The organism is Agromyces sp. NPDC029043 (assembly GCF_055564615.1).
In genome coordinates this window covers 56,213-113,883 of sequence record NZ_JBVHVX010000013.1, presented here as the reverse complement: position 1 = coordinate 113,883, position 57,671 = coordinate 56,213, and the positions used below count along the sequence as shown (strand labels likewise).

At 66.7% G+C, this 57,671-nt stretch carries 54 protein-coding genes and 1 tRNA gene (2 of these 55 running past the window's edge); 21 read left to right on the top strand and 34 right to left on the bottom strand.

The genetic code is table 11. The features are described from left to right. Both ACZ4TW_RS16125 and ACZ4TW_RS16120 read left to right on the top strand, forming a co-directional pair. Positions 1–968 carry the 3' portion of a PDR/VanB family oxidoreductase gene (locus tag ACZ4TW_RS16125; protein ID WP_465544185.1) on the top strand. It extends 166 nt beyond the left edge of the window, so 968 of the gene's 1,134 nt are visible here — the last part of the coding sequence; its start codon lies off the left edge, out of view; the stop codon is at positions 966–968. Between the two features lie 53 nt (positions 969–1,021). After that, positions 1,022–1,840 (top strand): MerR family transcriptional regulator, encoded by an 819-nt coding sequence (locus ACZ4TW_RS16120; protein WP_465544183.1) that lies wholly within the window; start codon positions 1,022–1,024, stop codon positions 1,838–1,840. Here the strand turns inward: ACZ4TW_RS16120 and ACZ4TW_RS16115 are convergent, their stop codons facing one another. The 5 genes from ACZ4TW_RS16115 to ACZ4TW_RS16095 form a co-directional block, all read right to left on the bottom strand. After that, positions 1,841–3,244, bottom strand: coding sequence for a UDP-glucose dehydrogenase family protein (locus ACZ4TW_RS16115; protein ID WP_465544181.1), 1,404 nt, complete (start codon positions 3,242–3,244; stop codon positions 1,841–1,843). Between the two features lie 156 nt (positions 3,245–3,400). Next, positions 3,401–4,012, bottom strand: coding sequence for a dCTP deaminase (dcd, locus tag ACZ4TW_RS16110; protein WP_465544179.1), 612 nt, complete (start codon positions 4,010–4,012; stop codon positions 3,401–3,403). A gap of 49 nt (positions 4,013–4,061) precedes the next feature. Next, the gene (locus ACZ4TW_RS16105; RefSeq protein WP_465544176.1) at positions 4,062–4,577 is read right to left on the bottom strand and encodes a hypothetical protein; all 516 of its coding nucleotides are present in this window, start codon (positions 4,575–4,577) and stop codon (positions 4,062–4,064) included. Positions 4,578–4,661: 84 nt separating this feature from the next. Beyond that, positions 4,662–5,444, bottom strand: coding sequence for an SDR family NAD(P)-dependent oxidoreductase (locus ACZ4TW_RS16100; protein WP_465544174.1), 783 nt, complete (start codon positions 5,442–5,444; stop codon positions 4,662–4,664). A 5-nt stretch (positions 5,445–5,449) separates the two neighbouring features. After that, positions 5,450–6,082, bottom strand: a complete 633-nt coding sequence (locus ACZ4TW_RS16095; protein ID WP_465544172.1) for a TetR family transcriptional regulator — start codon at positions 6,080–6,082, stop codon at positions 5,450–5,452. A 137-nt stretch (positions 6,083–6,219) separates the two neighbouring features. On the opposite strand from ACZ4TW_RS16095, the gene ACZ4TW_RS16090 reads away from it, so the two are divergent. Beyond that, positions 6,220–6,290, top strand: a tRNA-Gly gene (locus ACZ4TW_RS16090). Positions 6,291–6,388: 98 nt separating this feature from the next. On the opposite strand, the gene ACZ4TW_RS16085 is transcribed toward ACZ4TW_RS16090, so the two are convergent. Then, positions 6,389–6,817, bottom strand: coding sequence for a VOC family protein (locus tag ACZ4TW_RS16085; protein WP_465544170.1), 429 nt, complete (start codon positions 6,815–6,817; stop codon positions 6,389–6,391). A gap of 285 nt (positions 6,818–7,102) precedes the next feature. Between ACZ4TW_RS16085 and ACZ4TW_RS16080 the strand changes: the two genes are divergently transcribed. Continuing rightward, on the top strand, positions 7,103–8,284 hold the full coding sequence (locus ACZ4TW_RS16080) for an alpha/beta hydrolase family protein (RefSeq protein ID WP_465544168.1): 1,182 nt from the start codon (positions 7,103–7,105) through the stop codon (positions 8,282–8,284). Positions 8,285–8,407: 123 nt separating this feature from the next. After that, positions 8,408–9,088, top strand: a complete 681-nt coding sequence (locus tag ACZ4TW_RS16075) for a DUF1275 family protein (protein WP_465544167.1) — start codon at positions 8,408–8,410, stop codon at positions 9,086–9,088. Between the two features lie 68 nt (positions 9,089–9,156). On the opposite strand, the gene ACZ4TW_RS16070 is transcribed toward ACZ4TW_RS16075, so the two are convergent. From ACZ4TW_RS16070 to ACZ4TW_RS16015, 12 genes are all read right to left on the bottom strand, one after another. Then, positions 9,157–11,154 (bottom strand): OPT family oligopeptide transporter, encoded by a 1,998-nt coding sequence (locus ACZ4TW_RS16070; protein ID WP_465544165.1) that lies wholly within the window; start codon positions 11,152–11,154, stop codon positions 9,157–9,159. A 61-nt stretch (positions 11,155–11,215) separates the two neighbouring features. Continuing rightward, complete coding sequence (locus ACZ4TW_RS16065; protein WP_465544163.1) at positions 11,216–12,556, bottom strand: diacylglycerol/lipid kinase family protein; 1,341 nt, start codon at positions 12,554–12,556, stop codon at positions 11,216–11,218. Between the two features lie 145 nt (positions 12,557–12,701). Next, positions 12,702–12,995 (bottom strand): SHOCT domain-containing protein, encoded by a 294-nt coding sequence (locus ACZ4TW_RS16060; RefSeq protein WP_465544161.1) that lies wholly within the window; start codon positions 12,993–12,995, stop codon positions 12,702–12,704. A 42-nt stretch (positions 12,996–13,037) separates the two neighbouring features. Beyond that, on the bottom strand, positions 13,038–13,487 hold the full coding sequence (locus tag ACZ4TW_RS16055) for a DUF6325 family protein (RefSeq protein WP_465544159.1): 450 nt from the start codon (positions 13,485–13,487) through the stop codon (positions 13,038–13,040). Positions 13,488–13,521: 34 nt separating this feature from the next. Next, positions 13,522–14,649, bottom strand: a complete 1,128-nt coding sequence (locus ACZ4TW_RS16050) for a potassium channel family protein (RefSeq protein WP_465544157.1) — start codon at positions 14,647–14,649, stop codon at positions 13,522–13,524. Then, a complete protein-coding gene (locus ACZ4TW_RS16045) occupies positions 14,562–15,317 on the bottom strand; it encodes an NAD-binding protein (RefSeq protein ID WP_465544155.1) in 756 nt (251 codons plus the stop codon). The genes ACZ4TW_RS16050 and ACZ4TW_RS16045 overlap by 88 nt, the downstream gene beginning before the upstream one ends. A gap of 50 nt (positions 15,318–15,367) precedes the next feature. After that, the gene (locus ACZ4TW_RS16040) at positions 15,368–15,625 is read right to left on the bottom strand and encodes a GMC oxidoreductase (RefSeq protein WP_465544153.1); all 258 of its coding nucleotides are present in this window, start codon (positions 15,623–15,625) and stop codon (positions 15,368–15,370) included. Positions 15,626–15,706: 81 nt separating this feature from the next. Next, positions 15,707–16,522, bottom strand: coding sequence for an NAD(P)-binding protein (locus tag ACZ4TW_RS16035; protein ID WP_465544151.1), 816 nt, complete (start codon positions 16,520–16,522; stop codon positions 15,707–15,709). A gap of 10 nt (positions 16,523–16,532) precedes the next feature. Continuing rightward, positions 16,533–17,582, bottom strand: a complete 1,050-nt coding sequence (locus ACZ4TW_RS16030; protein WP_465544149.1) for a pyridoxal phosphate-dependent aminotransferase — start codon at positions 17,580–17,582, stop codon at positions 16,533–16,535. Continuing rightward, positions 17,579–18,607 (bottom strand): 3-oxoacyl-ACP synthase III family protein, encoded by a 1,029-nt coding sequence (locus ACZ4TW_RS16025; RefSeq protein WP_465544147.1) that lies wholly within the window; start codon positions 18,605–18,607, stop codon positions 17,579–17,581. The genes ACZ4TW_RS16030 and ACZ4TW_RS16025 overlap by 4 nt, the downstream gene beginning before the upstream one ends. After that, entirely contained in the window at positions 18,604–19,269 is a 666-nt protein-coding gene (locus ACZ4TW_RS16020) for a hypothetical protein (RefSeq protein ID WP_465544145.1), read from the bottom strand. Before ACZ4TW_RS16020 ends, ACZ4TW_RS16025 begins: the two co-directional genes overlap by 4 nt. Next, positions 19,266–21,044 (bottom strand): thiamine pyrophosphate-binding protein, encoded by a 1,779-nt coding sequence (locus ACZ4TW_RS16015; protein WP_465544143.1) that lies wholly within the window; start codon positions 21,042–21,044, stop codon positions 19,266–19,268. Before ACZ4TW_RS16015 ends, ACZ4TW_RS16020 begins: the two co-directional genes overlap by 4 nt. A gap of 190 nt (positions 21,045–21,234) precedes the next feature. Here ACZ4TW_RS16015 and ACZ4TW_RS16010 point away from each other — a divergent pair, with 190 nt between their 5' ends. Then, complete coding sequence (locus ACZ4TW_RS16010) at positions 21,235–22,674, top strand: sensor histidine kinase (RefSeq protein ID WP_465544141.1); 1,440 nt, start codon at positions 21,235–21,237, stop codon at positions 22,672–22,674. On the opposite strand, the gene ACZ4TW_RS16005 is transcribed toward ACZ4TW_RS16010, so the two are convergent. The 3 genes from ACZ4TW_RS16005 to ACZ4TW_RS15995 all read right to left on the bottom strand — a co-directional run bounded on the left by ACZ4TW_RS16005 (position 22,659) and on the right by ACZ4TW_RS15995 (position 24,830). Further along, a complete protein-coding gene (locus ACZ4TW_RS16005) occupies positions 22,659–23,324 on the bottom strand; it encodes a response regulator transcription factor (RefSeq protein WP_465544139.1) in 666 nt (221 codons plus the stop codon). The genes ACZ4TW_RS16010 and ACZ4TW_RS16005 overlap by 16 nt on opposite strands. A 10-nt stretch (positions 23,325–23,334) precedes the next feature. Next, a complete protein-coding gene (ppk2, locus tag ACZ4TW_RS16000) occupies positions 23,335–24,213 on the bottom strand; it encodes a polyphosphate kinase 2 (protein ID WP_465544137.1) in 879 nt (292 codons plus the stop codon). A gap of 83 nt (positions 24,214–24,296) precedes the next feature. After that, positions 24,297–24,830, bottom strand: coding sequence for a GAF domain-containing protein (locus ACZ4TW_RS15995; RefSeq protein WP_465544135.1), 534 nt, complete (start codon positions 24,828–24,830; stop codon positions 24,297–24,299). A gap of 151 nt (positions 24,831–24,981) precedes the next feature. Here ACZ4TW_RS15995 and ACZ4TW_RS15990 point away from each other — a divergent pair, with 151 nt between their 5' ends. Continuing rightward, positions 24,982–25,974: an aldo/keto reductase gene (locus tag ACZ4TW_RS15990; RefSeq protein ID WP_465544134.1), complete on the top strand. Its 993-nt coding sequence runs from the start codon at positions 24,982–24,984 to the stop codon at positions 25,972–25,974. Between the two features lie 14 nt (positions 25,975–25,988). Here ACZ4TW_RS15990 and ACZ4TW_RS15985 read toward each other — a convergent pair whose 3' ends face one another. Then, complete coding sequence (locus ACZ4TW_RS15985) at positions 25,989–27,386, bottom strand: carotenoid oxygenase family protein (protein WP_465544132.1); 1,398 nt, start codon at positions 27,384–27,386, stop codon at positions 25,989–25,991. 109 nt (positions 27,387–27,495) lie between these two features. Continuing rightward, a complete protein-coding gene (locus tag ACZ4TW_RS15980; protein ID WP_465544130.1) occupies positions 27,496–30,222 on the bottom strand; it encodes a helix-turn-helix transcriptional regulator in 2,727 nt (908 codons plus the stop codon). 237 nt (positions 30,223–30,459) lie between these two features. Here ACZ4TW_RS15980 and ACZ4TW_RS15975 point away from each other — a divergent pair, with 237 nt between their 5' ends. Next, the gene (locus ACZ4TW_RS15975; RefSeq protein ID WP_465544128.1) at positions 30,460–31,857 is read left to right on the top strand and encodes a M20/M25/M40 family metallo-hydrolase; all 1,398 of its coding nucleotides are present in this window, start codon (positions 30,460–30,462) and stop codon (positions 31,855–31,857) included. Positions 31,858–31,879: 22 nt separating this feature from the next. Here the strand turns inward: ACZ4TW_RS15975 and ACZ4TW_RS15970 are convergent, their stop codons facing one another. The 3 genes from ACZ4TW_RS15970 to ACZ4TW_RS15960 all read right to left on the bottom strand — a co-directional run bounded on the left by ACZ4TW_RS15970 (position 31,880) and on the right by ACZ4TW_RS15960 (position 35,651). Continuing rightward, positions 31,880–32,548 carry a nitroreductase family protein gene (locus ACZ4TW_RS15970; protein WP_465544126.1) on the bottom strand — a complete coding sequence of 223 codons (669 nt, stop codon included), beginning with the start codon at positions 32,546–32,548 and terminating at the stop codon, positions 31,880–31,882. A gap of 22 nt (positions 32,549–32,570) precedes the next feature. Continuing rightward, complete coding sequence (locus ACZ4TW_RS15965) at positions 32,571–34,523, bottom strand: APC family permease (RefSeq protein WP_465544124.1); 1,953 nt, start codon at positions 34,521–34,523, stop codon at positions 32,571–32,573. 69 nt (positions 34,524–34,592) lie between these two features. Next, entirely contained in the window at positions 34,593–35,651 is a 1,059-nt protein-coding gene (locus ACZ4TW_RS15960) for a DMT family transporter (RefSeq protein ID WP_465544122.1), read from the bottom strand. An 88-nt stretch (positions 35,652–35,739) separates the two neighbouring features. Between ACZ4TW_RS15960 and ACZ4TW_RS15955 the strand changes: the two genes are divergently transcribed. Further along, a complete protein-coding gene (locus tag ACZ4TW_RS15955; protein WP_465544120.1) occupies positions 35,740–36,693 on the top strand; it encodes a LysR family transcriptional regulator in 954 nt (317 codons plus the stop codon). Here ACZ4TW_RS15955 and ACZ4TW_RS15950 read toward each other — a convergent pair. Next, positions 36,639–37,163: a helix-turn-helix domain-containing protein gene (locus ACZ4TW_RS15950; protein WP_465544118.1), complete on the bottom strand. Its 525-nt coding sequence runs from the start codon at positions 37,161–37,163 to the stop codon at positions 36,639–36,641. The two genes, ACZ4TW_RS15955 and ACZ4TW_RS15950, sit on opposite strands and share 55 nt — an antisense overlap. 142 nt (positions 37,164–37,305) lie before the next feature. Between ACZ4TW_RS15950 and ACZ4TW_RS15945 the strand changes: the two genes are divergently transcribed. From ACZ4TW_RS15945 to ACZ4TW_RS15925, 5 genes are all read left to right on the top strand, one after another. After that, on the top strand, positions 37,306–38,493 hold the full coding sequence (locus ACZ4TW_RS15945; protein ID WP_465544117.1) for a benzoate/H(+) symporter BenE family transporter: 1,188 nt from the start codon (positions 37,306–37,308) through the stop codon (positions 38,491–38,493). Positions 38,494–38,713: 220 nt separating this feature from the next. After that, positions 38,714–39,577: an ABC transporter ATP-binding protein gene (locus ACZ4TW_RS15940; RefSeq protein WP_465544115.1), complete on the top strand. Its 864-nt coding sequence runs from the start codon at positions 38,714–38,716 to the stop codon at positions 39,575–39,577. Positions 39,578–39,591: 14 nt separating this feature from the next. After that, positions 39,592–40,386: an ABC transporter permease gene (locus ACZ4TW_RS15935; protein ID WP_465544114.1), complete on the top strand. Its 795-nt coding sequence runs from the start codon at positions 39,592–39,594 to the stop codon at positions 40,384–40,386. A 2-nt stretch (positions 40,387–40,388) separates the two neighbouring features. Beyond that, on the top strand, positions 40,389–41,249 hold the full coding sequence (locus ACZ4TW_RS15930; RefSeq protein WP_465544112.1) for an ABC transporter permease: 861 nt from the start codon (positions 40,389–40,391) through the stop codon (positions 41,247–41,249). A gap of 64 nt (positions 41,250–41,313) precedes the next feature. After that, positions 41,314–42,396 (top strand): ABC transporter substrate-binding protein, encoded by a 1,083-nt coding sequence (locus ACZ4TW_RS15925; RefSeq protein WP_465544110.1) that lies wholly within the window; start codon positions 41,314–41,316, stop codon positions 42,394–42,396. Positions 42,397–42,457: 61 nt separating this feature from the next. Here the strand turns inward: ACZ4TW_RS15925 and ACZ4TW_RS15920 are convergent, their stop codons facing one another. After that, positions 42,458–43,801 (bottom strand): MFS transporter, encoded by a 1,344-nt coding sequence (locus ACZ4TW_RS15920; protein ID WP_465544108.1) that lies wholly within the window; start codon positions 43,799–43,801, stop codon positions 42,458–42,460. Positions 43,802–43,971: 170 nt separating this feature from the next. On the opposite strand from ACZ4TW_RS15920, the gene ACZ4TW_RS15915 reads away from it, so the two are divergent. Both ACZ4TW_RS15915 and ACZ4TW_RS15910 read left to right on the top strand, forming a co-directional pair. After that, complete coding sequence (locus ACZ4TW_RS15915) at positions 43,972–44,835, top strand: DUF1295 domain-containing protein (protein WP_465544106.1); 864 nt, start codon at positions 43,972–43,974, stop codon at positions 44,833–44,835. Beyond that, positions 44,832–45,962, top strand: a complete 1,131-nt coding sequence (locus tag ACZ4TW_RS15910; protein ID WP_465544104.1) for an FAD-dependent oxidoreductase — start codon at positions 44,832–44,834, stop codon at positions 45,960–45,962. Before ACZ4TW_RS15915 ends, ACZ4TW_RS15910 begins: the two co-directional genes overlap by 4 nt. Position 45,963: 1 nt before the next feature. Here the strand turns inward: ACZ4TW_RS15910 and ACZ4TW_RS15905 are convergent, their stop codons facing one another. The 4 genes from ACZ4TW_RS15905 to ACZ4TW_RS15890 all read right to left on the bottom strand — a co-directional run bounded on the left by ACZ4TW_RS15905 (position 45,964) and on the right by ACZ4TW_RS15890 (position 50,674). Next, complete coding sequence (locus ACZ4TW_RS15905) at positions 45,964–47,784, bottom strand: MFS transporter (RefSeq protein WP_465544102.1); 1,821 nt, start codon at positions 47,782–47,784, stop codon at positions 45,964–45,966. Between the two features lie 226 nt (positions 47,785–48,010). Further along, positions 48,011–48,145: a hypothetical protein gene (locus ACZ4TW_RS15900; RefSeq protein WP_465544100.1), complete on the bottom strand. Its 135-nt coding sequence runs from the start codon at positions 48,143–48,145 to the stop codon at positions 48,011–48,013. An 82-nt stretch (positions 48,146–48,227) separates the two neighbouring features. After that, positions 48,228–48,503 carry a hypothetical protein gene (locus ACZ4TW_RS15895; protein WP_465544098.1) on the bottom strand — a complete coding sequence of 92 codons (276 nt, stop codon included), beginning with the start codon at positions 48,501–48,503 and terminating at the stop codon, positions 48,228–48,230. 38 nt (positions 48,504–48,541) lie between these two features. Beyond that, positions 48,542–50,674, bottom strand: a complete 2,133-nt coding sequence (locus ACZ4TW_RS15890; protein ID WP_465544096.1) for a glucose PTS transporter subunit IIA — start codon at positions 50,672–50,674, stop codon at positions 48,542–48,544. 30 nt (positions 50,675–50,704) lie between these two features. Between ACZ4TW_RS15890 and ACZ4TW_RS15885 the strand changes: the two genes are divergently transcribed. Beyond that, complete coding sequence (locus ACZ4TW_RS15885; protein WP_465544094.1) at positions 50,705–51,748, top strand: LLM class flavin-dependent oxidoreductase; 1,044 nt, start codon at positions 50,705–50,707, stop codon at positions 51,746–51,748. A gap of 94 nt (positions 51,749–51,842) precedes the next feature. Next, a complete protein-coding gene (locus ACZ4TW_RS15880) occupies positions 51,843–53,249 on the top strand; it encodes an amidohydrolase family protein (protein WP_465544092.1) in 1,407 nt (468 codons plus the stop codon). On the opposite strand, the gene ACZ4TW_RS15875 is transcribed toward ACZ4TW_RS15880, so the two are convergent. After that, on the bottom strand, positions 53,250–54,401 hold the full coding sequence (locus ACZ4TW_RS15875) for an ATP-grasp domain-containing protein (RefSeq protein ID WP_465544090.1): 1,152 nt from the start codon (positions 54,399–54,401) through the stop codon (positions 53,250–53,252). A gap of 245 nt (positions 54,402–54,646) precedes the next feature. On the opposite strand from ACZ4TW_RS15875, the gene ACZ4TW_RS15870 reads away from it, so the two are divergent. Next, the gene (locus ACZ4TW_RS15870; protein ID WP_465544088.1) at positions 54,647–55,810 is read left to right on the top strand and encodes a hypothetical protein; all 1,164 of its coding nucleotides are present in this window, start codon (positions 54,647–54,649) and stop codon (positions 55,808–55,810) included. A gap of 287 nt (positions 55,811–56,097) precedes the next feature. On the opposite strand, the gene ACZ4TW_RS15865 is transcribed toward ACZ4TW_RS15870, so the two are convergent. Then, positions 56,098–56,505 (bottom strand): hypothetical protein, encoded by a 408-nt coding sequence (locus ACZ4TW_RS15865; RefSeq protein WP_465544087.1) that lies wholly within the window; start codon positions 56,503–56,505, stop codon positions 56,098–56,100. Positions 56,506–56,716: 211 nt separating this feature from the next. Here ACZ4TW_RS15865 and ACZ4TW_RS15860 point away from each other — a divergent pair, with 211 nt between their 5' ends. Continuing rightward, positions 56,717–57,583 (top strand): SCO6745 family protein, encoded by an 867-nt coding sequence (locus ACZ4TW_RS15860; protein WP_465544085.1) that lies wholly within the window; start codon positions 56,717–56,719, stop codon positions 57,581–57,583. 7 nt (positions 57,584–57,590) lie between these two features. Then, on the top strand, positions 57,591–57,671 hold the 5' portion of the coding sequence (locus tag ACZ4TW_RS15855; RefSeq protein ID WP_465544083.1) for a nuclear transport factor 2 family protein. Its footprint extends 381 nt past the window's final position; the window shows 81 of its 462 coding nt (coding positions 1–81); it begins with the start codon at positions 57,591–57,593; its stop codon lies beyond the right edge, outside the window.

The window sequence follows — 57,671 nt, the reverse complement described above, 5'->3', positions numbered from 1 at the left end:
ACGGGGTCAGCACCGTGCGGATCATCGGTCGCGAGGTGGTCGCCGAGGACGAGAACGTCGTCGCGCTGACGTTCGCCGCCCCCGACGGCGGTATGCTTGCGCGCTGGCATGCCGGTGCACACCTGGATCTGCTCTTGCGGTCCGGGCGGATGCGCGAGTACTCGCTGTGCGGCGATCCCGCCGACCGGCACACCTATCGCATTGCGGTGCGGCGCATCCCCGACGGAGGCGGCGGCTCCGTCGAGGTGCACGACGAGCTCGCCGTCGGCGATCAGATCCGGATCAAGGGGCCGCGCAACGCTTTTCCGCTCGCTGTTCCGGGCCACGGTTCACCGGCGCGGTCGGTACGGTTCATCGCCGCCGGCATCGGCATCACGCCGATCCTGCCGATGCTGGCCGCTGCCGACCGCTTCGGCCTGGACTGGTCGATGATCTACCTCGGACGCTCCCGCGACTCCATCCCGTTCCTCGACGAGGTGGCGCGCTTCGGCGACAAGATCACCATCCGCACCGACGATGAGCACGGCCTGCCGACGATGGATGACCTGACCGGTATCGACCCGGAGACCGGTACGGCGCCGTCGACGATGGCGGTGTACTGCTGTGGTCCGGTCCCGATGCTGGAACGTCTGCGGGGGCATCTCGGCAACCGCCCCGACATCGAACTGCACTACGAACGCTTCAGCCCGCCGCCGGTGGAGAACGGTGCGCCGTTCACCGTGACGCTCGCACGCAGCGGCGTCGACGTGGAGGTGGCGGCCGACGAGTCGGTGCTGGCGTCGGTCCGCCGGGTGGTGCCGGCGGTGCCGTACTCGTGTCAGCAGGGTTTCTGTGGGACGTGCAAGGTGCGGGTGCTCGCCGGCGAGGTGGATCACCGCGACGGCATCCTCACCGAGCCCGAGCGAGAGTCCGGAACGTTCCTGACCTGCGTCTCCCGCGGCAACGGGCCGCTGACCCTGGACCTGTAGGCGACTTACCCGGTGCTGCCCGGATGCGAGACACCATCTGGGACAATGTGGCGGTGACCGAGTACCGCATCGATGACCTGGCGCGTGCCGCGGGGACGACGACCCGCAATGTGCGCGGCTATCAGGATCGCGGCTTACTCCCCCGTCCGACTCGCCGCGGCCGGATCGCGATCTACACCGATGTCCATCTGGCCCGGCTCAAGGTCATCAACGATCTGCTGCGGCGCGGATTTACGATCCGCCACATCAGCGACTTCATCACCGGCCTGCAGCGCGGCGAGGACCTTGCCGAAGTGCTCGGCATCCAGGAGATCGTCTCGGAACGGTGGTCGCGGGCGACGTCGACGACGATGAGTGCCGACGATCTGCGGGAGTTGCTCAACACCCGCAACCCCACCCATTTCGAGCGGCTCGCCGAGTACGGCCTCATCGAACCGATCCGCGCCGACGACGCCCCGGGCGCACCGCCGGAGCGGTACACCATCCTCGATTCCGAAACCGTCACCGCCTATGGTCGGCTGACGCGAATGGGGTTGGCGTTGAGCGGGATTCTCGATGTGCAGGAGCGGCTCGATGAGGCGATGGCGAGTGCCGCCGCCGTCGTGATCTCCGCCGGACGCCACGCCATCACCGATGATCACGGCGACGGATGGCTCCCCCATACCCGCGAGGAATCCGACTGGACGGCGGCCCTGCTCACCGAGATGCGGCGCGCGGGAACGGTATCCGCGCACAACGCACTCGACCGGGCTCTGGATCGAGATCTCGCGCGACAGCTCAGAGACTATCTCGGGGTGCGGAGGTCCGGTGAGACCGTTGCGTCACCGGAGGCGGATTCTGTTGCACCCGAACCGGTCTCGACCGACGACTAGTCAGCGGCGAGGCGTACCGACCACGGTGAGGTGATTCGGCACGCCGGCGAGGCGTCGGGTCGTCGAATCGGTGCGTCCGCGGTTGGCTCCGCCGATCGCGCGGTACTCCCACCCGGCCGCACGCCAGCTGTCCGCGTCCAGGCACCGGCGGCCGTCGACGATGACCTGCGCGCGCACCATCGGCGCGAGCTCGGCCGGTGACATGTGGACGAACTCGGCCCACTCGGTGCCCACGACCACGACATCGGCGTCGCGGCAAGCACTTTGGACGTCCTCGGCGTAGGTGAGCGTCGGGTAGAGGCGGCGGGCGTTGGGCATGGCCTTCGGGTCGAAGACACTGACTGCGGCACCCCGCAGAGCGAGCTGCCCCGCGACATTGAGGGCGGGCGAGTCGCGCACGTCGTCGCTCTCGGGTTTGAATGCCGCACCCAGCACGGCGATGTTACGACCGAGTACCTCGCCGCCGCACATCTGCGCCACCAGATCGGTCATGACGACACGACGTCGCATGTTGATGGCGTCGACCTCACGGAGGAAGCCGAGGGCCGAGCCTGCACCGAGCTCCTCCGCACGGGCAACGAAGGCCCGGATGTCCTTGGGGAGGCAGCCACCGCCGAATCCGATGCCCGCGTTGAGGAATCGGCGTCCGATGCGGGCGTCGTGGCCGATCGCGTCGGCGAGGGTGGTGACGTCGGCGTCGACCGCTTCGCAGAGTTCACTGACCGCGTTGATGAACGAGATCTTGGTGGCGAGGAAGGCATTGGCGGAGGCCTTGACGAGTTCGGCGGTGGCCCAGTCGGTGGCGATGAACGGGGTGCCGGCCTCGATGGTCTCGCGGTAGATCTCGGCGATGACGTCGGGGGCGGCGCTGGGGAGTCCGGGGTCGGTGCCGACGACGAGGCGGTCGGGACGCAGGGTGTCCTCGACGGCGAATCCCTCACGCAGGAACTCCGGGCTCCAGGCCAGTTCGATCTGCGCGTCCGATGCGGCGAGGACCGAGATCCGTTGGGTGAGAGCGATCGACGTGCCGACGGGCACCGTCGACTTGCCGATGATGAGATGCTCGCCGCGCAGCAGCGGCACCAGGGTGTCCACCGCCCGCTCGACGTGTGTCATGTCCGCGGCGTGACCCCGCGCCTGCTGCGGTGTGCCGACGGCGAGGAAGTGGATGGAGCCGAACTCGGCGACCTTGGCGATGTCGGTGGTGAAGCGCAGACGGCCGGCGGTGATGTTGCGGCGCAGCACATCTGCGAGTCCGGGTTCGAAGAACGGCACCTCACCGGCAGACAGCTTGGCGATCCGTGCGGCGTCGATGTCGACGGCGAGCACGTCATGACCGAGTTCGGCCATGCACGCCGCGTGGGTGGCTCCGAGGTATCCGCATCCGATGACTGTCAGCTTCATACCTCTGTGGGTACGGGCCGTTCGCGGCTCCGGAGCGACGTCGACGTTGCGGGTCGTCGGAGTGCGGGTGAACTCTCATCGGGCAGAGTGAACTGCGGTGAATGGGCTGGTGTACTGCCGTAGATCCGGACCGGATACCGGTACAGATCTACGGCACTAATCGCTGCCGCGGTGCGGGGTGCGCACGCCGGTGCGGTGCGAGCCGTCGGCGAAGTTGAGGTATGCCTTCGACGGGGTGGGGCCGCGCTGGCCCTGGTACTTGGAGCCGACGGAGGTGCTGCCGTACGGGTGCTCGGCGGGGCTGGACAGGCGGATCAGACACAGCTGACCGATCTTCATCCCCGGCCACAGCGTGATGGGCAGGTTCGCGACGTTGGAGAGCTCCAAGGTGATGTGCCCGGAAAAGCCCGGATCGATGAAGCCCGCCGTCGAATGTGTCAGGAGCCCGAGGCGGCCCAGGGAAGATTTGCCCTCGAGGCGGCCGGCGAGGTCGTCGGGAAGAGTGCACACCTCCAGCGTCGAACCGAGGACGAATTCGCCCGGATGCAGCACAAACGGCTCCCCGGCGTCGGGCTCGACGAGCGTGGTGAGCTCGTCCTGGCGCTCGGCCGGGTCGATGTGGGTGTAGCGGGTGTTGTTGAAGACGCGGAACAGGCTGTCGAGCCGGACGTCGATGCTGGACGGTTGGACCAGCGCCTCGTCGAAGGGTTCGAGCGCCAGACGGCCCCCGGAGATCTCGGCACGGATGTCGCGGTCAGAAAGCAGCACGTTCCCGAGGTTATCGGACGTGGCCCGCCTCGTACCCGGGTAGTTGCGGTCAGCCGCCCTGATTGAGTTCCGCGCGGCACTGCTCGACGGTTTTGACCTTGATGCACTCCGACCAGGCCCGCTGATCGTCGGCCCAGCGGTGCTGCGGCGTCTGCCCGACGTTGAGCTGCCACTGGTAGTTGGTGCAGATGATCGAGTTGCCGTTCGCGTCGGTGGCGGTGCGGCCGATATCGGCACCGATGCACGGGTCGCCCAGCGACGGCCCGGCAGGTGCGGTCTGGGTGAGGTTCGGATTGGGCGCCACTCCCTGGACGCTGGACCACACCGCGCCGTCGGTGCCCTCAAGGCGTGAACAGTAGGCAATGGAGCCGTCGGCGAACACTCCTGTTGCCCCGATCGGACCGCACTCGGCGCCCGCGCTGACCGCTGCCACGGTCGGCGCAGCCGACGGTGATGCCGTGACCGTGACGGTGACTGCCGAGACGCTCGACGCCGCGCTGGACTCGTACGGGCTGGTCGACGGAGAGGTGCCGGAGTCCGTGCTGCAGCCCGCGACCATCACCACTGCCGACGCCGCGGCCAACATTCCCCATCGAGTACGCATAGCCCTGGCACCTCCTGCTGCGGGTTGGTGCCGGTCAGGGTACTGCTACTTGCTCGACCGCACGGCCCGTTCCGCGATGGCGACGACGACGCGTCGAGGGGCGAACCGCGACGACACGGCCGACACACGATTCTGCAGACCGTCGACGACGCTCGGCTTACCGGCATCGAGTGCTTTCAGTGCGGTCTCGACGACCTGCTTCGTCGATCGCCGACCTCCCACCGCGGCGTCGTCGGAGCCTGCGACGGTGAAGAACTCGGTGTCCGTGGCGCCCGGGCAGAGGGCGAGGACCTTGACGCCCTTCCGCTTGCCCTCCCACCACAGCGCCTCGGACAGCGAGAGAACGTAGGCCTTGGTGGCCGCGTAGACGGCCATGTGCGGCACCGGCTGGAATGCCGCGGTGCTGGCCACGTTCACGATGACGCCGCTGCCCTGTGCTGCCATCGTCTGCAGGTAGATGGTGGTGAGGTCGGTGAGTGCGCCGACGTTGAGGGCGACCTCCTCGCGGATGCGAGCCGGGTCGGCGTCGACGAGGTCGCCGTAGGTACCGAATCCGGCGTTGTTGATCAGCACGTCCACGGTGAGACCGAGGTCATCGACGCCCGCGACGACGTGATCGGCGGCGCCGGGTACTGACAGGTCGGCGGTGATCACCTCGGCCCGGACCTTGTGCTTGCTGTGCAGTTCGTCGGCGAGCGCCGCGAGCTTGTCCGCGCTGCGGGCGACAAGGATGACGTCGGCACCCTTGGACGCGACCGTGACCGCGAACTCCTTGCCGATGCCGCCGGAGGCGCCGGTGATCAGTGCGGTCTTGTTGCGAAAGTTCATGGTTCTCAATCCTTTTGGTTGGCGAGGAGACCGGGAACAGCCACGTCCCCGAATGTGCGGGTATGTTGTTCGAGCAGAGACGTGCGGTTCTCAGGTGTGGTGGCGGTGGCGTCGACGAGGGTTTTGATGCCGTCGAAGGCGCCGACCAGGACGGCGGCGACCTCGTCGGGATCGAGATCGGGGCGCAACTCGCCGGCCTCCTGGCCGGCGCGGATGATGCCGGCGAGCAACTCGATCCACGACGCAACGGGTTTCACCACGTCGCGACCAAGTGTCGGATCGCCGCCGAGTTCACGGGCGAGTCGGATCATGCTCCATGCCGCGGGTTCGCGGGCGAGCAGATCGAGCATGGCGGGTAGGACGTCGGCCAACTGAGCTGCCGGCGTCGGATGGGCCATCACACGCTCCTGCACGTAGCTGACCCAGCGCGCCTCCTGATCATCGATCACGGCGAGCGCGAGGTCCGCCTTGGACTTGAAGTAGAAGTAGAACGCACCCTTGGTGAGCCCCGAGGCGTTGATCAGCTCGGCGAAACTGGTTGCGCTATAACCTTTTTCCGCGAAGAGCCCCGCGGCGACCTCGAGAAGATGAGCACGGGTGGCCGCACCTTTGGCAGTCGATGGTTCCACGGGACTCATGCCGACGAGAATAGACCGACCGGTAGGTTTTTACAAACCGATCGGTATATTTTTCCGCGTCGACCATATGGCCGCAGGCCATCACCACCCGAACACCCTGGTTTGCTAGGCTTTCGGACGCGGGGCTCGCTTCGCACGCCGATGTAGTTCAATGGCAGAACATCAGCTTCCCAAGCTGAATACGCGGGTTCGATTCCCGTCATCGGCTCCGTACCGGTTTGCGGTATTGCCGCCGGTCACACTCCATACTCACAACCCTCGCCCGCGCTGTTCGTTCGGTGCGAGGACCTCGGGGCGAACCTCTCCTCAACCCTGCGCTGCGGTCTGTTCGGCGCCCGCCGTCACAGACGCCGGGTCCATCCACATGATCTGCCAAGCGTGTCCGTCGAGGTCGTTGTAGCTGCGGCCGTACATGAAGCCGTGGTCCTCGGTGTCCCCGGCGCTCGCGCCAGCGGCGATGGCCCGGTCGACGAGATCGTCGACGCTCTCGCGGTTGCCGGCGTCGAGGCAGATGACGCACTCCTTCGTGGTCGTGGCGTCGGCAGTCTCGACCGGGTGGAATGAGTCGAAGAAGTCGCGCTGGAGCAGCATCGCGACGATGTTCTCACCCAGTTGCAGCGACACCGCACGCTCGTCGGAGAACTGTTCGTTGACGGAGTAGCCGAGTTCGGTGAAGAACGCACGCGAACGGGCGACGTTCGCCACGGGCAGGTTCACAAAGATCATGGTGTGCATCGGAGGTCTCCTCGTCGGGGTCGTGTGCCCTGGGTCGGGCACGTTCACAGAAAGAGACACCACGGACCGTCGAAACTCATCGGCATCATCTTTTCGATCGCCCCACCGATCGGTATCCGCACGGTGATCAGCAGCCCCTCGATCCGGAGATGTCCCGGACACCGCCGACCTCGGGACTGTCCTTCACCCGGCAGACTGACACCGCGGGCAGTGACGGCTAGCCTCCGCTTTGTGTCTGCGTTCAGAAGCTCCACCCGCCGTCCTCGTCGCGTTGTGCTGGCCTCGGTGCTGACCGCCGCGGCCCTCACCGTCGGTACTGTTGCCGCTGCAGGACCCGCCCTGGCCGACGACGAAGTGTCGGTGGGCATCCCGAACTGGTCCGGTCTGAACGTCACCAACTATCAGGGCCCGATCCCCGCGCAATCCGGGCAGCTGATGGCGAAGGTCCCGCTCGCGCCGAGTCTCGCGATCCCGGCCGCTGCCGAGTCCTACCGCGTCCAGTTCTCCACCCTGAACCAGCACAACCGGATGGCGTCGAGCACCGGTGCGATATTCATTCCGAAAGGCAAGGCGCCCAAGGGCGGCTGGCCGGTCATCTCCTGGGCGCACGGCACGGTGGGCATGGCCGACGACTGCACCCCGTCGGCGTTCCCGCGCAGCGCCCGCGACAACACGTACCTCGGGCACTGGCTCGATCAGGGTTACGCGGTGGTGGCCGCCGACTACGTGGGTCTCGGCACACCGGGTTTGATGGCCTACCTCAAGGGCGTCACCGCGGCACACGCGATCGTCGACGCAGCTGTGTCCGCACAGCAGGCCGGACTGCCGCTCGCCAAGCGGTGGGCGATCGTCGGGCAGTCGCAGGGTGCCGCTGCCGCGCTCAACGGCGCGCGGTACGCCACCGAGTTCAGTCGGGGCACGGGACTCGACTACCGCGGCGTCGTGGCCACCGGCATTCCCGCCAACCTCGAGTATCTCTACGAGCAGCTCGGTCCGCTGATCCCGCCGTTCGCACTGCCCGGCGCACTCAACGCCTACACAGCGTACATCCTCGCCGGACTCAACGACTCCCGTCCCGACCTGAACATCACCTCGGTAATGACTCCCGAGGGGATCGCGCGGCTCGCCCAGGGCCGCGCCACCTGCTACCCGGTTCTCAACAAAGAACTCACGGGAGACAGAGTCAACTCCTGGTTCCGGGCACCCCTGCTGTCGATCCCGGGTGCCGGACCCGCGCTGCACGCCTACATGCAGACTCCGTACTCGGGGTACGACCGCCCGATCTTCCTCGGCCAGGGGCTGCGGGACGTGGATGTGCCTGCGCCGTCGGCACTTTCGCTGTATGCCCAGATGAAGGCCAACAACCAGCCGGTCCAGCTGCACGTCTATCCCGAGTCCGATCACTCCGGTGCGGTCCTCGCCTCCATGCCGGACTCGACTCCGTTCCTCGCGCACATCCTGCGATAGGGAACTCGCCGCGTTGCCGCGCTGACACCGCTTCGGACGGCTACTGTCTTGCCACAACCACTTCGGCGGTATCGGTGAACCGACGACCGCCACGGCTACGCGCAACAGCGGGAGGTCCCGGCGATGGCAGCGACGAGGGCATTGTTTCCGCCGATCCGGGGCGAGGTGGGGATCATCAGCGCCGTGCTGATGACGGCCGTCGGCGGGTACATCGACGCGTTTCTCTATCTGCGGCACCAGGTGTTCGGATTCGCGCAGACCGGCAATGTGGTGTTCCTGGCGGTGGGGGTGGTCAAGGGTGAGGAGTGGGCGAAATTCGCGTGGCCGCTGCTGGCCTATCTGGCAGGACTCGCCGCCGCCCAAGCCCTTCGCACTGTTGTTCCGACGCTCTCCAGGGTCGCACTCGGCTCGGTCCTCCTCCTCCAACTCGTCGTCTTCGCCGTGTTGGCATTCTTGCCGTCGAGTGCTCCCGCGGCGCTGTTCGTGATCCCACTGTCGTTCGTGGGAGGGATGCGGCTCGAACTGTTCCGCACCGCCGGCGGAATCTCCTTCGTGAGTATCGCGACGACGGGCAACCTGATGCGATTCGTCGCCGCGGTCGGCGACCTCGTGCGCCGACGGTCGTCGGCGGAAGTCTATGCCGCGATCGCGACGGCTGTTGTGGTGCTCGCATTCCTCGCCGGCGCACTGTGCGGGGCGGGCGTCTCGCAGGCCATCGGCCCGGCGCTCTGGGGAGCGGTGATCCTCGAGGCGCTCGCCGTCGGCGTCTTCCTCGCACAGGTGCGGTCGCGACCGGAGGCGTAATCACCGGGCGCCGGTCAAAGCGGATCACCTACGGCGTCACCGTACTGTCGAGAAGTGAGCGATCGGGATCAGTCCATCGCCTTCGCCAGCGACTGCGCCCACTTGTAGAGGCCGCCGACGAGCAGGATGAAGAAGATGGGTCCGAGCCACAGGGCATACGTCTCGAAGCCGTCGCCGACGACCGCCAGCACGCTGTCGGAACCGCTGGCCGCGACGATGCCGGCGAACAGCACACCGAAGAGGCTCTCACCGACGATCAAACCGGTCGCCAGCAGCACGCCGATCCGCTTCTTGTGCTCGACGTTGCCGCCGCTGCGGTCGGCCCATTTGTTGTAGACAACGCCCATGATCGCGCCGATGGGGATGACGATCGTCAGCGACATCGGAAGGTACATGCCCATGCCAACGGCGAGCGGTGGGAGGCGCAGACGACTCGTGGTGCGTCCGAGTAACTCGTCGACGATGATCACGCCCACGCCGATGAGTGCGCCGATGCCGAGTAGACCCCAGTTCAGCGAACCACCGAGCACGCCGGTCGCCAGCGTCGACAGCAACTGGGCCTGCGGGGCGGAGAGCGCGTCCTCGCCGGCGCCCGGGGTACCTGCGAATCCGAACGAGTTGTTCATCAGGTCCAGGATCGGCGGGATGATCACCGAGCCGAACATGACACCGATGATCAGGGCAACCTGCTGCTTCCACGGCGTCGCGCCGACGAGCTGACCGGTCTTGAGGTCTTGCAGATTGTCGTTGGAGATCGTGGCGACGCCGAACACGATGGCCGCCGCGAACAGGGTGTAGGCGATCAACGCGTCGGTCTCGTCCCCGGTCGCCGCACCGAAGACGATCTTGACGAGCAGCGCCGCGACGATGACGACCAGGATCCCGACGCCGGAGATGGGGCTGTTCGACGATCCGATCAAACCGGCCATGTAGCCGCAGACCGCCGCGATGACCAAGCCGACGACAATGATGAAGACGATGGTCGCGGTGATGATGCCTGCGGCCGATCCCATCAACGGCTCCGCGCCGGTCGCCGACGGGGTGTGGACGAAATCCCAGAGGAGTAGACCGATCGGGATCATCAGCGCGACCACGGCTCCCGCGACGAACGGGAACGGGATGTCGCGTTCGGTGATGTCGACGGTGACGCCCTCACGCCGCGAGCGCGCCGACGCCATGGCACCGGTGATTCCACGGATGATCGGCCGCAGGATCTTCACGAGGGTCCAGATGGCCGCCACCGCGATCGCCCCGGCACCGACCAACCGGACCTCGCTGGAGAAGACCGTGTCGAGCACGTCGCCGACCGCGCCGGTCGCGGACGTGAACTCGCCCCACGAATAGATCGGCATGAGGATCAGGAATGAGATCACAAGTCCGACAAGCATCGCAATTCCGACGGTCAGACCGACGAGATGTCCGACGCCGATCAACGCGAGCGACAGGCTCGCGCCGAACATCGAACCGCCCGAACCGATCCGGTACACCGCAGACACCGAGTCGCTGACCAGTCGCATCTTGGCGAGCAGCGCGAACAAGGCCGATCCGACAGAACCGATGATGATGGCGGTCAGGCCCGCGCGGTTGCTCTCCGCACCCTCGGTGGTTTCGCCGACCTTCAGGACCTCCGCTGCCGCAACACCTTCGGGGTAGGGCAGATCCGAGCCCGTGACCAACGCCCGGCGCAACGGGATCGAATACATCACGCCCAGGATGCCGCCGACCGCACACACCGCCACCGTGATCCAGTACGGAAAGCCTGTCCACCACCCGATCATCACCAGGCCCGGGATCACGAAGATGATGGCCGAGAGTGTGCCCGCCGCCGACGCGATGGTCTGCACGATGTTGTTCTCGACGATCGAGTGATTCGCGAAGAAGCGCAGGACTGCCATCGAGATCACCGCAGCGGGAATGGCGGTGGCGAAGGTGAGGCCCACCTTGAGCCCGAGGTACACATTCGCGGCGGTGAAGACCAGCGTGATGAGGCCACCGAGCACGATACCGCGCACGGTGAGCTCGCGGAGCCCGGGGGTCTGCGCGGGAACTACGACAGGAGCGGCCATCTCAAACCTTCCGTGGTGCGATCTTTCACACCTTAGGCCCCGAGTGCCCGTCCCGCGGCGCTTACGTCGCCGGGGTGTTGCGTGCCCGACCGGCCGCGATATCCCAGAAGGCGCGGACGCCCACTTCCCGCGCGCCGCGTCGTTCGGCCGCTGCCCGATTTCCCGCGGGCACCAGCATGCGCAACCCCTTCGGGTGACTCCGGAACCGCAGCGGAGACCGGAGTTGCAGCGCCTCGCCGTCGACGCCGGCGTAGATCTCCCCACTGCGCGAACGTAATTCGAAGGTCGCCGCGGTGAACTCGTGCCAGTACGGGCTGGATTTGCGCAACCCGAGTGCGGATCGTGTCATCAGGCGGGCGGCCTCCGCACCGGTTGCCGTCGACACCGCGATGACGCCGAGGGTGCCGGTATCCATGCGACGACGGGTGGCGGTGTCGGTGAGGGCGCCGGCGTACGGATTGTTCGAGACCAACACGACGAACGCACCGTCGATCTCGCGGCCGTCGGGGGCGGTGAACTGCAGATCGAACGGCCGGGATTCGGGACCCAGCAGATCGGGCAACATGGACGCCGCGGTGCGCGCCTTGTTCGCGCGATACGAGTCCTGTTGCACAACAGTCGCATACACACCGAGGGAGACGTTGTTGACGAAGAACCGGTCGTCGACCGTGGCATAATCCACCCGTCGCTCGATGCCGTCCCGGAAGGCTTGCAGCGTGGAGATGGGGTCGTCGCGATCGAGGCCGAGATCGAGCGCGAAGTGATTACGGGTGCCTGCGCTGACGCAGACGAACGGGAGATCGTGTTCGACGGCGACCGACGCCACGAGCGCCTGTGACCCATCGCCGCCGGCCATGCCGAGGCAATCCGCGCCCCCGGCGACGGCGTCGCGGGCGAGTTGCTCGAGATCGTCGTCGGGGTCGAGGGTGATCACCTCGACACCGAGTTCCTCTGCTGCCGAGACGATCCCGAACTTCCCGACCTTGCCGTCACCGGACTTCGGGTTGCAGATGAGGACCGGTTTGCTCGGTGGTCTGCGATGACGATCGAGATCGGCGGCACGCAGGTCGCTGCGCAGCGCGTACCGTCCGGCAGCGGTGATTCCGACGACGATCGCGACGAGGAGGAGCATCCGCCAGACCAAGCCCTCGGCGCTCGATACCGCCAGGGCGAGCGCGAGTCCGATCAGCGCCAGCCCGGCGAGCACCCCCACCGCGCCGAGGATGCGGCGTCCGGAACGCTCGGTGATCACCCACCACAACGCGCCGACGGCGACGGCGAGTCCGGCGAGACCCAGCAGCGCCGCCGCGACATTCCGGAACAGGAACCCGCCGATCAACATGGCGAGCAGCACGACTCCGATGAGTGCGATCACCGCGCTCATGCGGCGCTTGAGGTCCACGCGAGCGACCCCTTCCTACCGACGACGGCCGGTCCCCGGTGCGTGGTCACAGTATCCACCCGACCGGCGACCTTCGGACGCAACTACAGACGACGCGACTACGGGCCGTCGGAATGCTGACGGCCCGCAGTGCGGAGGGGAAGTCTCAGGAACCGAGGATGCGCGCCTTCTCCGCGGCGAACTCGGCATCGGTGAGAATTCCCTGGTTCTTCAGCTCGGCGAGCTGTTTGAGCTGCTCGATCCGGTCATCGGCGCCGCCGGCCGCGGGAGCGGGAGCCGGGGCGGGCTGCTGATAGACCGGCTGGCGGTACTGCGGCTGGGCCTGTTGCGCCTCACGCGCCCAGCGCTCGCCCTGACGTCGCGAAACACGATTCGAGACCGAGGTCGCGGTACCCGCGATGACGGCGGTGCGGGCGACGCCGCGCAGAAGTCCTGGCATGGTTGTTCACTCTCCTACTGATGCGATGTGATGTGGGTCGGGTCAGGCGTCGAGCGACTCGAACGCCGCCTCGACGTCGGCGGCGGGAATGCGGCCCGACGCGACGAGTTGGGCGCCGGTCTTGCGCAGCGCCGTGGCAAACGGTGCAGCCCAGTGGTTCTCGTAGACGAGGATCGCCGCGGAGGAACCCGGATCGAGGATCTGGCCTGCTTCGTCGATGTCGGACGAGTCGATCAATCCGCTCTCCGCCTCCGCGAACAGCGCGACGTCGAGCTCGCCGTCGAGATCCAGATCGCGGATGGTGGCCGAAGAGATCGTGCCGTCCTCGGCGCGCTGGACAAAGGTGAGGTCGAGCACGCGGACGATGTCCTTGTGAACGAGGTCCAGGAGGAGTGTCAAGGCGGATCCGTCGGGGCGGCGACCCTTCGGGAATTCGACGATCAGGTAGTCAACGGGTCCGAAACCGACATCATCGGCGCTTGGGGCGGTCATGACTCCAGTGTGCTCCCACGCACCCCCGCCTGTATCACCCTTCGGGTATGAATTCGCCGTCCGGTGCGCTGCCCCGCTGCTGATCGAGGAGGGACAGCAACTCCTCATAGGGTCCGAGCAGGTAGGCGCGATCGCCGGCCGCGGAGCTCGTGCCACGACGCGGCGGGTACTCCAGCGCGCCGTCGGCCCGGGCGATGGCGACGACTCGGGTGTGGGCCGAGAGTTCCTGCATGGCAACACCATCGAGACCCTTCCCCGGGTGAATGGAGATCCGCCCCACCATGAACGACTGTGATCGCACGGACAGGGTGCCCAGCACCTCGATTCCGAGTGCCGCACCGATGAACCAGGGTGCGGCCAGTTCCACCGTCGACTGCACGTTGCGGAAGTCGAAGCGTTCGGTGACCGATTCCGCGAGCGAACGATTGAACACGCGCATCACCACGGGCACACCTCGCGTACCCGGCATATCGGACCACCTCTCGCCGAGGACTCCCCGCGCGGTGATGCCGACCTCCACGTTGACCATGTCGCTGCTCGTGAGGACGGCGACCGCCGACGCCCGTGACACCCCCGCGGCCTGCAGGGTCTCGGGCAGGGTGGCGTCGCCGAAGACGATGGGGATATCGAGCGCCCGCGCGGCACTCAGGTGGCGGTCGGCCTCCGACACCTCGACGATGACCACCTCATGACCGCGGGCCCGCAATTCCGTCGCCACGCGAATCCCGAAGGTACCCAAGCCGATCACCACGACATGACCGGACATGAAGCGGGCGCGGCGTCGACCGATTGTCGTCGAAATACGCCGGGACACAAGCAGTTCGGCGAGGAAGGCCATGATGAGCGCGGTGGTCGTCAGACCCGCGAACATCAGCACGATCGACCAGACCCGCAGCCACGTCGGCTGCAGGGAGAAGTTGAAGTCGCCGTATCCGACGGTCGCGACCGTCTCGGTGCTGAAGTAGATCGCGTCCAACACCGACATCCCGGGCCGCTGATATCCGAACCGCAGCACGATGGTGGAGATCGTCAGCAGCGTCGCGAGAACACCCAGCATCCGGAAGAAGTTCGGGTTCACGTCCTGGACGAACGACGACACCGCGTGCTGCATCCGGCGCAGCGGCCCCGGTGACGCCGCCGCGCCGTCCGCGAACGAGGACACGGTAGCGCCGAGTCGAATGTGATTGTCCGAGAACTGATCCGGGTACCGAACATCGTCGCGATGTCGCCCTGCTCGACCCTCAGGTCCCGGCCGGGACAAGCCAGCACCTGTGCATGCGGACGGTCATGATCGGCGGTCACGGCGTCCGGTGCCAGGTCTCCATAGAGATCGCGCAACGTCGACGACCAGGGCACCGACAGTTGGGCGGCGACGAAGTCGGTGCCCTCGATCTCCAGGTGATGCTCCTGCACTCCGACACACGCCTCGATCACTGCCGGAGCGGCGAGTTCGGCGATGTCCAAGGTGACGCCGGGCAGGTCGTCGTCGTCGAGGGCGCCGCGCACGGTGGTATTCGCCATCTGCGTGATCACCCGGACGTCGGGGCGGCGCTGTGCGGCGGCCAAGGACGCCTCGAGATTCCATAGTTCGTCGTCGTCGATGCACAGCACTGCGGCAGCAGTTCCGATACCCGCCTTCTCCAGCGCGTCGTCGACACCGACGACGGCCGTGTGCACCTCGATCTGCCAGGCGCGCAGGGCGGCGTCGAGTTCGGGGGTCATCGACCGGACGACCAGCGCGACCGACTCGCCGGAGGCGATCAGTTGCTCCACGATCTGCACGCCGATCCCGGAGAATCCGCAGATCACGAGGTGGGATCGGGTCGTCATGCCCGCACTCTACGAAACTGCAGCGGTCTTCGCCGGACTCCTCGGCGACATCACCGTGCGGCGAGGAACCGGTCCATGGTGCGCTCGGCGAGGGCCGTGATGGTCAACGACGGATTCACCAGCCCCACCGCGCCGGGGCAGAACGAACCGTCGACGACATAGAGGTTGCGATAGCCGCGCACCGCCCCGTCGAGGTCGGCAGCGCTCCCGGCCACGACCCCACCGAGGCCGTGAAACGTTGACGCAGAACCGAATCCCGAAGCACGCGAGTAGATCGGGATGCCATTGAGGGGCGTGCCGTGGCGCACCTTGGTGCGCTGATGGAAGCGATTCGCGAAGGCGATCGCCCCGCCGGTCCAGGACGCTGGTCCCCTCCGGATTCGGATAGGTCAGCGAGGTGCCTCCGGAGCCGTGGTCGTAGTCGATCGTGCCTCGTTCGTCGGTGTGCACCTGGATGAGGTGGGTGGTGGCCAGCCCGGCCAGACCCGTCGGGAACGGGCTGGCCTGATAGATGATGGCGGCCGGCCCGTCGGGCATGGAGTCGTCGCGCATCCGGTGTAGTTCGGGTGCGCCAGGATGTCAGCGGGCAGATGACTGGCGCGCAGCATCTGACGGGCGCGCGGGTAATACTCTGCGGCGAGTTCGTCGTAGCCGGTGCCGCCGGGGAACACCTCGTCGAAATCGGCTTCGTCCGGCTGCAGCGAGAACGCGCCGAACACCAGTGAACCGCCGCCGACGCCCGCCCCGTAGACCACCTCGATCCCGTTGCCCTTGATGCTCTCGAGGACGCCGGGGTAACGCTGGACCGGAACCTGCAGGGCGCTCGAGATGCCCGCGGTGTCACTGAACCAGGCGGCCCGCCTGTCCGGTGCGTCGAAGGTGGCAAAGGTGTTGCCGTCCGCGCGGATGGGCCAGCGGCGGCCTCGCTCCAGCACCGTGGTGCGGAATCCCGCGCGCCCCAGACGGAGCGCCGCGACGGCGCCGCCGAATCCGCTGCCGATGACGATCGCCGTCGACGCTCCGGCGCCCGGCATTCCATCTCCCGGCGCCGCGATCGCGGAGGTCGCAGTCGACGTCGCGGCAACGGCTCCGATCGCGACAGCCGATGTGCCCAGCGCACCGCGCAGGAAGGTACGCCGCGAGATCTGCGGGCCGATGACGGCCGACGAGGACCCTGCTCGGCGTGTCGTGATTGCCTGGTTCACAGAGGGATCCTCACACGGTGAGTGCGGTCGTCCGCAGCGTTGCGAGAATTCGATCCGTGCAGCTCCGGTCGCCGATGGTGATGCGGAGTCCGTGCGTCCCGCACTCCTTGGTGAGGACGTCGCAGGTCCGCAGCAACCTCCCCAGCGCCAGCCCGTCGGCACCGGGGACGAACAGGAAGTTGCCCTGGCCCGCGAGGGTGGGGGCACCGATCTCGGCGAGGAGCCGGGCCAGCCGAGCTCGCTCACCGCGGGTCTGACGAACCCGTTGGCGCAGTTCGTCGTCGGCGGCCAGTGCCACCGGGAGTGCGGCGGCGGCCGCGGGGCTGATCGCGAAGGGCACCTCGTACCGGCGGATGTCGTCGATGATTCGCGGCGTTCCCACCCCGTATCCGATGCGCAGTGCCGCCAGCCCGTAGGCCTTCGAGAAGGTCCGCACCACCACGACGTCGGGTCGATCCGTGATGATCCCGTCCAGATCCGGTGGGTCGTCGCAGAATTCGATGTAGGCCTGATCGAGGAGCACCCACACATCGCTCGGCACGGCGTCGAGGAATGCGGTGAGGTCGGATTCGCCGATCACGGCACCGGTCGGATTGTGTGGAGAACACAGCACGACGACCGCGGTTTCGGTGGTGATCGCGTCGAGCATGCCGGTCAGATCGACGTCACCGTCGGGGAGCAACGGCACCGACACGACCGGCATGCCGAGCATGTCGGCCAGGATCGGATAGCCGTCGAAGGTGGGGGTGGCGGTGACCATCGTCGGCGCCGCGACGCCACGCGCGTGGGCACGCCGCCCCGCGGACTGCAACGCCAGCAAGGCGACGCCGGTGGCGCCCGCACCCACGGTCACCTGCTCGTCGGGGAGCCCGAGATGGTCGGCGATCAGATGCCGGGTGCCGTCGGGCAGGAACTCCGGATATCGATGCGCCTGCACGGCGGTGGCGCGCAACGCGGCGACGACGGCGGGCAGCGGTGGGAATGCCGACTCGTTGAGATCCAACCGGGCGCGCGTCACCCGCTGTGCCGCCCCGCTGCCCAGGTCATAGGGCGGACTCATTCCCGGCCTCCCCAGCGCAGTGCGGCCGCCGCGGCGAAGTCGCCGGCGTGGGCGAAGGCGGCGAGCATCACGATGTCGCCGGGGGTGATGCGGCCGTCGGCGATGGCGGTATCGAGAGTCACCGGGATGCCGACCGCGAACAGGTTGCCACACTCGTCGAAGGTGTCGGGGTGACGCTCCTCCGGGAGTTGCATGGCATCACGCCAGTTCCGCAGAAAGATGCGGTTGGGCTGATTGGTGATGAACCAGTCGAGATCCGACGGCGCGATGTCGACGGCATGGGCGACCTCCAGGGCGACCTCGGGTACCAGCCGGTTCCCGCGGGCCAACACCTTGGCGATCTTGGCCTCGGTGAAGCCGATATGGAGTTGTCCCGCTCCGGCTTCCCAGTACTTGCGTGGCGGATCGGCGACGCCGGTCATGTCGGCCGAGTACTCGCCGTGGGAGTGACAGGTCCGCCCCAACACCGGACTCCCCTGTGTCCCGTCGAGTGTCAACACCGCCACGGCCGCACCGTCGCCGGGAATGGCGGCCTGCGGCTTGCCACGGACCTGCTCCTGGGTGAAGATCTGGGCCGCACTGTTCTGCGCCAGACCGATGAATGCCTTGCGCCCGCCACCCGCACGCAACAGCGCACCGGCCAGATCGATCAGGTGGATGAAGGCGGCGCACCCGCCGTTGTGCACGTCGAGCACCGTCGCCGGTCGCAGTCCCAGTCGATGCGCGACCTCTCCCCCGCAGCCTCGGATGGGTACCTCGGGCAGCTGGCTGTGGGTGAGGACGACGTCGACGTCATCGAAATAGTCATCGCCGTGCCGGGCGGTGAGGGTCCGTGCGGCGGTGAGGATCATGTCCGCGGAGGTCTCGTCGTCCGCGGCGTGATGCCGGAAGGCGGGAGCGCGGAACATGACACTGTCGATGAGATCGTCGGTTTCCGCGTACTGCGCGAAATAGTCTGCGGGAACCCGCTTCTCGGGGAGATAGGAAGCGACGTCGAGTAGGCTGAGGTGAGCGGCGGTGGTCATGATCGCATCCAATCGGGGGTGATGGGCAGGCCGTTGCGGTGTCGGTATTCGGCGATGGCTCTGAGGTTGTCGAGTTCGAGTTGATGGCCGGCGGCAAACATGTCCCAGAAGTCGCCGACCCACACCGGACGCTCCGGCGGAGCGGTCTCCGGATACGGATTGTTGTTGTAGAACGGATGCCGACAGTTGTTCCAGAGCACGACGGCACCTGGTTTGTTCAGCACCACCTGCGCGTCGACGACCCGCATCAGGTAGATCATCCAGAGATGCTGCCCCTGATCCCACGCACAGTGATAGTCGACGGTCATGGCGTCGGGATTCGCGACGGTGCGGGTGTAGATCACGGTGTTGTCGCCCAGGCGGTCCCGGGCGATCCACAGACCCGGCTCATCGGTCTCCTCGAAGCCACGCAGGCTGTAGGTCCACTCCTCCAGGGACCTCGTGTCGGCGAGCCAGTCGTACACCTCACGCGCGGGGGCGTCGACGTATCCCTGTACCGGACAGAAGTCGCCGTAGATCTGATCGTGGGGATAGACCGACCGCAACATGTCGAGGATGATCGGCGTCGCCGTCTGCCTCGGATGGGTTTCGATCCGGGTCAGTCCGGGCAGGGTGCCGGCGTCGTCGCCGAGGTCGGAGAGAGCGGGGAGTACGGCGGTCATGATGTGCCTTTCGGGAGGAACGGGGCAAATGGGGGGATCTCGTCCGGATCGACGTCGACGACGAGGCAGGTAGGTCCATCGCGCGACAGCAGATCCGCAGCGGTGCGGCGCAGGTCCGCACGCTCGACGGCGTGCGCGACGGACAGCCGGGGGAACATCGCGTCGAGTCCCGCGGCGATATCGGCGGGCCGGAATCTGTTGATGCTGGCCACTTCCGGAAAAAACAGGTGCTCGCGGGTGATGCACATGCCGTGAGCGTTGTTGTTGAGGATCACGACGGTGACCGGGGCACCGTACTCGACGGCGGTGTGCAGTTCCATACCGTGCATGAGGAAGGCGCCGTCGCCCGCGATGATGACGGTCCTGCGTGAGTCACCCTGTGCCGCAGCATGAATGGCGTTCCCGATCCCGGCGGCGAGACCATAGCCCATCCCGCCCATGCCGAGCGCCACCACGAATCGGCCGCCCCCGAAGGGCAGGTGATGGATGGCGGCGGCGCCGGTGTTACCCGCGTCGGCGAAGATCACCGACTCGGCCGGCAGCGCCGCACCGATCTCCTCGATGACCGAACGCATATCCAGGAAATCCGGCGATCCGGGTGGCGTGGCGAGGTACTCGACGGGCGCGATGTGTGCAGGTGGGCGGGCGCCGTACTGACCTGTGAACTCGTCGATGATCTGATCGAGAGCCGCAGGTAGGTCATCGGTCGGACCATGGTCGGCGAGGCCGGGGGCACGCGGCGGCTCGGCGCCGAGGTGGATGACCCTGGTCTGCGCCAGGGCGTCGTCGAGCCCGGCCCGGTCGGTCATGGTCAGACGGCATCCGACGACGAGGCAGAGATCGGCGTCGACGATCGCGCGGTGTGCGGACGGATGCCCCATCACGCCGGTCACCCCGGCTGCTGCCGTGGTGACACCGCGATCGGCGCGGAGGATGTCGCGGCCACCGGGTGCGGCAACGACGGTTGCGCCGAGCAATGCCGCCAGGCGGCGTACCCGCTCTCCCACCCCGGCTCGCGATGCCTCCTCGCCCACCCACAGGCAGATACGTTGTGCGGCAGCCAACTCCGCGGTCACCGACTGCACCGCCACCTGACCCAGTACCCGCGCAGCCGAGTGCGGGTCGGTCCGGGCGGCGTCGGGCCCCTCGTCCGTGACGGGAGCGTACGCGACCGACTTCGGCAGTGGCGCGGACTGAATGTCCTTGGGCAACAACACCGCGGCGGGTAACCCGCGCCGGAGTGTGGCGAACGCAGTCGACAGCGCGGCGGGAACCCCACCGACGGCCGTGACGGCAGAGGCCGAGCCGGTGACCGCGGTCATCACCGCGGTCAGGTCGATGGTGTCCGGCGGTGACAGCATGTCTTGAAAGGCGCCACGCCCGACGAGGGTGGTGGGCGCGGTCCCGATGATCGCGAGGACCGGCACGCGACTGTCATAGGCCTCCGCGAGCGCGGGCACCACATTCATCGCGCCACCACCCGAGGTCGTCAACACCACAGCGGGGAGACCGGAGATCCGGGCCGTGCCATCGGCCATCGCGCCCGCGGCGAATTCGTGTTTGGCGATGACCGGCGTTATGCCGTCGGCACGGACCGCTGCGTCGAAGACATCCTCGATGTTCGCGCCGTGCACACCGAAGGCCGTGGTGATCCGCGCCGAGATCAGTTGGCTGACAACATAGTCCGAGACAGTGATGGTGTCGGTGCGGTCGGTGTGATCGGTCTGGGCACCCTGGTCGGTCTGAGTGGGTGCACCGCCGAGGGCGATGGTCATGGAGACACTGTGGGACGTCGAACCTGAAGGCGCGCTGAAAGTGACCTGCCGCAGGGACCTGTTGCCGACGCGGGTGGCGGCCTACCATGAGTCACCAGTCGGTGTGTCCGTCGCGCATCGCAAGGAGTCACCCATGTCTGCAGCATCGCATCGGTGGCGGGCACTGTTCCGCCGCGACCAAGGCGTTCGCATGCGTTCGACGATCGTCGGGACGGCCCTGGTGACGCTCGCTCTCGCGATCGGCGCCGCGGTCATGCTGTTCATGCTGCATCGGGCCGACGATCGGTCCATGTACGACGCCACCGGATACCGCTCGTATGAGGTGGCGGAGATGATCGAGGCCAGCGGCGTCACACAGATCCCGCCCGAGGAGTTGGCCCCCGGCACCGGGGTGGACCTCCTGCAGATCATCGACGCGCAGGGCACCGTCGTCGCGTCCTCACCCGGCGCGCCCCAGCACGCGGTGACCGCGCTCCGCCCTGCGCCCAGGGAATCGATAGGAATCGACGGTCAACTGGTACCCGGCGACGACGGAACCTACTGTGGCACCGCGACCGGCGCACATCACGCCGGCAGCACCTACACGGTGGTGACCGCCGTGTCGTCGGGCCCGTATCGACAGAGTCTGATCAACACGGCACTCCTTCTGGCGATCGAGTTGCCGATCCTGGCCATCCTGTCAGCCGTGGCGATCTGGTTCTTCACCGGACGCGCGCTGCGCCCCGTCGCCCGGATCACCGAGCAGGTCACCACGATCACGAGTTCCGATCTGTCCCAACGGGTCCCGGTCCCCAGCACCGACGACGAGGTGACCCGGCTCGCCAACACCATGAACGCGATGCTGGCGCGGCTCGATCACAGCCATGAGGCGCAACTCCGATTCGTCGGCGATGCGTCGCACGAGATGCGCAGCCCACTGACCACCGTCGTCGGTATCCTCGACCTGGCCGACGACACCGACTCCGCGGTCGACCTGCCCACGGTGCGTACGATCCTGCTGCCCGAGGCCCACCGACTTCAGCAGATGCTCGACGATCTGCTGCTGTTGGCCAAGGCCGACGAACGTGGAGTTCCGTTGCGGCTCATCGATGTCGACCTCGACGACATCGTCGCCGAGGAAATACGCCGGTTGCGGTCGTTGGGGTTGGCACGAGTGGAACCGACGATCCGGCCGATCCGCGTCACCGGCGATCCCGACAAACTCTCGCGCGCACTGCGCAACCTCACCGAGAACGCCGCCCACCACACGTCGTCGGTCATCGTGATGGACATGTCCGCCGATGCCGAGCACGCCACGCTGATCATCGGCGACGACGGTCCGGGCATCCCCGAGGATCAGCGTGAGCGGGTCTTCGAGCGATTCACCCGCCTCGATACCGACCGGCGCAATCAGGGCGGCTCCGGCCTCGGCCTCTCGATCGTCTACGAGATCGTGCGCGCCCATGGTGGAACGGTGCGGATCGGTGGACCGCCGCCCGGACACACCCACGGCTCGACGTTCGTCGTGACACTTCCGATCAGCCAGGACACGGCCTCACCGAACGCCGAGTCCGCCGGGCACACACCTGCGCACGACTCGTCGGCGCGGGACACTTCCGTGCACAGCGCGCCGGGTCAGCCGATCCGGTAGCCGGCCCCACGGACGGTCTCGATGGAGTGCACCCCGAACGGGGCGTCGACCCGTTTGCGCAGATAACCGATGTAGACCTCGACGATGTTGGCATCGCCGTCGAAGTTCTCATCCCACACCGACCGCAGGATCTCTGTCTTGGACACGACGGTGCCGCGATGCCGGATGAGGAACTCGAGGACGGCGAATTCCCTGGGGGTCAGGCTGATCGGGGTGTCCCCGCGCCGGACCTGATGTTCGGCGGGATCGAGCACCAGGTCTCCGGCGGCGAGCAGCGCGGGCCGTTCTGGGGCGCCACGTCGCAGCAGGGCGCGCAGCCGGGCTTTGAGCACCACCAGCGAGAACGGCTTGATCAGGTAATCGTCGGCGCCGTAATCGAGCGCCTCGGCCTCGTCGTACTCTCCGTCCTTGGCGGTGAGCATCAGGACCGGGGTCCACACCGAACGCGCGCGGAGCTGACGCAGCACCTCGTAGCCGTTGAGCCCGGGCATCATGATGTCGAGGACGATGACATCGAAATACCCTTCCGTGGCATGCCAGAGTCCGTCGATGCCATCATGTGCGAGCGTTACCGCCCACCCGTCGCTGACCAGCATGCGCCGCACCGTCTCCGCGGCGCGGAGGTCGTCGTCGACGACGAGTGCGTGCATCAGGCGTGTGTCAGTACTTCTCGGGAACCCGCGCCACCGGCAGATCGACCGCCTCGGGAATGGTGATCGTCCGCTTGGGCAGGGTGATGTCGGGGGAGTCGAGGGGCGTGTAGGGAATCAGCGACAGCAGATGCGTGATCACGTTGAGCCGGCCGCGGTTCTTGTCATCGGTGTTCGCGACATACCAAGGCGCCCAACCGGAATCGGTGTAGCGGAACATGTCGTCGCGGGCCTTGGTGTAATCGTCCCAGCGGCCGTAGGACTGCACGTCCATCGGCGAGAGCTTCCAGTACTTGCGCGGATCATGCAGCCTGCTCTCCAGCCGCAGGGTCTGCTGATCGGCGCTGACCTCGAGCCAATACTTGATCAGGATGATGCCCGAGCGCACCATCGCGCGTTCGAATTCCGGGACGTCGGCGAGGAACTGCTGCGCCTGCTCCTCGGTACAGAAACCCATCACCCGTTCCACACCGGCACGGTTGTACCAACTGCGGTCGAAGATCACGACCTCACCCGCCGACGGGAGATGCGCGACATAGCGCTGCAGATACATCTGCGATTTCTCCCGCTCCGTCGGGGTGGGCAGGGCAATCACCCGGAACACACGCGGACTGACCCGCTCGGTGAGCGCCTTGATGACACCACCCTTGCCCGCGGTGTCGCGGCCCTCGAATACAACGCACACCTTCGCCCCGGTGGTGCGCACCCACTCCTGCAGCGCCACCAGCTCGGCGTGCACATCCTTGAGTTCGGTGCGGTACTCCTTGTTCTTCAGCGGAGCGTCCGTCGGCGCCGCATCATCGTGTGCCGTGTTCTTCTGCGCCTTTTTCTTTGTCGCCGCGTTCCCGGCGCCCGGCGCCTTCTTCGACTTGCTCTTCTTCTTGCCCACAGCACGCCTCCGATCTGCGGCGACTCACGTCGTCACCCACCGTGATCGTACGACGCGGGGAGCCGCGAAACGGCCGACTCGTCTCAGCTGCCGCCGATCCGCTGTTCGCCGGGTACCCGCGCGCGCCCGCTGACATCGGATGCCTCGACGACAATCGCGGCGATCCGCTCGAGTCCGGCCTGATCGTCGTCGTCGAATCGGGCGGTGACGGGGCTGTCGAGATCGAAGACGCCGATCAGCCCGTCGTCGACGATGAGGGGGACCACGAGTTCCGAGCGGCTCGCCGCATCGCAGGCGATGTGATCGGCGACGGCGTGGACGTCGTCGACACGGTGGGTGACGCCGGTGCGCGCGGCCGCCCCGCAGACTCCGCGCGCCAACGGAATGCGCACGCAGGCGGGCTTGCCCTGGAATGGGCCGACGACGAGTTCGGTGCCGTCGTAGAAGTAGAATCCGACCCAATTCAGTTGTGGCAGAGAATGAAAGACCAACGACGACACGTTGGCGGCGTTGGCGATCAGGTCGGGTTCACCGGCGACCAACGCAGCCGCCACGTCCGCCAGGTCGGCGTAGCGTTGTGCCGGAGGACCGCTCAGTTCGGGGACGTCGAAGCTCACCACAGCCATCATGCCAGCGTCTAGGGACCTGATTCCCCGATCCGAATCCCGCGACTACCTTAAGGATCACGGAGACATAATCGGTGGCCGCGGCACGCGGCCACCCCTACGCTGACCTCGTTTGCACGTCTGACCTTCGGAAGGAACCTCAATGACAGCGTTCGTGCAACTCGGTGACGGCTTGAAGGTGTCACCACTCGGATTCGGCGGGATGTCGCTGACCGATGTGTACGGCGCGGTCACCGACGACGACGCGCTGCGGACCCTGCATCACGCGGTCGACAACGGCGTCACCTTCATCGACACGGCGAACGGCTACGGCGGAGGTCGCAGCGAGACGACGATCGGCAAACTGCTGCAGACCCGTCGCGACGAGGTTCAACTCGCCACCAAGTTCGGCATTGTCAGCAACGGCGGAGTCGGCCAGCGTGGCGTCCGCGGTGACCGCGAGTACATCCGCGAGCAGGTCGAGCTGAGCCTCGGTCGGCTCGGCACCGATCACATCGACCTGTACTACCAGCACCGGGTGGATCCGCTGGTCCCGATCGAGGAGACGGTCGGCGCGATCGCGGAGCTGATCGACGAGGGCAAGGTGCGCCACATCGGCCTGTCGGAGGCGACCGGCGACGAGATCCGCCGGGCCTCCTCCGTCCACCCGATCGCGGCCATCCAGTCCGAGTGGAGCGTGGTGTCGCGTGACGTCGAGCGGTTCGTCGTGCCGGCCGCGAAGGAGCACGGGGTCGGCTTCGTCTCCTACTCGACGCTAGGCCGCAAGTGGCTCACCGGACTGTTGGATTACGACGATCTCGTCGACGGCGACGTCCGCTTGAAGATCACCCGCTACACCCCCACCAACCTTGCGTTCAATCAGCCGATTCTCGATGAATTCCTCGCCATCGCCCGCGAGGTGGACGCCACCGGTGCACAGCTTGCACTGGCCTGGTTCTACGACAAGGGTCGGCGGATCGGTCTGCCCGCGGTCTCGATTCCGGGATCGCGGTATCCCGACCGCGTCACCGAGGATCTCGCGGCGATCGAGATCGAGCTGACCGACGATCAGGTCGCTCGCCTCGACGCACTGGCCGATCGCGTTCGCGGACATCGGTCGGCGCAGCCACAGTTGGTGTCGTCGGCTCGGGAATGAGGGAGCAGTCGCGTCTACGACGCGGGTAGCCAGGTCCCGTGCAGGCCGGCCGGAACCCGCTGCGGGAGTTCGATGGTGGCGACCGGACCGGCGCCGGGATCATCGGCGGCGAGGAGATAGAACTGCGATCGCAGGTCGGTGGGGTCGGTGCCGATAGCACCCCATAGGTCGCCGTCGGCGTTCGGAATGAAGATCGGTTCGCCGATGGCGACACCCGGTGTCCAACAGGTCTCGGTACCCCGCGCCATATCGTGGAACCAGAGGCTGTCGAGATCGCCGGAGTCTCCCGGCCCCTTGGCCACCGTCGCCACCCGGTGATGATCGCGGGTCAGCAGCCGATCGTCGATCCGGGGGAACTCCATGTTGATGTCCTTGTCGCTCACCACGGTTCGCGAGAGGGAACCGGTTGGGCGGAGCACGAACCGGCTCAGCGTCGACGTCGGCGGGGCGGTCTCCACAGCGAGTCCGCCGGGGTAGGTCCATTCGACGACGTCGACGGTAACCGAGCCGTCGGCGTCGTCGAAGGCGTTGGCGAAGTGCCACACCCAGCACGGATCCGCAGTGACCCACCTGACGGCGCCCCCGTCGCGCGGGATCAACGCGATCCGCGTGCCGTCGTCGGGGCGCCAGGAAAGCAACGAGCCGCCGGTCATCGCCGCCGCGAGATCGAAGACGAGCGGGCAGACGAACAGCACGATGTAGCGGCCGGTGAGGGCCATGTCGTGGATCATCATCGGCTCGGTCAGGCCGTCGACCGGCGTCGGGAGCACGGTGGGCGTGCCATCGGGACCGATGACGGACCAGGTCAGATACGGGGCCTCGAGCGAGTAATTGAACAGCACGAGTTCACCGGTCGCCGGATCGAGTTTGGGGTGGGCGGTACTGCCGACACGCATCGCTCCGGAGCAATCGGTGCGGCCGAGGGTCGCCAGATCATCCGGACCGATGAGATAGGGCTGATCCGCCTCGGCCATCGCCATCAGACGGCCCGCATGCGACACGACGTTGATGTCGGGCAACTCGCGGTAGGTGCCCGCCAACGCATCCCCGACCTCCGCCGCGGGCGGGGTGTACCCGTCGATCAATCCCGACCAGATGGCATGTCCGGCAGCCTCTTCCGTGATCACCATGGGTGTGCGAACGAAACGGTTCGTGTACGACGCACGTCCGTCGCCGATGGAGATCCGGTGGATCATCGCGTCACCGTCGAGGGGATAGGTGTACGAGCCGATCGGATCGAAGCGCGGATTGGGGCCGTTGCGCAGATAGCTGCCGGCCAGCCCGCTCGGCAGATCGCCGTGCACGACGAGGTCGGAGACGTCGATCTCGTCGCGCTGCGGCGCGAACACGCCCGCCAGGTGATTGTGATGCGTCATCGGGACGGGGGCGGGTCGGGTTGGCACTGTGGTCATGGCTCTACTCCTGGGATCGGCGCGCTGATGTCTCCACTCTGCGCCGTCGCACCCTCGCACACGTCCGTGTCGTGACGGAGATTTCCGTGCCACTCATGTCGCGTGGCGCTCAGGTCGAGGCGTCGCGGTGCCGCTGCCTCACCACGTAGCCCGCCAATTCGACCCGCGTCCGCAACTCGAGTTTCGTCAGCGCATGCGACACGTGTGTCTGCACGGTTCGCGTCGAGATGACGAGTCGATCGGCGATCTCCGCACCCGACAATCCCGCTGCCACCAACTCTGCCACCGTCACCTCCGTCCTCGTCAGGCTCTCCCATCCGGAGCGAGGCCGTTCCCGCAGTGCCGCCGGGTCCAGGCGCAAACCGAGTGCGCGCATCCGCGACGCGATGCGGGTGGCGACCGTCGGCGCACTCATCGCATGTGCGCCGGCCAACGCGCGATGCGCCCAGTCGCGCGCGGTAGCGCGGTCGCCCAGTGTCATCGCCGCGCACGCCGCTTCCTCGGCGGCGAGAACTGCCGCGAGCGCGTGCCCGATCGAGGTCATCGCGTCCGCGGCCACGACCGCGGCGTCGAGTACCTCGGATTCGTCGGCGACCCCCAGGGTCGCGGCCGCACGTGTGCGCCCGAGAAGAGCCAGCGGTGCCATCGCCGGTGACGGCGCGAACTGCATCGCATCCAGCCCGTCAACGATCCGGCCGAGCAACACTGCGTCGTTGGCGCGCACCGCGATGCGCGCACAGTCCACGGAATACTCGGGCAGCATCACATCGAGGCCCTGATGCACGGCCCGGTCCCAGACCGTCGCGGCAGCGGCAGACGCACGACGCGGCTTCCGTGACGCCTCGAACAGTTGGGCTCGCGCGCGACCGACGACGGGAAGACCGAATTGCTCTGGTAGTCCGCCGGCATCCCAGTCGTCGAGGCGCAGCGTCGCCGCCGCCAGATCGCCACACAGGACGTCGACGAGAATGCGGCCACCGATCGCCATCGACGTCCAGCCCATGTCCGCGGAGGCAACACGGTCGAGTCCGGTGTCCCAGGCCGCGGCGGCATCACCGAGGTGCCCCAGGCCCAATTCGATGGAGCCACGGGTGAAGTCGTGATACGCCGCCATCCATTCGGCGCCACGACGGGTCCGTTGGGCCGTCGAGGTGGCGAGCAGATCGGCTGCGGCACGCGGACCATGCAGTGCCTGCTCGATCAGTGCGGGCCAGATCTCGGCGGACGAGTTTGTCGGCACCGATCCGGGATCCGCGACGTCCTCCACCGCTTGACGTCGAGCGGCGATCAACGAAAGACGGAGTGCCTCAGGAAGATCGCCGCGCAGATAGCGCCGCAGCGACTCGCCGATCACACCGCCCAGTGAGCGCACTTGCGCGTCGGTGTCGAACAGTGGCTGCCGCGGCACCGGTGCACTGCCGTCGAGGATTCCGACGTAAGCCCGCAGATCGGTCAGTACCTCCACGGCGTCATCGCCGATCGGGAATTGCACCGTCAGGTCGATCAATTCGCGGACACGGTCCGTCTTGCCCTTGGTGGTCAGCGCGAACATCAGGATGCGGTGCAGGTTCGCGATCTCGTCCAGATCACTGGCGGCGGCGATGCCTTCCTCCGCGACGACGGCCGCCCGATTGAGCTGTCCCGTCCGGGTCAGGGCGACCGCGAGATCGACATGCAGACCCGGACGCACACCGGCGTTCTGTGCTCGCTCGGCGACGGTGTCCAGCAGATCGGCGGCGACACCGGGAGCGAACTCGAGCTCCCCCTCGGCGCGGCGCACAGCGGCGTCGACCTCTGCGGGATCGGCGCCGGCGGCCAGCAGATGATGGGCGATCGACGGATGGTCGTCGGCGACGTCCGGGTGCTCGACGATCGCACGGTGGAGAACTGCGCGCAACGGCGGTGCCAGTCTCGCGTAGGCGACGTCGGCGTACAGGTCGTGGGTGAAGGCGAGCGTCGCGTCGTCGCGGGCGACGAGAATCCCGGCGTCGATGGCGGCCTGCGCCGATCCGACGAGGGCGGCGGGGCGCGAGCCGGTGAGGCGGGCGAGAGCCGCCGGCGTGGCCGGCCGGCCCCAGACCGCGAGGGCGCGGACCAGGGCCAGCGCATCGGGATCGAGCAGAGTGAGATGTTCGGCAATCGCGTCGTGCTCCCCCGCGACCCGCTGATCCGCGTCGGCGAGCAGGACCGTCGACACGATTCCGTCGGCGACGACGAGTCCCCCGGCCTGCCGCATCGACCGGAGCAGGGAGACTGCCACCATCGGGTTACCACCGGCCCGCTCCAGCGCGGACCGTACCGAGGCATCCGGCTCGGCGCCGACCACCTCCCGCGCGACGGCGAGCACCTCGTCCGCGGTCATCAGGGGAAGATGCTGCTCGGCGACGCCTGGTCGTGCGAGCAGCCTCGTCAAGGAGTCGCGCACCGGGAGCTGCCTGCGTCCCACGAGCAAGGTCAGCGGCAGATCATGCGCCGCGCCGGCCAAGCGGCTGAGTAGCGACAGCGTCGCCGCGTCCGCGTGATGAGCGTCATCGACGGCCAGCACCACCGGCCCGGACGAGCACAGGTGATCGACTCGCGCATACAGCTCGTCGTCGAATTCCTCCGGTATCGGTGCGGGCAGTTCGACGTCGAGCAACGTCGCGGCCACCGCATACGGTCGGCGCCAGGAGAGTTCGTCGGCTCCGGCGAATCGCGCCGTGACCTCGGCGTCCGCGGCAGTGGTGATATCGGCGAGCAGGGCGTGCAGGGTGTACGTCTTACCCGCCCCCGGACCTGCCGAGATGACCATCGTCTGCGGGCAACCCGGGGTGTCATGGCGGATCGCGGTCCGCAACCACCGGGCCAACTCCGCACGAGCCGCCGCGCGCGGCGTCGGAGGCTCGGTGGGTGATGACTCGGTGAGCATGACTCACGATAGGTTTTCGATACGGTCCGCCGCCGGTCAGCGGTCGATATCGGCACGGCGCTCCGGACCGCGGGGGTGTGCTGGCGCAGATCTTCGCGCCGCGCGCGTTAGGGTCGACACACCGACGTAGGAAACCGATGGGGGATTTCAGTGCTGCGACCGACCGTGAAGAAGCGATCAGGACTGGCCACGGGAGTGGTGACTGCGGTTGCCGCGGCCACCCTGGTGTCGGGGACGGGCGCGGCGTCGGCCAATCCGATCGCCGAGGGCTACGGCAACCTGCTCGCGCAGGGAGTCACAGCCGCGAACGTCTCCACCCACCTGCGGGCGCTGCAGTCGATTGCCGACCGCAACAACGGGAATCGCGCACTGGGCAGCACCGGCTACCTCCAGAGCCTCGACTATGTCGAGGGCCAGCTGCGGCAGGCGGGCTACTCCCCCACCCGCCAGGAGTTCACCGCCACCGTCTTCGACGTGAAGGACTACCGACTGTCCGCGGGCGGATCAACGATCGACTCGGAGATCGTGGGCTACTCGGGAGCGGCGAAGGAATTCACCGCACCGGTCAGCCAGATCGCGGCGTCGGATACGACGCCGGGCTGCCAGGTCGGCGACTTCCCGGCGAGCGCGCGCGGGTCCATCGTGGTGATCGAGCGCGGCATCTGCACCTTCGGCGACAAGGTCACCAATGCCCGTAAGGCCGGTGCCCGCGGCGTGGTGCTGGTGAACAACGAGGACGGTGAGCTGGCCGCGACCCTCGGCGAAGACGTCGTCAATCCGCTGCCGACTGTTGCCGTGACCAAGCAGACCGGGTCGCAGGTGCGGGGTTCGGGCTCGTTGACACTCGCCGTAGACGCCACGACGAAGCGCACCAAGACGTGGAACCTGATCGCCGAAACCTATGGTGGACTGCCGGATTCGGTGGTCATGCTCGGTGCACACCTCGACGGCGTGCCCGAAGGGCCGGGCATCAACGACAACGGCTCCGGCACCGCAGGCGTCCTACAGGCCGCGAAGACCATGACCGCCTTCGCTCCGGTGAAGAACAAGGTGCGCTTCGCGTTCTGGGGAGCCGAGGAGCAGGGACTCATCGGTTCCACGCACTACGTGACGACACTGCCGAAGCCGGAGTTGTCAAAGATCAAGCGCTACATCAACTTCGACATGATCGGATCACACAACGGCGGATACTTCGTCTACGACGGAGATGGATCGTCGAAGCTGGACGGTGCCTATCCCGGCCCCGCCGGGTCCGGTGACATCGAGAAGGTCCTGTACAGCTATCTGAGCGCCAAGGGCCTCAAGCCCGAGGTGTCCGGATTCGACGGCCGATCCGACTACGACGCATTCGCCCAGGCCGGAATCCCCTCCGGCGGAGCCGATTCCGGTGCCGACAAGAAGAAGACATCGGCCCAGGCCGCGAAGTGGGGCGGGCAGGTCGGCGCGATCTTCGATCCCAACTATCACACCGCGCGGGACACGTTCGGCAACGTCAACCAGAAGATCCTGGGGAACCTCGCTCCGGCGGTCGCCTATGCGGCAGGCTATTTCGCGATGAATTAGCCCGGTGGCGCCGTGGGTATGGTTACCGACTCCGCAGCGGCGGGCCGTCGAAGGTGCCGACGGTGACGAAGTCCTCGACGGCGGCTCGTCGTAGCTTCGTCAGTTGCTTGACCGGCCGACCCAACGGGATGACGGCAGCGACGGCGTGGGAATCGGGCAGACCGAGAAGGTCACGGATCGCGGGCTCCTCGGCGATCGACACCGTCGTGATGGTGCCGCCGAAGCCGCGGGACCGGGCAACGAGCAGGATGTTCCAGACGAGCGGATAGACCGACGCGCCGCTGACCACCCCGATCCGATCCAGGTTCGCGTCAAGCGATGCGACCACCGAGAGATCCACGGAGACGACGAGGACCACCGGTGCCGCCGCCAACGGTGCGACGAAGTCATCGACACAGGCCGCGGCGGCGATCTCCTCGGCGGACAGTGCGGTGGGAACGATGGTGTTCCACGGCTTTTCACCGGCAGCTCGCTGGGCGAGGTACCGGTGTGCACCAGGCTTGCCCAGCTCGGCCAGCCGATCCTTGGTCGACTGATCACGCACGACGATGACATGGCCGCCCTGACGGTTGCCACCGCTCGGCGCGAACCGCGCGACGTCGAAGATCTCGACCAGATCGGCGTCGGTGACCGGATCGTCGGTGAACTGTCGTGCGGCGAAGGTGGTGCGCATGGCGTCGTCGAGTTCCATGGGGTCCACTCTGCCCCGTGCGTCAACCCACGTGCACGTGGGGCCGCAACGTGACGTCCGGCTCGGCGCGGCGCAACACCTCCCGTGTCACCGCGGCGACCTCGCCCTCCCCGATGACAAGGAACTTGAGGAGGTTGGTGAGCGGATTGTCCTCACTCCACTCGAAGTAGACGTTCGGGATGGGGCCGGCGTCGTCGCGGATCCGCATCAACAGCGCGGCGATCGTGTTCGGGATAGCGGCCGCGTCGACCCAGAGGATCTGATATCCGCCCTCGTGGATGCGACCGTGCACCTGGAGATCGGTGGTGAACTCGGAGAAATCGGCGAGGTTGACCTCGAGGAACACGATCCGGTCGTTGTCGGGGATGTGGCTGTCGGCGCGCTGCTGCAACTCCTTCTCGAGATACTCGAACAGTGATCGATCGTGCGGATCGTGGGTGACGATGGTGATCTCGTCACCCTCGGCGGTCTCGGCGATGATCTGGCGCGCCGTGTCGTCGAAGGTGATCTCGCCGGCACGCAACTCGAATGAGCGGTTGACCCGGGACGCGAAGGAGACCACAAGGATCAACACGATGAAGAACGCCGCGACCTGGACACCCTCGGGTCGTTCGAAGACATTCGCGATGGTCGTGTAGACGAAGACCAGGGCGATCAGGGCGAATGCGGCGGTGCGCAAGCGCAATCGACGTTTGCGGACGGAGATCGTCACGGCGGTGGCCGCGGACGTCATCAGGACCAGGACGCCGGTGGCGTACGCGGCACCCTGGGCGTCCACGCTGGCGCGGAAGTAGATCGTCACCACCGCGGCGATCACCGCGAAGACCACGACGAGCGGACGGCTGGCGCGCGCCCAGTCCGGTGCCATGCCGTAGCGGGGTAGATACCGCGGGACGAGATTGAGGAGCCCGGCCATCGCCGACGCCCCGGCGAACCACAGGATGAGGATCGTCGAGACGTCGTAGACGATGCCGAACCCGGCGCCGAGGTACTCGTGGGCCAGGTAGGCGAGCGCACGGCCGTTGGCGGGGCCACCCGCCTCGAAGTCCCGCTCCGGGATGAGAATGGTGCAGGCGAGGCTGCTGGCGATGAGGAAGACGCTCATGATGAGCGCCGAGGTGGTGAGCAGTTTGTGGGCGCCGGCGATGCGTGCGCGCGGGTGGCGCTCGGTGTCGTCGGCGGCGCCCCGGATCTGGGGCATCACCGCCACGCCGGTCTCGAAACCGGACATGCCCAGTGCGAGTTTGGGAAAGACGATCAATGCGATCGCGATCATCATCCACGGGCTGCCGTGCTCGGCGGTCATCGCGTGCCGCCAGTCGACGATGAGATGCGATGCCGTCGCGATCTCCCACAGACCCACCGCGATGACGATCAGATTGAGCGTCAGATACACCGCGACCAATCCGACCGCGATGGTGATGGCCTCGGTGAAGCCGCGCAGGAAGACCGCTGCGAGCAGCGTGATGAGAATGAGCGTGATGAGGACCGGATGCCCCGACCAGCCGTGCGGCACAAAAGGATTCTCGACGAAGTGGGCGGTCGCATCGGCGGCCGACAGGGTGATGGTGATGAGGAAGTCGGTCGCGGCGAAGCCGAGGAGCACCAGGACGAAGATCTTGCCCGCCCATCTGGGCAGCAGATGCTCCAGCATGGCGATCGATCCCTCGCCGTGCGGCGACTTGCGGGCCACATACCGGTAGACCGGCAGCGCACCGAACAGGGTCAGCGCGACGAGGACGATGGTCGCGAGCGGCGCGAGCGTCCCGGCGGCGAGGGCGGCGATACCCGGTTGGTAGCCGAGCGTCGAGAAGTAGTCGACGCCGGTGAGGCACATGACCTTCCACCACGGATTGGTCTTGTGTTCATGTGACGGCACTCCGTGCGGACCCATGAGACCGGCGGGCTCCGGGGCGATATCGGCCAGGAGCCAGCGTCGCAGTCGCAACGTCGACGACGCGGAGGTGTTCGGCACCGGGTCAGCGTAATCCGGTGGCGACCGCCACGAGGGATGGACGACACCCTCACCGAGCCTGCCCGGGCGTTATGCCCGGATCGTCAGAAATCGCCCTGACCTCTGGGTTGCGGGAGTCTCGGTGGGGTGGGTGCCGGTGGAGTGGGTGTCGGTGGTCGCGTGGCCGTGGACCCGACGCCGGACCGGCAGCAGTCGTCGGCCGACCGCCACACCGGCCAGGCACAGGACGCCACCGACGATGCGGAGCGGGGTGGGCACCTCGTCCAGGAACACATAGGACATCACGATGACGATGGCCGGCACGACGAGAGTCGTCGCGGCCATCGCTCCGGCGTCGGTACGCGCGAGCGCGTAGGCCCAGGTGGTGAACGCCAGGGCCGTCGGGCCGACGCCGAGGAAAATCGCGCCGATGATCGCCGACGACGAGGCATCGGCGAGTTCACCGAGCGCAGCGGGCGCGAAGGGCAGCGTCGTGATCAGGCCGGCGATCGCCCCGAGCCACGTGGCCGTCACCGCGTCGACGGTGCGCAGAGCCACCTTCTGCAGCAGCACGCCTGCGGCGTAGAGGACCGCGGCGAGCACGCCGAGCGCGATACCGAGGCGGTCGGCGTGTGCGCCACTGCCGCCGACGGTGATCAGCACGACACCGGTGAAGGAGATCAGGATTCCGATCGTCAGCGACCGCGAAAAGCCTTCGCCCAGAAAAACTCCCGCGGCAATCGCTACCAGGATCGGCGCGATGTTCACCAACAGTGCGGCGGTCCCGGCGTCGAGATGCTGCTCGGCCCAGTTCAGCACGATGGTGTAGCCGCCGAACCACAGGGCGCCGTAGGCGAGGACGAGCCACAGCGCGCGGCCGCGCGGAAACCAGGGCCGCGGGCGGTCTACCGGTGGATTCCCATCATCCGATGGGGGTCGGATGCGACGACCGGTTCGATTCCCCGTCCGCCGGGAGATCAGCACGACGACGGTCAACGCGATGACCCCGACGAACATCCGGAGGAAGGCGAGTACCCCTGGCGAAAAGGTCGGTCCGACGCCACGGATGACGACGAATGCCGATGCCCAGAGCACGACGGTGATCGCGGCGGCCACCGTCGGCAGGTACGTGGCAGAGCGCTTGTGCATGACCATGTCTCCCAGCATCGCCAGCGTGTCAGATAAGCACAAGCGACTATTTCTTGATGTCCGTTAAGTGTCACTGTAGTTTCAGGGTATGGTCGACACTCACCGCCTCCGCGTCTTCCGAGCAGTCGTCGCCGAGGGCTCGATCAGCGGCGCGGCACGAGCCCTCGGATACACGTCGTCGGCGGTGAGCCAACACATCACCGCACTCCAGCGCGAGACCGGGCTGGTCCTGATCGAACGCCATGGCCGTGGCATCGTGCCGACCGACGCCGGCACCATCCTCGCCGCCGAATCCGACGGTATCTTCGATCAGGTCGCCCGGGTCGACGGCATCATCACCGATCTCCGACACGGCCGCGCCGGACGCATCGAGATGAGCTACTTCGCCTCCGCCGGCAGCGCCTGGATTCCACCGATCGTCGCCACGATCTGTCGCGAGTTCCCCGACCTGCGCTTGGATCTGCGCCTCGTCGAACTGAGCGAAGCATCCGCGGCCGGGCCCGATCTGGAGGTCTACGTCGAGGACGCCGCCACCACGGATCTCGGCGGCTACGACTGCCAACAGCTGATCACGGAGCCGTACTACGCTGTGGTGCACCGAGATTCGCCGCTCGCGGACTGCACCCACGTCGCGCTGGCCGAACTACGGGAGCGCTCATGGGTGGATAACGACCTCTCCCGTGGGCCATGTCGGCAGCGTGTGCTGGATGCGTGCACCGCGGCAGGTTTCACGCCGCACTTCGGCGTGCAGACCCAGGATTACCCGACCGCGATCAGCTTCGTTGCGGCCGGCGTCGGACTCACCGTGGTGCCCGAACTCGCACTCACCGATATCCCTGACGACGTCGTCGCCGTGCCGATCGTCGATCCCACGCCGACCCGGGCCGTCTGGCTACGCCGACATCATCGGGTGCGCGACAGCCACGCCGTCGACCGCATCGTCGCGATGCTCCTGGCGGCGGCGGGGCGCGACGCCCCGAGCGGCACTCAGGCCGGCGAGTCGATCGTCAGCACGGCAACGGCACCGGTGTCGCTGCGGTAGCTGTGGGCGGCATCGGAGATCCACTCGACCGACTCTCCCGCCCCCGCGGACTGTTCGGCGCCGACGACACCGGCGAGAAGCTCACCACGCACCACCCGCACATGCTCGACGACGCCTGGTCCGTGACCCGGTGACCGACTGACACCGCCCGGCCGGATCACCAACCAGAACACCTCGGTGAGCCCACCGTCGGCATGATGCTCGACGTGTAACAGCCTCGCAGACAGGAACTCTCCGTCCCCTTCTGCCCCGATGTCCTCCCCGATGAGGGCGGTGAGCGGGACACCGAGGGGACCCGCCACCGAGTAGAGCGTGTCCAGGGTCGGGTTGCGCGTGCCGGCCTCGAGCTCCGAGAGCGACCCCTTGCCGACGCCGGCGGCGCGCGCGAGGGCGGACAGACTCAGCCCACGCTCGGTGCGAATCCCGGTGATCCGTCGACCGACGTCGCGTCGTCGCTGCTGCGCATCCATCGCCCATCACCTCCGAGTCCGACGATCTGCTCCCGCGACCACACCGATGCTGCCCGCTGCGCATCCATCATGCCCCGAACTCTCCCTCTCATGACCCCTCACCGCCGTTCCGTAAACAGAACGACTCGGTTACGCTGCTCTCGTGATCACCTCCACCCGCTCCGGTCTCGGCGAACCCATCACCGCCGGAATCGTCACCGCGCTCGTCGGATTCACGTCGTCCTTCGTCGTCGTGGTGGCCGGGCTCCGCGCGGTCGGTGCCACGCCCGCGCAGGCCGCATCCGGACTGTTGGCACTGACGGCGACTTTCGCGGTCGGCATCATCGTGCTGTGCGTGCGGTATCGACGACCCATCACCTTGGCGTGGTCGACACCGGGCGCCGCCATGCTCGTCGCGGCCGGGACCTCCTATCACGCGGGATGGCCGGCGGCGGTGGGCGCGTTTCTGGTCGTGGGTGTGCTGATCCTCGCGACCGGTCTGATCCCGGCGCTCGGCGAGCTGATCGGCCGGATTCCGACGCCGCTGGCGCAGGCCATGCTCGCCGGCGTGCTGCTCGTCCTGTGTCTGGCGCCGATGAGATCACTGGCGGCACAACCGGGCCTGACGATTCCGATCCTCGCCGTGTGGTTGATCGCGATGCGCTGGCTCACCCGATGGGCGTTGCCGTTGGCGTTGGTGACCGCGCTGATCGTCATCGGCATCTGGCTTGCCGCGCACGACGTCCACCTCGGTGGGGCGCAGTGGTGGCCACAGCTGACGTGGACGACACCATCCTTCGATCCGGCGGCCGTCATCGGGATCGCCATTCCGCTCTACATCGTCACAATGGCCTCCCAGAATGTCCCCGGTGTCGCGGTGCTGAAGTCATTCGGATACGAAACACCCTGGCGGGCATCGATGTTCGTTACCGGTGCGGGGACGGTGATCGGGGCGCCGTTCGGCGGCCACGCGATCAATCTGGCCGCTCTCTCGGCCGCACTGGCCGCCGGCGACGAGGCAGGCGCGGACCGCTCGCGGCGCTGGATCGCCGGAGTGTCCGGCGGCATCTGCTACCTCATCCTGGCGGTCTTGTCGGGCGTGCTGGTGACGATCACCGCCATCGCGCCCGAAGGACTACTGGAAGCCGTTGCGGGACTGGCCCTCCTGGCAACGTTCGCCAATGCGCTACTCGGCGCCTTCACACACGAGGAGTACCGGGTGGCGGCGGCGCTGACCTTTGTGACCGCCGCGGCCGGCGTCACCTTCTGGGGAATCAGCGGTGCGTTCTGGGCGTTGGTCGTCGGTCTGGTCACCCACGGGGTTCTCCGGGCGCGACGCCCCGCTGAATAGGTGCCGACACGTCCTGGTAGACGACGACGGCGGCGAGGAGCCGTCGCCGAGCGTGCACGGGCACAGTTCGCCGACCCCGTTCGGAGCGGAGCGCCGAACTCACCGAGTCGGGGGTTACGTATCGTTAATCCGAGGGCAACATCGGCCTCCTATCGTGCTGACGCATGACCCCTGTTCTGTCAGCCACGCCCTGCGCCGGAACCATCGGGTACCGAGCACGGTGACGGAAGCGACGACCACCGGACCGGCCACCCCCGCGACCGCCCGTCCGCTGGGTACCGGTATCGACATCTCGGGCCTCACCAAGACCTTCACCACCCGGGGTGTTCGCGGAACCAAGACGGTCACCGCGCTGCAGGATGTGTCGTTGCAGACCTCCGAGGGAGCATTCCTGTCACTGCTCGGCCCCTCCGGCTGTGGCAAGTCGACGGTGTTGCGTATCCTCGCCGGCCTCGAATCCCCCAGCGCCGGAACAGCTCTCATGAACGGTCAGTCACCCGAGGATCTGCAGCGCAATCATGAACTCGGGATCGCCTTCCAGGATTCGGCGTTGCTGCCGTGGCGTTCGGTGGAATCGAACATCAAGTTGCCACTGCAGGTGGGTCGGATGCCGGCCGACGACGATCTTGTTCACGACCTCATCGAACTCGTCGGCCTCAAGGGTTTCGAGAAGGCCAAACCGGCGGTGCTCTCCGGCGGCATGCGTCAGCGTGTGTCGATCGCCCGCGCGCTGGTCGTCCGGCCGACGGCGCTGCTTCTCGACGAACCGTTCGGTGCGCTCGACGATATGACGCGTCAGCGCCTCAACATCGAGTTGCTGCGCATCTGGACCGAGAAGCCGGCCACCACGTTGATGGTCACCCACGGCATCGCCGAGGCGATCTTCCTCTCCGACATCGTCGCCGTGATGAGCCCCCGGCCGGGCCGGGTCATCGAGAACGTCACCATCGATCTACCCCGGCCCCGCGTGCCGGAGATGATGCGCACGCCGGAGTTCCACGCGATCCACGATCACCTGTCGGGTCTGTTGTTCGGCAACAAAGACGGCAACGCCACGGCCGCAGACACACCTGCCGCGCACTGATGACGACCGGGGGAATGACCGCGGCACGCGGCTTCGCGGTGGGCAAGATGGGCGCAGATCGGTGGCTCGCAGGCGTTATCGGCATCGTCGGCCTGATCGCCGTGTGGTGGATCGCCGGTGCGCTGCAGTGGTTTTCCGGCACGATCCCGACGCCCGGCGCGGTGCTGTCGACGATCAGCGAGACCGGGGCGGACTTCTACGTGCAGAACTTCTCGCAGACGATCTCCCTCGCCATTCGCGGCTACCTGTGGGGGAACGCCCTCGCCGTGCTGCTCGCCGTCCTGGTGATCGTGTTCCCGCCGGTCGAGGGTCTGGCCACCCAGTTGGCGATCCTGTCCTACTGCACACCGATCATCGCGGTCGCACCGATCATCCAGGTGGCCTTCGCCGAGGTGCAGACGATGATCGTCTTCCTCGCCGCCATCTCGGTGTTCTTCACGACGATGATCGGCACCCTGTCCGGACTGCGCTCACCACACAAATCGAGCCTGGACCTGATCAAGGTCTACGGCGGCGGACGCATCACCCAGCTGTGGCGGGTGCGCTCGGTGGCCGCGCTACCGAACACGTTGGCAGCCTTCAAGATCGCGGCACCCGCCGCGGTGCTCGGCGCGGTGCTCGGCGAGTTCCTGGCCATGCCCGACAAGGGTGCCGGGCCGGCGATGATCGTGGCGCAGCAGCGCGGCGACATCCCCCAGGTCTGGGCGATCGCCCTGATCTGCGGGGCGATCGCGGGCATCGGCTACGCCATCGTCGCAGTGATCGCGAAGTTCGCGACCCGCTGGGCGTCGGGGCAGGCGGTGGCGTGATCATGACCAGCACGGCCGTTGCCACCACACCGACCACCGGAGATCCGGTCACCGAGAACAGTGCCGACATCTCCGGATTGCTCTGGGCCATCGCACGATTCCTCGGCACGATGGTGATGTCCTTCATTCTGATCCTGGTGATCTGGTGGCTGTTCCTACTCGCCTTCCCCGACATCGGTCCGATCATCGGCCGCACTCCGGTCCAGGTGTTCCAGTACCTGTTTGTCGACGCCGGTGCCGCCGAGGCGCGGTCGATGATCCTGGACAACCTGTGGATCACCCTCAAGGACGCGGCCATCGGTTTCGTCACCGGCATGGTCGCGGCCATCCTCACCGCCGCACTGTTCGTCGTATCTCGTCCTGCCGCACAGACTTTCATGCCGATCGCGATGCTGCTGCGTTCGGTCCCGCTGGTGGCCATGACCCCGCTGATCACGCTGATCGTGGGGCGCGGTGTCGCCGTGGTCGCCGTGATGGGCGGCATCGTCGTCTACTTCCCCGCACTCGTGATGATCATGACCGGGCTACAGAACGCACCGAGACAGATCACCGACGTCATCGAGGTCTACGGCGGTGGACGCTGGACGGCGCTGCGCCGCTCGGCGATCCCCTCCGCGGTACCGTCCCTGTTCGCCGCGGCCAAGGTCTCGGTGCCCGGCGCCCTCATCGGTGCAACGGTCGCCGAGTGGCTCGGCACCAATCAGGGCCTCGGCGCCCGTCTCCAACAGACGCTCCCTGCCGCCGCCTACAACGAACTGTGGGCGTCGGTGCTGGTGATCACCGTCGCCTCGATCGTCCTCTACGCCATCGTCGGAGTCATCGAGACCATCGTGCTCAACCAGATGGGTATGGAACAGAACTGACCGCTGACCCCCGTCAACGATGACCGGCGTCGTGGGATAGCAAGTAACAGAAAGGGATTGACAGATGAGTGACACCCGCGTCCGCGCAGGGATCAGCAGGCGTAACTTTCTCCGCTATTCGATGATGGCCGGCGGTGCCGCGGGCGCCCTCGGTGTCTCGGGTGTGCTGTCGGCGTGCAGCAGCAGCAGCGATTCCGGCGGCGGCGCGGGCGCATCGTCGATGAATCCCAAGGTGCAGCTGTCCTGGCAGAAGAACATCGAGTTCGCCGGTGAGTACTTCGCACTCGAGAACGGCTACTTCGAAGAAGCCGGACTCGGCACCCCCGAGCTGCTGACCGGCGGCGGTGCCGGCACAGGCGTGGAGACCGGCCTGACATCGAACAAGGTGTGGATCGGTATGACCGCACCGCAGCTGACCGCACCGGTGATCCTGCAGGGCGCCGCACTCAAAACCGTCGCCGCCACGTTCCAAAAGAATCCGTTCTGCATCGTGTCGTCGGAATCCAAGCCCATCGCCACTCCGCAGGAGATGAAGGGTAAGAAGATCGGCGTGCAGGCGTCCAACGAGAATGTCTTCAAGGCGTTGCTCACCGCCAACAACATGACCGAGTCCGACGTCCAGAAGATCACCGTGCAGTACGACCCGACGCCGCTGACCACCGGCGAGGTCGACGGCTGGGTCAGCTACGTGACCAACGAGCCGATCACGTTGGCCGAGAGCGGTTTTGCCAACACCAACTTCCTGTTCGCCGACTTCAACCTGCCGTTGGTCGCCGAAACCCTCGTCGTCCGTCAGGACACCATCGACAAGGAGCGCGACAAGGTCAAGGCATTCCTCAAGGCCGACATCCGCGGCTGGTACGACGCCATCGCCGATCCGGCCGGCTCGGCACGCCTGGCTGCCACGAAGTACGGCAAGGATCTCGACCTCAACGAGGCCGAACAGACCAAGGAGGCGATCGCGCAGAACGGACTCATCGTCTCCGAGGACACCAAGGCCAACGGCATCCTCACCATGACCGACGAGCTCATCGCCCAGAACATCGAAGCGCTTGCGAAGGCCGGCTACGACATCAAGGCCGAGCAGATCTTCGACATGTCGCTCATCAAAGAGGTGTACGCGGAGAACCCGGGTCTGAAGAAGTAGAGAATGCCGCGACGGCCGACCAACCTTGTGGGTTGGTCGGCCGTTGCTGTTGCGGCGGGGGTCAGTTGGTGACGAGTCCCGGGGTCGTCAGCTCCGGCGTCGGATCGGTTTCCTTGCTGCGCGCCGGGACGAACATGGTGGCGGCGGCGCCGATGAGGGCGATGCCCGCGAAGAGATAGAACGCGGTGGCGCTCGAGATGCCCGCGCCGACCAGGACGCCCCCGATGACCGGGCCGAAGATGCCTCCGAGTCGGCCGAAGCCGGCGCACCACGCGACACCCGCGGCACGAGCCCGGGTCGGGTAGTAGTTGGACACGTAGCCGTAGATAAGGACCTGCGTGCCGATGGTGCCGGTTCCGGCGACCGCTACCGCGGCGAGCAGCACCGGTAGCGGGAAGCTTATGGTCAGGCAGACGAGGGCGACGGTGGCGAGGCAGAACGAGGTGGCGACGACCCGCTGCGGCCCACGACGATCCGCCAGGCGTGCGGCGATCAGACCGCCGACGATGGCGCCGCCGTTGAGGACCAGGAGAAAGGCGAGCGAACCCTTGGCGTCGAAGCCCGCGGACTTCATGATCTGTGGCAGCCAGGTGTTCAGGCCGTAGGTGAGCAGCAGTCCGACAAAGCTCATGGTGCCCAGCAGCAGCGTCGGCACGAGCAGCGGCTTGCGGGCCAGTGCGGGGAAGCCGACCTTCTCGTCGTCGACGGCGCCGGTCGGGGTGGCGGGATGCAGGTCGACCGGGATGGAGGTGCGCTCACTGATCGCGCGGGCCTCGTCGAGACGTCCGCGGGACACGAGCCACTGCGGCGACTCGGGCAGCTTCCAGATGGCCAGGGGCAGCAGCGTGATGATCGGGAGGGCGCCGATGAGAAACATCCCGCGCCAGCCGATGGCGTCGGCGAACAGCATCGCGGCGACCGCGGCCACGACACCGCCGAGCGGCACACCGCTGTAGACGACGGCGTTGAAGAGGTTCTTCTTGCTGGTCGGCGCGAACTCGGCGATCAAGGCGCCTGCGGTGGCCACGAGGCCGCCGATGCCGATGCCGGTGAGAAAGCGCAGCACACCGAAGGTGGTGAGCGTGGTGGAGAACGCGGTCGCCGCCATGAAGATCGAGAACCAGCAGACGTTGACCAGGATCATCTTGCGGCGACCCACGCGGTCACCGAAGGTGCCGGCGATGAACGCTCCGACCATGACGCCGATCAGGACGTAGGACCCGAGGGCGCCGGCCGTGCCTGCGCTGAGCTGTCCGAGCTGGGACGGGTCGTCGAGCAGGGTGGGCAGCACCGTGCCGTAGACGACGAGGTCATAGCCGTCGAAGACGAGGGCGACCGTCGTCAGCGCGACGATCCAGAGCACGCTGCGGCGATGCTCCGGTCCGGTCCAGGTGGATGGGTTCATGGGGGCTGTCTCACGTCGGGATGGTTGTAGCCCACAATCCTGCGCGACTGTGCCCGGGGTCACATCAGGTGATTGCCTAGTCCTGACCAGGGTCGGGATTGATCGATATGTCCGATTAATCGATGCCGAAGTTCCCCCTCGCACCGGATCGAGGTGACACGATCAGGCCTGTGAACCGTGCCCGATCCCTGCTGTTGATCACCGTCGCCTATCTGGTCGCCATCGCCGTGGCGTGGATGTGGCTGTGGGCGGGTCCGGATACCGGTTCCCTGCTTCTCGACACCCTGCTCGCCGACCTGATCGCCACCGCGGTGATCTTCGGATTCAGTCGTGCATACCGCAATTCGAGTGTCTACGACGCCTACTGGAGCGTGGCGCCGCCGCTGCTGTTCGTCTACTGGTGGCTGCACGCCGAGGACCCCGATGTGTTCCGTGCGGTTCTGATCGCAATCGTCGTGGCGGAGTGGTCGATTCGCCTCACATCGAACTGGCTCGTCGGATTCCCGGGACTCGACCACGAGGACTGGCGGTACGAGATGATCCGGTCCAATGCAGGCAGGGCAGCGATCCTCGCCGATCTGTTCGCGATCCACGTGATCCCGACGCTCCAGGTGTTCCTGGGCATGGTGCCGGTGTACATCGCGCTCACCACTCCCGGCCCGGGATGGGTCTGGCTCACCGTGATCGCGGGTGTGGTCGGCCTGGCCGCGGTGGCGCTGGAGGCGGTGGCCGATCGGCAGATGCGGACATTCCGCATCGACCATCCGGGACAGGTCATGGTGCGGGGCGTCTGGGCGTGGTCACGTCACCCGAACTACTTCGGTGAACTCGGGTTCTGGATCTCACTGGCCCTGTTCGGCGTGGCCGCCTCCCCGTCGGACGCGTGGTGGCTGTTCGCCGGGGCCGTGGTGATGCTGGCGATGTTCCTCGGGGCCAGCATCCCGTGGATGGAGCAACGCAGCCGAGAGCGTCGCCCCGACTACGACGAACAGACCAGGGGCATATCGGCGCTGGTTCCATGGCCGCCGCGATGAGCAAGCCGCGGATCCTCGTCGTGGGCATGGGCGACACCGGGGTTCTCACCGCGTCGCACCTCGCCCGGCGCTACCAGGTCGTCGGGGTTGCGACGACCCCCGGCCTGCTGAGTGGTCAGGAACTCGGCATGCGGCTGGCTCGTCCACAACGATGGTCGACGGACTACTGGGTGCCGTTCGAGAGTTATCGACGACTCCGAGGTGTGCGCATCGTGTCCGGGCAGGCGGTGTCGGTTGATCTCGACGACCGGAGCGTCGAGATCCGGGCGTCGGACGGATCGTCGACCCGCGAGACCTGTGACGTGCTCGTCATCGCCACCGGTGTCCGAAACGGATTCTGGCGGACCCCGACGATCCGGAGCGCCGCCGAGGTGGATGCCGCGCTCGCGGCAGCGCATCAGGCGGTGGCCGACGCGGACCGGGTGATGGTGCTCGGTGGCGGAGCCAGTGCCGTCGGTGCGGCGGCCAACATCGCCGGGCAGTGGCCGGACAAGCACGTCGACCTCTATCACCCCGGTGAGCGTCCGTTGCGCCATCACCATGCACGCGTGTGGCAGACGTTATCGGCGCGCCTCGGGCAGTTGGGGGTCCACGTTCACGCGGGATACCGCGCCCGGATCGCGGCCGAAGCCGATCGCCCGGGGCTGGACACCTCCGGTCGGCCGGTGCAGTGGGAAACGGGGCAGCCGGCAGAGACCGCGGACGTCGTGCTCTGGACGATCGGTGCGGTCACGCCCAACTCGGAGTGGTTACCGCGCGGACTCCTCACCGACGACGGCTTCGTCCGCGTCGACCCCGACCTGACGATTCCCGGGCACCCGTGGATGTTTGCCGTCGGCGACATCGCGGCGACCGACCCGTTGCGCAGTTCGGCCCGCAACCGTGCAGATCGGTTGGTGGCGCGCAACATTCGCGCGTACCTCGATGGCGGATCGTCGGGGTCGTTTCGGCCTCGCTCCACGCGTTGGGGCTCGGTCATCGGTCCGCAACCCGACGGACTCCAGGTCTTCGCACCCGACGGCCGCGCGTATCGGATACCCGCCCGCGTCGTCGATGCGGTGCTCATGCCCTGGATCGTGGGACGCGGGATCTACGGAGGGATTCGACGACGCCGCGTCGGCAGGTGACCTAGCGCGAGCGGCTCGGCGACTCGTCGACCAGTTCCGCGGGTGTCCCGACCCCGGCGTCGGCGGCGACGGCCGCGAGCTCCTGACCCACGGTCTCCCGCGGAGTCGAGAGCCGCTCCTCGACGGACTTGCGGCCGCCGGTGAACAGCGAGCAGATCGCGCCGATGACACAGCAGATCAGGGCGAAGGTGAACGCCGCGCTGAGGCCGTCGGCGAACGGATCGGAGATCAGGTGGGGGAAGAATTCGAGCCCGGTGAGGTGATCGATGCTCTGCTGCGGCATCCCGGCCAACGCCTGACCGCCGACCTGCTGAATCGGGTTATAGCCCAGGAACGCGGCGAACAGGATGCCGACCGTCGGCAGCGAGGCGATGCCGTGCGCGGCGTCGTGATTCATCCCCGCAGCCGACAATCCGTCGTACATGGCGGTGGGCAGATTCTCGCTGAGCCCGGCGATCATCAACGAGAAGAACAGTCCGATGGACAGCACCATCGAGGCGTTCTGGAAGGTCGTCATCATCCCGGCGCCGGACCCGCGAGAGGTGATTGGCAACGAGTTCATCACCTCCGCGCGGTTCGGAGATGCGAAGAGCCCCATGCCGATTCCGTTGATCAGCAGGATCGTTGCGAATACCGGATAGGCGAAGTCGACGGGGATCGCGATGAGTCCCACGAAACTGCCCGCCGTGATCAACATGCCGAGCGTGGTGAACCAGCGGGTCCCGAGCCGGTCGCTCAGCGCTCCGGAGACCGGCGCGACGATCAGGAAACCCACCGTCATCGGCAGCATGTAGATGCCCGCCCACAGTGGTGTCTGCGAATAGTCGTAACCGTGCTGCGGCAGCCAGATGCCCTGCAACCAGATGATCAGGATGAACTGCAGACCGCCGCGCCCGATGGAGGCCATGAAGTTGGCGGCATTACCGAAGGCAAAGGACCGGTTGCGGAACAGGGAGAGTTCGAACAGCGGACTGGGCACCCGGGTCTCGACGACCATGAACACCGCGAGCAGCAGCCCGCCACCGATGAGGGCGGTCAGCACCCACGGGTTGCCCCAACCCATGTTCGACGTGCCGTAGGGCTGGATGCCGTAGGTGATACCCACCAGGATCGCGACCAGGCCGATCGCGAACGTCAGGTTGCCCCACCAGTCCATCCGAGCGGGTCGTCGTTCACCCACGTCGTGCAACTTGAGGTAGGCCCAGACGGTACCGAGCAGGCCGAACGGGACCGACACCAGGAAGATGTAGTGCCACTGGATGGGCGCCAACAAGCCACCGATCAGGAGGCCAAGGAAGGAGCCGGCGATGGCCGCCACACCGTTGATGCCCATCGCGAGTCCACGCTGATCGGCCGGGAACGCGTCGGTGAGGATCGCCGAACTGTTCGCCATCAGGAACGCGCCGCCGACGCCCTGGACGATGCGCCAGAAGATCAGCCAGATGGCCGCTTCGGTGCCGTCGAACCAGGTGATCGCCAGAAAAATCGACGACACGGTGAAGATCGCGAAGCCCATGTTGTACATGCGCGCGCGGCCGTACATATCGCCGAGGCGACCGAACGAGACGACCAGGACCGCCGTGACGACGAGGAAGCCCATCATCAGCCACAGGAGGTAGCTGGTGTTGGACGGATCCAGCGGGTTGACGCCGATCCCCTTGAAGATGTCGGGCAGCGCGATGAGCACGATCGACGAATTGATCGTGGCGATGAGCATGCCGAGCGTCGTGTTCGACAGTGCGACCCACTTGTAGCGGGGTCCGAGTTGATCGAGCGACCGCTGGCGCGTGCCGCCCGATGATGCGGTGACTGAGGTGGACATGGATGACACCCTCCGTGAACGGCCGCCGCGACGCGAGGCTCCCTGGCCCGGACGGTGCTCGCCCCAGGCTTACTTAGGTCAGAAATATTTCGACTCGCTAAGTAACTCGGCCAAGATTACGCCCGACGAGGCATGCAATCGAATCGGACAAAGGGACGTCGGAGCGGCCCGCGAGGTGGCTGGACGGGCTCGCTCCGGCGTGGTCGGGATTCTCGGTTCGGTGCGGTCAGGCGATCGCATTCGGCGGCGCCAACTGCGGGCCCAACCCTTCACGCGCCGCGATCCACCCGTCGTGATCCCACTGTTCGGTGGCGCGGCGTCCGGCACGGTAATCCCACTGGGCCTCGCGCTCGATCTCCACGATCGAGCCGCCGGGGCCGACGGTGACCCAGTTGTAGGTGCCGTTGCGGTGCGCGAACTTCGCCCAGCAGACCTCGATGACCTCATCCCGACCGTCCGCACCGCGCCACGGAGACCACTTCTCCGCCGAGATCCCGCTCGGCGGTCGGCTGCCAGCGCAGCACCTCCACATCCTCGCCGTTGCGAGGAACTTCTCTGTCCCACACCAGGTCCCAGTCAGCGGGTACCTGGAGGGCGGGGTCGGCGATACCGCCTTGCGGTATCAGACGGCTGGTAACCGCCTCCACAACAACCGCCTCCACAACAACCGCCTCCACAACAACGTAGCGCCGACCCGCGAGTACACGGGTCGGCGCCACGAGGTGATCAGACGTCCGCGAAAGCAGGCGTCTGGCGATTACGGCTTGGCCTTTGCCTCCACGGCGATGACCGGCGTGCCGAACTCCACCGCGCCGTCGGCGATCTTGGTGACCGACGCGAACTTCTTGGTGTTCATGATGACCACCGGGGTGATCGGCGAGTAGCCCGCCGCCTCGATCTTGGCGCGGTCGAAGGTGACGAGCGGCGTGCCCGCCTCCACCTTCTGACCGGCCTTGACGAAAACGTCGAAGCCGTCGCCGTTCATCTGCACGGTGTCGATGCCGACGTGGATGAGTAACTCGATGCCACCGTCGAGGACCAACCCGAAGGCATGTCCGGTCGGCTGAGCGGCCACCACCATGCCCTTGGCCGGGGCGAACACCGTCTCGCCCGACGGATCGATCGCGACACCTCCGCCCATCGTCCCGCCGGCAAACACCGGATCGGGGACATCGGACAGGGGTAGCACCGTGCCGTCGAGCGGTGCGGCGATCTGGGTGATCACCCCACTTCCCGCCGCAGGGGCTGCCGTGTCGGCGGCCGTCGCGGTGGCGGTCGCGGCCGCAGCGGGTGCTGCCACCGCCGTGGCGGCTCCGGCACCCGATCCCACACCTGCGCCGCCGGGGGCACCCGGGATCTGCTGATCGCCGTCGAGATCGAGAACCTCCGGCGTGGTACCCGCCGCCGCCGCGGCGGCGCGTTCGGCCTCGAACTCGGCCTGCTGCTCCGGCGTGCGGTAGCCGGACAGCACCACCAGGATCATCGCCGTGAAGAACGCCGCGGCCACGGCGATCATGTACAGGAAGACGTTGTCGAACGCGGGAATCGTCAGCAGTGAGGTGAACACGAACGCATTGGTCGTGACGCCGCCGCCGATGCCGATGATGAGGCCACCGATGAAGCAGCCGACCAACATTCGTGGATAGATTCGTTTGAATCTCAGATGGATGCCGTAGAGAGACGGCTCGGAGATACCGCCGAGCAGACCGGCCGCGAGCGCGCCGGTCGCCGTCTGTCTCATCTGCGAATCACGCTCCCGCCAGGCGATCAGCAGGACACCCGCGGTGGCGCCGAAGCAGGCGAAGTTCCACGCGCCCATGGGGCCCTGGATGAAGTCATAGCCCAAGGTCTGGATGTTGATCAGCATGATCGCGTTGATCGGCCAGTGCAGACCCAACGGCACCATGAACGGATACGCCAATGGAATGACGATCGCGAAGATGAATGGCGAGAAGTCGTTGATCGACTTGAGTACATCGCCGAGACCGGCACCCACGTAGACGCCGATCGGTCCGATGATGAAGGCCGTCAACGGGATCATGATCAACATCGCGAAGAACGGCACGAAGATCAGATGGACGTTCTCGGGGATCAGTTTCTTCAGGTACTTGTACAGCGGCCCGAGGACTGCGGCCATCAGCAACGGCGGGAACACCTGACTGCTGTAGTCGTTGAGCGTCAACGGGATTCCGAAGATATCGATCGTGCTCACGTCGAACCCGGCGACGGTGCCCTTGTTGACGCCCGGGGCGTCGGCGAGGGCGGTATATCCCGGGAGCATCAGGACCGCCATGATCGCGAAGCCCACCCAGGGGTCGGCCCCGAGTTTCTTCGAGGCATTGTAGGCGATCATCAACGGCAGGAAGACGAACACACACTGCCAGCACAGGTTGATGAACGCCCACGACGGCTCCAGCGTCACGCCCGGCGTGTTCCACGACGGGATGACGTCCAGGGTCGCCATCAACGACATGAACGTGATGAACAGCGACGCGCCGAGCAGGGCACCGAGGATCGGGCGGAACGAGTCGGACAGGTACTCGAACAGCGAGTCGAGCCAGGCGTTCTTGCCGCGCGGACCCTTGGCACGCTCGGCGGCCTTGATCGACGCCGCATCGGTGGGCGGCTTCGCTCCACCGCCGGCCATCACGGGCAGCGCCATGATGTCGTTGTAGACGTCTTGCACGCCGCCGCCGATGACGACCTGATAGCGGTTGCCACTCTGAGAAACGGCGCCGAGCACTCCGTCGATCCCCTCGACCTTCGCTTTGTCGATGCCGGAATTGTCGGATAACTGGAATCTCAACCGCGTGGCGCAGTGAGTAAGGCTTTCGATGTTGCCGGCGCCGCCCACACTCTCGACGATTTCGGCTGCATTCTTAGCAGACATGGTTCTCCTTCGTGGATTCCACCAGTTCGGATGCTATTACCGCTGAGGTCGCTTGGTGGGCAAACGGCAACAGAAGGTCGCCGGATCGGTACCCAATCTTGTCCGAGAGTCGTGAATCGCTTGCCCGGCAGCAGGAAGTGGGCCTGTGCTGCCGGCGCGATCACCTTTAGGATCGTGGCCGTGCGGATCGGAATGACCTTGCCGGTGATGGAACCCGACGTCGATCTCGGCGTGCTGCGGACCTGGTCCAAAGCCATTGATACCGGTCCGTTTTCCTCGTTGTGCTGGGGTGAACGCGTCGCGTTCGGCAACCCCGATTCGACGACGCTGCTCGGTGCGGTCGCAGCATGGACCGAGCGCGTGCGGTTGGTGACGACCGTCGTCGTGCCGCAATTACACGATCCGACGATGCTCGCCAAAGCCCTGGCGACCGGCGACGTGCTGTCCGGCGGCCGCTTATCGGTGGGCGTCGGCATCGGCGGCCGCGCCGAGGACTACGCATCCGCTGGAGCGGACACCGCCACGCAGACGATTGCCGGACTCATCGAACGTGTCGACACGATGCGCTCGATCTGGGCCGGCCACAAACTCGTCGACTCCGTGCTCCCTGTGGGGCCGGCACCGGTACAACCCGGTGGTCCTCCCCTGTTGATCGGGAGCATCGGTCCGCGGACGATCCGCAGTGCGGCCCGATGGGCGGACGGATTGTGCGGCGTCACGCTCGATCTGGATCTCGCGCGGCAGGCCGAACTCTTCGACGTCGCGCGAGACGCGTGGACGCGGGCCCACCGAGCAACGCCACACCTGTCGACGTCGTTCTGGTACGCCATCGGCGACTCGGCACCCGCCCGCACACAGATCCACCGCCACCTTCGGCACTACATGAACTGGCTGCCCGCCGACCTCGTCGACGCGATGGCACCGACCACCGGATGGTCAGGCAGCGAGGACGAACTCGTCGAGGTTCTCACCGGTTTCGCCGAGATCGGCACGGACGAGGTCGTGCTCATCCCCACGTCGTCGGATATTGGACAGTTGGACGCGGCGGCGCGGGTCGCCGCGCGTTTCGCCTGACCCGCCGTCTGCGGTCGACGTCGTCCTCGACCACCGTCACGACCAGCCCGCGCTCGCCGCGCCGTAACGCCCATCCTGTGCTTGTGTGGGGTGGGTGACCACCGTTCATCTGGGCCATGTCATCCACATCGCCGGTGCCCCGGACGTCGGCGGCGCGAGCGACGCGCTCGTGTCGCTGCCCGACGGCGCCCTTGCCTACGACGACGCGGGTGTCATCGTGTTCTGCGGCGATCGACGGGATCTCCCCGAGTTCGAGCCGCCGGCCACCGTCGTCGATCACCCCGACGCCTACCTGATCCCGGGTTTCGTGGACACCCATATCCACTTCCCGCAAACCTACTCCCTCTCCGCCTATGGCGGCGGGCAACTCCTCGAGTGGCTCGACACCTGCATATTTCCCGCCGAAGCCCGGCTCGCGGATCCCGCTTTCGCCCGAAAGATCGCTCGCGACTTCACCATTCACCGCATCGCCGCGGGCACGACGGCTGCGATGGTGTTCGGTTCCGCGTTCCCGGTGGCCCAGGACGCGTTGTTCACCGAGACCGTTGCCGCGGGGCTGCGCATCGTCAGCGGACGCGGCATCCAGACCGTCGGACCGGAGACGGCGTCCGCATTGATCACCTCGGAGAACGAAGCACTACGGCTGACCACAGAGGAGATCGAACGGTGGCACGGCGCCGACACCGGGGATCCGGCCACCTCACTGCTCCATGTCGCACTGGTCCCGCGGTTCACCCTGTCGGTCACCACGCAGACCCTGCGCGCGCTCGGTGAGCTCTACGCCGACGTCGCGGCGTGCGGAGTCTACGTCCACTCGCATCTGAACGAGAACAACCGGCCGGGAACCGGCGAGATCGACGTCGTCAAACAGATCTTCGAGGTCGACTCCTACCTCGACACCTACGACGGCAAGTTCCTGCCCGGGTCGTCGACCGGAGGGCCGAGCCTGCTGGGACGCCGCACGATCATGGCGCATGCGGTGCACTGCACCGACGCCGAGTTGGCGCGCATGGCCGAGACCGGGACCTCCATCTCGCATTGCCCGATATCCCAACAGTTCCTCGGGTCGGGAACGATGCCGTGGCTGCGGACCATCGGTTCCGGCGTCACCGTTGCCGCGGGTACCGATGTCGGCGCCGGCGACGAGTGGCTGATCTCGCGGGTGCTGGCGAATGCATTCAAAGTGCACATTTCCGAACCCGGGGACGAGGGTGTGTCGATCCATCCGGCCGAACTACTGTTCACCGGAACGCTCGCCGGCGCGCGCGCTCTCGACATGGAGGACCGCTTCGGCAACTTCGACGTCGGCAAAGAGGCGGACTTCCTGGTGATCGAACCCGACCGCTGGCCGCCGATGAAACGATTGATGGACAACGGAATCCGCTCCGACGACCCGGCAACCGCACTCGAGCAGACGGTGTTCACCTTGCTGATGGCATTGCGTCAACCTGCGATCAGCGAGGTGTACGTGCGGGGCAGACGAGCCCGGGTCGAGGACTGATCACGGCCCGACGTCGACGCGATGCCCGTCCCACTCGTGATCATGCATGAAACCCTCGGCAAGACCCACTCGGTAGCGTAAACAACTGCGCAGGATGCCGGCGTAGGCGATCGGTAACAGCGCCAACGGCTTTCGGTCCGTCGAATCCCCGATGACGTCGTCGGAGTGACGGAAGTCCCGGGAGAACTCACGCAGCGTGCGGCCGTTCAACGAATCCCGGCGCCACCCGTAGAGCAGCATGCCCAACCCGATCATCCGATCGACGTCGGGTTTGGGTGTGATCAATTCGGTGTTCGTCCCGAAGAATGCGCGGTCGATGTGGTCGTCGGTGTCGAACATCATGATGCCGCTGGTGGCACGCGGATTGCACTCGATGCTCACGAGGCCCCGCTCCGGGTCGTCGAAGAAGTCGAAGCCGATCTGCCCGGTGAAACCGATGTCCGCGACGAGATCGGTGACCCAGCGGAGGATGCCCGGATGATCGACGGATTGGAAACGCAGACAAGAACTCCCGTCGATCGCGTACCCCACCGGATAGGTGGCGTGGGCGAAGATCTCGCCGTCACGGCAGATCGAATAGGTGCAGTACTTGTCGCCGGACGCCCACTGCTGCGCGAACCACGGATTGTCGTCGAACTCCAGCCAACTCAGGTCATCACCCGGATAAACCTTGTGCACCTTCTGCGAACCCCGCGAGTAGACCTGCTTGATCGCGAACGGAGTGGTGAAGCGAAGCGAGGCGATATCCGCGGGTGATGCGATCTCCGCGAAATCCAGTGTGGGAATACCCTTTTCGGTGAGTAACTGCTGAAACTCGTACTTCTGATGGAGCTGATTCTCGACGTCGAAGGCGGAGAGGAAGAGTTCGCAGGATTCAGGGAACAAACCGGAGAGCATCGACAGGATGTCGGTTTCCTCATGAATCGGGATCACCATGTCGACGTCGTCCTCGGTGACGATCTCCACGAGTCGTCGGCAGTAGGCGACGGGCTCGAACTTCGGCGGTGGCACGGTGTAGAACGCGTCCGCGGCGCGCGAAAACCGGGTGACACCGATCGGGATGCTGTCCACAATGGTCACGCGGTGACCGGCCGCCGACATCAGTCGCGCGAGATTCAGCGTCAGGAAGGATCGGCCGAACGTGATCAGCACATGTCTGCGTTCTGATCTGCTCACCCGAGCGAGTGTAGGCCGACGCCGACAGCGATGAATTCGACGGGGTCGCCGAGTCGGTCACATCATGACCGGGAATAGCATTCACTCAGCCGGCGTTCAGGTTTGCGGGTATCGGCGGGGGTCCCGATGTATGTACGAAGCGGCATGCGATGCGTCGTCGTCGCGTGATAGGGCTTTGACCAGCTAGTTCTGGTACCGCCTGCTCTCGAAAGGTGTGTGGGATGTTCGTCATCGGCGTGATCGCCGCCAGCCTCGCTGCTGTGGCGTACGGCATGTCGACGGTGTTGCGTGCGCTCGGGGCCCGGCGCGTAGCCCAGACCGAGCGCGAGGAATCCGAGGCCACCACAACCAATGCCGTCGGCGGCCCGACGCTGCGGTCGACGATGTCGACCTTCGTCGATCCTGCCTTCATCCTGGGCACGATGATGGTGATCGTCGGTTTCGCCGGCGGCGCCATCGCGGCACGCTATCTGCCGCTGTTCCTGTCCCAGACCATCGTGTCCGCCAACCTCGTGGTGACCGCGCTGCTCGGCACCATCATGCTCAACATCGCCCTGCACACCCGGGACTGGATCGCCATCTGGACCGTGGTGCTCTCGCTGTGCCTGCTGGGCGTGTCGTCGGCGCATCACACCGGCTCCGGTGACAACGTCGCCTTCCACCGGGGACTGTTCGTGGCCACCGCGCTGCTGTCGGCGGCAGCTCTTGCAGCGGTGTACGGGCTCGGCAAACACGCGGCGATCGTCGGCGGAGCCGCAGCGGGACTCCTGTTCGGCATCATCGCGATCGCGGTCCGCGTCCTCGACGGCGTCGATCCGTTCGACCCCAGGGCCCTGCTGTTGGACCCGGCCGCCTGGACCATCGCAGTAGCCGGCGCCGCAGGCTTCTTCATCCAGACGGTGGCCCTGCAACTCGGCGCGGTCAACGGGGTGACCGCCGTTCTGGTCGTCGGTGAGACGGCCGGGCCGAGCCTCGTCGGCGTCGTGTTCCTCGGTGACACCGCCAAGCCGGGGCTGGGCTGGTTGGCGATCATCGGCTTCATCGGGGCGGTCATCGGTGCGGTACTCGTCGCGATCTACGGCTCCGGCGATCCCGACCACTTCGGGGAGGCGCCGCCCCAGAAGGGTGGCTGGCGGCGTGGCCGCGAGGATCTCGACGGCTCGTTCGACTTCGACGACGACGCGCCGCGAGATCTCGACGACGGAGACGAGGGTCACCATGGTCACAACACCGACCCAGGCGTCGACAACTACGACGGTGACAACCAGGGCAGCGACAACCACGGCAGTGACAACCATGTGCGCGGCAATCTCGACGGCTTGTCGACCTACACGGCCAGGCCCGGATCCTCGCCTGCGTCATCACCGTCGGAGTCGACGCGCTGATCGTGAATGGCGTGATGCAACTTCTTCAGGTCGCCGGTTCGCCACGCCGTCACCGTCCATACCGCGACGACGAACGGCGCGATGGCGGCAGCCGAGATGGCACGCGCTGACGACGGTAGGACATCGGCGATGACCTCGGCGCGGGGTGTGCCGTCGACGTCGGCGGGCAACCACTGCGTCAGGAGGTTCTGGGTCAGCGCCGTCGGTTCGAAGGGGCCGGCCGCCGCCGCGAGGTAGAAGGCCGCGAGCGTGGTGACCAGCGCACCCAGCCAGGTGAGGACGCGTACCTACGAACCGAGGATCTCCGCCGCGGTCCGGACCGCCTCGGCCGCGAAACCCAGCACCAATGCCAGGAGCAGACAGGCGACCTGCGCGGACAGCAGTTGTTCGAGCACCGAACTCTCGTCGTCGGACGAATGGATGCCGGGCAGTCCGATCGCCAGCGAGACGAGGCCGGAGATGAAGGCAACCAGCGTCACCGACGAGGTCATGTCCGAAACGCGTTGGAATGACGCACGAACAGCCTGCTCGGTATTGGCACTCGCGACCCGCGCGCCGACGTCGTAGATCACCAGCATGGCGACACCCGCCAGGATGATCGCCAGCAGCCAGGCGATGGCCGTGGTGCAGACCGCGGCCAATGCGAACGATCCGACGAGTGGCCCGAAGACCGAGTCCCCGTCGGCACCACTCACCCGGACCCCGACCAGCGGAAGGAGCCCGACGACCGCGATGATCAGCCCGGCGGCCAGCAGCGGACCCGAGAATTCGGTGATCTCGGAGGCGTCGAGGTCCGGATCCCTCGTCGGTCATGGATCACCTTCGTTCACGAGGGAACTGTAGCCCTGAGCGTCGGCGTTGGCCGGGCATTGACAGTGAGTTGACGGAGCAGGAAATGTAGGACGCATGTCCGGTCCCCTGAACTCAGCCCGTACCGCCTACGAAAGCCTCGAACCCTTTCACGTCCTCGCGTACTTCAATCCGGGTCTCGGTGCCGCACAGTCGGACACCGGACTGGACCCGTACGGGTTCTACGTCGGGGCACGCGGGGCTCCCCTGGGTGACTGCAGCCCATCGGTGGTGATCTCCACCTTCTACAACTTTTCCCCCGGCCTCATCGTCGACGCCTGGGAGAAGGCCCGCGCCCATGGGCTGGAACGGGTGGCCGCACGGCGCGAGCAGATGCTCGACGAACAGTTGCGCGACATTCTCGGTGAGCGAGTCGATGATCCGACGATCGCCGAGTTGGCACAGCACTACGCCGACGTGGCCGCGACACTGCCGATGGGCGGCCGGTCCCTGGCCGCCGCATGGGCCGCCGCGTCGGTGCCGGACACGCCGCACATGGCGCTGTGGCACAACATTGCGATCCTGCGGGAGTGGCGGGGTGACAACCACATCGCGGTCCTCGTGACGCACGGACTCGACGGTATCGATGCGGCCGCGTTCCACGAAGCGGACCTGCTCGACCCGACGATCCGACGTCGCACCCTCGGGAAGAAAATGACCCTGCTGACGCGTGGCTGGACAGACGCCGACTGGGAGGCGTCGATCGATCGGCTCGTCGGACGCGGACTCGCCGAGCGCACCGACAGCGGGCATCGACTCACCGCCGACGGTGCCGCGCTCTACGACGACATCGAGGCCTCCACCGATGCCCTGGGCGAAAGCGTCTGGTCCACACCGGGTCTCGCCGAGACCGTCCAGCAGACCAAGCCCCTTGTGAAGGCCGTCATCGATGCCGGCGTCTTACCTGGCACCTCCAAGAAGTGACGGCACCATGACCGACACCGCCTCCGCTCTCGCCGACATCAAGGCATTGAAGTACCGGTACCTGCGCTGCCTGGACACCAAGGACTGG

What these genes read in the sequence shown, in the direction of transcription:
- ACZ4TW_RS15925 (WP_465544110.1), top strand. Translation starts at nt 41,314, where the DNA reads ATGAGTGACACCCGCGTCCGCGCAGGGATCAGCAGGCGTAACTTTCTC.
- ACZ4TW_RS16025 (WP_465544147.1), bottom strand. Translation starts at nt 18,607, where the DNA reads ATGACCACCGCCGCTCACCTCAGCCTACTCGACGTCGCTTCCTATCTC.
- ACZ4TW_RS16015 (WP_465544143.1), bottom strand. Translation starts at nt 21,044, where the DNA reads ATGACCATCGCCCTCGGCGGTGCACCCACTCAGACCGACCAGGGTGCC.
- ACZ4TW_RS16085 (WP_465544170.1), bottom strand. Translation starts at nt 6,817, where the DNA reads ATGCACACCATGATCTTTGTGAACCTGCCCGTGGCGAACGTCGCCCGT.
- ACZ4TW_RS16030 (WP_465544149.1), bottom strand. Translation starts at nt 17,582, where the DNA reads ATGAGTCCGCCCTATGACCTGGGCAGCGGGGCGGCACAGCGGGTGACG.
- ACZ4TW_RS15920 (WP_465544108.1), bottom strand. Translation starts at nt 43,801, where the DNA reads ATGAACCCATCCACCTGGACCGGACCGGAGCATCGCCGCAGCGTGCTC.
- ACZ4TW_RS16020 (WP_465544145.1), bottom strand. Translation starts at nt 19,269, where the DNA reads ATGACCGCCGTACTCCCCGCTCTCTCCGACCTCGGCGACGACGCCGGC.
- ACZ4TW_RS15910 (WP_465544104.1), top strand. Translation starts at nt 44,832, where the DNA reads ATGAGCAAGCCGCGGATCCTCGTCGTGGGCATGGGCGACACCGGGGTT.
- ACZ4TW_RS15955 (WP_465544120.1), top strand. Translation starts at nt 35,740, where the DNA reads ATGGTCGACACTCACCGCCTCCGCGTCTTCCGAGCAGTCGTCGCCGAG.
- ACZ4TW_RS16010 (WP_465544141.1), top strand. Translation starts at nt 21,235, where the DNA reads ATGCGTTCGACGATCGTCGGGACGGCCCTGGTGACGCTCGCTCTCGCG.
- ACZ4TW_RS16055 (WP_465544159.1), bottom strand. Translation starts at nt 13,487, where the DNA reads ATGACCGCCCCAAGCGCCGATGATGTCGGTTTCGGACCCGTTGACTAC.
- ACZ4TW_RS16115 (WP_465544181.1), bottom strand. Translation starts at nt 3,244, where the DNA reads ATGAAGCTGACAGTCATCGGATGCGGATACCTCGGAGCCACCCACGCG.
- ACZ4TW_RS16060 (WP_465544161.1), bottom strand. Translation starts at nt 12,995, where the DNA reads ATGCCAGGACTTCTGCGCGGCGTCGCCCGCACCGCCGTCATCGCGGGT.
- ACZ4TW_RS16100 (WP_465544174.1), bottom strand. Translation starts at nt 5,444, where the DNA reads ATGAACTTTCGCAACAAGACCGCACTGATCACCGGCGCCTCCGGCGGC.
- ACZ4TW_RS15890 (WP_465544096.1), bottom strand. Translation starts at nt 50,674, where the DNA reads ATGTCTGCTAAGAATGCAGCCGAAATCGTCGAGAGTGTGGGCGGCGCC.
- ACZ4TW_RS15860 (WP_465544085.1), top strand. Translation starts at nt 56,717, where the DNA reads ATGTCCGGTCCCCTGAACTCAGCCCGTACCGCCTACGAAAGCCTCGAA.
- ACZ4TW_RS16095 (WP_465544172.1), bottom strand. Translation starts at nt 6,082, where the DNA reads ATGAGTCCCGTGGAACCATCGACTGCCAAAGGTGCGGCCACCCGTGCT.
- ACZ4TW_RS15950 (WP_465544118.1), bottom strand. Translation starts at nt 37,163, where the DNA reads ATGGATGCGCAGCAGCGACGACGCGACGTCGGTCGACGGATCACCGGG.
- ACZ4TW_RS15870 (WP_465544088.1), top strand. Translation starts at nt 54,647, where the DNA reads ATGTTCGTCATCGGCGTGATCGCCGCCAGCCTCGCTGCTGTGGCGTAC.
- ACZ4TW_RS16075 (WP_465544167.1), top strand. Translation starts at nt 8,408, where the DNA reads ATGGCAGCGACGAGGGCATTGTTTCCGCCGATCCGGGGCGAGGTGGGG.
- ACZ4TW_RS15930 (WP_465544112.1), top strand. Translation starts at nt 40,389, where the DNA reads ATGACCAGCACGGCCGTTGCCACCACACCGACCACCGGAGATCCGGTC.
- ACZ4TW_RS16005 (WP_465544139.1), bottom strand. Translation starts at nt 23,324, where the DNA reads ATGCACGCACTCGTCGTCGACGACGACCTCCGCGCCGCGGAGACGGTG.
- ACZ4TW_RS15960 (WP_465544122.1), bottom strand. Translation starts at nt 35,651, where the DNA reads ATGCACAAGCGCTCTGCCACGTACCTGCCGACGGTGGCCGCCGCGATC.
- ACZ4TW_RS15985 (WP_465544132.1), bottom strand. Translation starts at nt 27,386, where the DNA reads ATGACCACAGTGCCAACCCGACCCGCCCCCGTCCCGATGACGCATCAC.
- ACZ4TW_RS15935 (WP_465544114.1), top strand. Translation starts at nt 39,592, where the DNA reads ATGACCGCGGCACGCGGCTTCGCGGTGGGCAAGATGGGCGCAGATCGG.
- ACZ4TW_RS16045 (WP_465544155.1), bottom strand. Translation starts at nt 15,317, where the DNA reads ATGACGACCCGATCCCACCTCGTGATCTGCGGATTCTCCGGGATCGGC.
- ACZ4TW_RS15905 (WP_465544102.1), bottom strand. Translation starts at nt 47,784, where the DNA reads ATGTCCACCTCAGTCACCGCATCATCGGGCGGCACGCGCCAGCGGTCG.
- ACZ4TW_RS16070 (WP_465544165.1), bottom strand. Translation starts at nt 11,154, where the DNA reads ATGGCCGCTCCTGTCGTAGTTCCCGCGCAGACCCCCGGGCTCCGCGAG.
- ACZ4TW_RS15990 (WP_465544134.1), top strand. Translation starts at nt 24,982, where the DNA reads ATGACAGCGTTCGTGCAACTCGGTGACGGCTTGAAGGTGTCACCACTC.
- ACZ4TW_RS15885 (WP_465544094.1), top strand. Translation starts at nt 50,705, where the DNA reads ATGCTATTACCGCTGAGGTCGCTTGGTGGGCAAACGGCAACAGAAGGT.
- ACZ4TW_RS15970 (WP_465544126.1), bottom strand. Translation starts at nt 32,548, where the DNA reads ATGGAACTCGACGACGCCATGCGCACCACCTTCGCCGCACGACAGTTC.